Origin of the sequence: uncultured Bradyrhizobium sp., assembly GCF_936943645.1 — a bacterium.
GTDB lineage: Bacteria > Pseudomonadota > Alphaproteobacteria > Rhizobiales > Xanthobacteraceae > Bradyrhizobium.
Map to the genome: position 1 here is coordinate 1 of NZ_CAKZJO010000013.1, position 46,792 is coordinate 46,792.

A 46,792-nucleotide genomic window follows, 5' to 3' on the forward strand; every position below is an offset into this window, starting at 1 on the left:
GTCACCCCACCCCGCTCCGCATTCCGCTTCGCTCCATGCGAAGCGACCCTCCCCGTCCAGGGGAGGGTAAGGAGGTCCCGACCCGGTCGCCGGGCCCCGCATCGACCGGAATTATGTATACACCGTATCTGATTATGGTATTATAGTAAGCTAAAATCGGCCTTGAACGATTCCATTCCTTCGTTATTGTATACATAACGCATACATAAGCCGTGGGAGTGAGACCGATGACAAAACCGTTCCCGATGAACGCCTGGTACGCCGCCGCCTGGGACGCCGACGTGAAGCCGGCGCTGCTGCCGCGGACGATCTGCGGCAAGCACGTCGTGATGTACCGGAAGGCTGACGGCTCGGTCGCCGCGCTCGAGGACGCCTGCTGGCATCGCCTGGTGCCGCTGTCCAAGGGGCGGCTGGAGGGCGACACCGTCGTCTGCGGCTATCACGGCCTGAAGTTCAACGCGCAGGGCCGCTGCACCTTCATGCCCTCGCAGGAGACCATCAATCCCTCGGCCTGCGTGCGCTCCTATCCCGTGGTCGAGCGCCACCGCTACATCTGGCTCTGGATGGGCGATCCCGCGCTGGCCGATCCCGCGCTCGTCCCCGACATGCACTGGAATCACGATCCGGCCTGGGCCGGCGACGGCAAGACCATTCATGTCAAATGCGACTACCGCCTCGTGCTCGACAATCTCATGGACCTCACCCACGAGACCTTCGTGCACGGCTCGTCCATCGGCAACGATGCGGTCACCGAAGCGCCGTTCGACGTCACCCATGGCGAGAAGACGGTGACGGTGACGCGCTGGATGCGGAACATCGAGCCGCCGCCGTTCTGGGCCAAGCAGCTCGGCAAGCCCGGCCTCGTCGACCGCTGGCAGATCATCCGTTTCGAAGCACCGTGCACCATCGCGATCGACGTCGGCGTGGCGCCGGCAGGCACCGGCGCGCCGGAGGGCGACCGCTCGCAGGGTGTCAACGGCTTCGTGCTCAACACCATCACGCCCGAGACCGAGAAGACCTGCCACTATTTCTGGGCCTTCGTGCGCAATTACCAGCTCGGCGAGCAGCGCATCACCAGCGAGATCCGCGAGGGCGTCTCCGGCATCTTCCACGAGGACGAACTGATCCTCGAGGCGCAGCAGCGCGCCATGGACGAGAACCCGGACCGCATCTTCTACAACCTCAACATCGACGCCGGCGCGATGTGGACGCGCAAGCTGATCGACAGGATGGTGGCGAAGGAAAACGGGCCGCAGCGCCTGCAGGCCGCGGAGTAGATCGTGGCCGAGCGTGAGGTCGACCGTTCCGTCTCGCAGACCGTGAAAGCGCAGCTCGCGCTGCGGGACCAGATCCTGTCGGGCAGCTTGCGTCCGGGCGAGCGCATCTCCGAGCTGCAGGCGGTGGAGACCACCGGCGCCTCGCGCACCCCGGTGCGCATGGCGCTGGTGCGGCTGGAGGAGGAGGGCCTGTTGGAGGCGATTCCCTCCGGCGGCTTCATGGTGAAGGCGTTTTCGGAGCGCGACATCTCCGATTCCATCGAGCTGCGCGGCACGCTCGAAGGCCTTGCCGCTCGCTTTGCCGCCGAGCGCGGCGTCTCCGCGCGCGAGCTCGAGCCCTTGAAGGAGTGCCTGGCTGCAATCGACGAATTGCTGCGCCAGGTGCCGATCTCGATCGAAGCCTTCTCGTCCTATGTCGCGCTCAACGCGCGCTTCCACGCTTTGCTCACCGAATTGTCGCGCAGCCCGCCGCTGATCCGGCAGATCGACCGCGCCTCGGCGCTGCCGTTCGCGTCCCCAAGCGGCTTCGTGATGGCGCAATCGGCATTGCCGGAAGCGCAGCAGATCCTGATCATCGGACAGGAGCACCACCGCGTCGTGATCGACGCCATCGAGAACCGCGAAGGCGCGCGCGCCGAAGCCGTCATGCGCGAGCATGCCCGGCTCGCCGTGCGCAATCTGCGGCTGGCGCTGCGCAACCGCACCCATCTCGACCTGTTGCCGGCGCTCGCGCTGATCAAGACCACAACCGATTGAGGGCAGCCGCCATGCGCTTCATCGAAACCTGGATCCCGGCGACGCTCGTCTCGATGCGCGACCTCGCGCCCGGCATTCGCGAATTCCTGATCCGGCCCGATCAGTTCGATGCCGCTGCGTATCCGGTCGGCAGCCACATCAATGTCAGCGTGACCATCGACGGCCTGCCCGAGACGCGGTCCTATTCGCTGGTCGGCGAAGCCTCATCGGACGGTTTGCGGATCGCGGTGCGCCGCGCCGAGGACTCCCGCGGCGGCTCGCGCTACATGTGGCAGCTCGCGCCGGGCGCGCGGCTCGACATCACCCAGCCGGCCTCGCTGCTCGCGGTGGACTGGTCCCGCGAAAGCTATTGCCTGATCGCAGGCGGCATCGGCATCACGCCGATCCTCGGCGCTGCGCAGGCGCTGGCGCGCCGCGGAGCAAGCGTCACGCTGCATTACGCAGTGCGCTCGCGGGCTGAAGCCGCCTATCTCGACGATCTCGCCGCGCTGCTCGGCGATCGCCTGGTCGTTCATGCCGGCGACGAAGGCCAACGGCTCGATCTCGGTGCGCTGTTCGCGTCGGTGCCGCAAGGCGCGCTCGCCCTGTTCTGCGGCCCGATGCGCATGCTCGATGCCGCGCGCCATGCCTGGGTCGGCGCCGGCCATCCACTGCCCGATCTCCGCTACGAGACCTTCGGCTCCAGCGGCACGCTGCCGACCGAAACGTTCCGCGTGCGCCTGAAGGGTTCGGATGTCGAGCTCGAAATCCCGCGCGAGCGCTCGATGCTCGACGTGCTCAATGCCAGCGGCTTTGAGGTGATATCCGACTGCAAGCGCGGCGAATGCGGCCTCTGCGCCATCGACGTCGTCGATGTCGACGGCGAGATCGACCATCGCGACGTGTTCTTCAGCGATCATCAGAAAGAGAGCAACCAGAAGATCTGCGCCTGCGTCTCCCGCGCACGCGGCACCATCACCGTGGACACCCTGCTGCGCGCGGATGCGGTTTGACGCCGCGGGGACCTTGGTACCCTACGCCGCGTAAATGGCCCGAAGCTTCTTCGTCTCCAGCAGCGCCAGAACGCGATCCGCCGACACCGGTCGGCTGATCAGGTAACCCTGCACCTCGCCGCAATTGATTTGCCTGAGATATTCGAGCTGATCGGCGGTCTCGACGCCTTCGGCGACCACGCTGATGTCGAGATCCCGCGCGAGGCCAACCACCGATTTCACGATGGCGGCGCAATCCGGCTGCACCAGCATGTCGCGGATGAAGGACTGGTCGACCTTGATCCGGCTGAACGGCAGCTTGCGCAGATAGGTGAGGGAGGAAAAGCCCGTCCCGAAATCGTCCAGCGCCACGGTGACGCCGAGCTGCAGCAGCGCGTTCAGGACCGACTCGGCCGAGCCGTATTTCGACAGCAGCATCGATTCCGTGATCTCGATCTCGAGCCGATGGGGTGCGATCTTCGCCTCGCTGAGCGCCTGCACGATGATCTGCAGGATGCCGGCGTTGTGAAACTGCGCCGCGGAGAAATTCACGGCGACCCTGATCTCGTCGGGCCATTCGGCCACCGTCGCGCAGGCGCGACGGATGACCCATTCGCCGATCTCGTGGATCAGCCCGGTCTCCTCCGCGATCGGGATGAATTCGCTCGGCGGCACCAGTCCGCGCTCGGGATGTTGCCAGCGTAGCAGCGCCTCGAATCCGGTGATGCGGCCTTCGTCGAGATCGAGGAACGGCTGAAACACGAGGAACAGCTCGTTGCGTGCGATGGCGCCCTGAAGGTCCGCCTGCAGCGCCTTGCGGTCGCGGGATGAACGGTCGTCGGCTTCCTCGAAGAAGCAGACCGTGCCCGGCCCCGCCTTCTTGGCGCGATAGAGCGCGGCGTCGGCATTCTTCATCACGTCGAGCTGCGTATTGCCGTCGCGCGGCGCCAGCACGATGCCGACGCTGGTCGCGCCGACGATCTGGCGGCCCTCGATCCGGAACGGCTCGTCGAAGGCGGCGACGAAGCGTTCAGCGATTTCGAGCGCATCCTCGGGCCGCGCCAGATTGGCCATCACCAGCGCGAATTCGTCGCCGCCGATGCGAGCGACATGCTCCGCCGCACGCGTGCAGCGCTGCAGGCGGCTTGCGGCCTGGACCAGGAATTCGTCGCCGGCGGGATGGCCGAATTTGTCGTTGACCTCCTTGAAGCGATCGAGGTCGAGCAGCAGCACCGCGAATTCTTCGCCGGACAAGGTCAGTCGCCTCAAGGCGGCATCGAGCGTCTCGTTGAAGGCGAAGCGGTTGGGCAAGTGGGTCAGCGGATCCTGCCGCACCGTGCGCTCGGCCTCGATCTGCCGCGTCACGCGCCGCGCGAACGACAATGCATTGACGAACACGCCGCGCAGCAGCACGCTTCCGTAGACCACGACGAGGAAGGCGATCAGCAGAAAGGCCAGATCGCCGTTCCTGCCGAGGCAGATGGCGATGCCGACGAAGATCGGGGCCGTGAATGCGATGGCCGCGATCGGAATGGTGCCGAAGGCCAGCGCACCGCCGGCCAGCATTCCGGAGCACAGGCAGGTGATGACGAGCTGGCCGCCGGTGGAGGCGTCGTTGAAGAAGGCAACCGGGACGATGCCCCAGGCGGAGCCGAGCACGAAGGCATTGCGCACCAGGCGGTGCATGGCGCGGCGCGAGACGAATTGCGGCTTGGTGATGCGGCGTGCCGCGCGGGATTGCAGGCCGAACGCGATCGCCGCGCCGGCCACGGCGGTGGCCCAGATCGCGGCGGAGATCCTGTCCGGCGATTGCCACAAGGCGATGGCGAGCACGATGGCGTTGCAGGCGTTGGCCAGCATGATGCCGACCGAATAGCCGAGCACCAGGGACATCTGTTCGGCGCGGATATGGCCGGCCACGGCCTCGTCGGTTGCAGGACCGCCAAAGGCCGACAGATCGCCGGCGAACAGCCGCGCGAAATAGCTGGTCGTTTGAGTCCGCATTCCAGAGCCTAGCAGCTTGGGCCGGTTGTCCGGCGCGGAGCCGAGAATTCGCTGCAAACCTTTGACGAACTATGAATTATCCTTCGCCGCAGGGGATGCGCCGACCACTTCTGCGTGTTCAATGGAAGGTATCGATAACAAATCGATACAAATGCGTATCGTGGGACTCGCTCACCGCCCCATCTGCTTCGGATCGTAATAGAACCGCTCCTCGACCAGCTTGTCGCCACGCCACGTCTGCCACGCGATTTCGTCCAGCGTCCGGGTGATCCCTTCCGCATTGGTGAAGCTGAAGGTCCAGCGTGTCGCGACATGGTCGCCCTCGATCAGGCTCGGACCGATGCGCACGGCCCTGACCTCCTTGGTCGCCGCCAGCACGCCGCGCTCCTTGGCGACCAGCTGCTCGCGTCCGACGGTCGGCGGCGCGTTGTTCTCATAGGTTGCTGCGTCGGGCAGATAGAATTGCTCGATCGCGCCGACGAAATCCCCATCTTCCAGGCGCTTGGCAAAAGCTTCGACAATCTCACGGCTCGGCATGGTACACCTCGTGACAAAACCGACTGGTGGTCGGTAAATACCGACCGGTAGTCGAAAAGTCAACTGGCGGCCTCCGCGCGGTTGGATTAGACGGGAGCCATGGCAAAACAGGCGGAGCGGCGGGCGGCGACATCGGAGGCAATCCTGCTGGCGGCACGCCGCCTGTTCGGGACGCAAGGCTTTGCCGCCACCACCATGGACGAGATCGCGGAGGCAGCCTCCGTCGCCAAAGGCGCGGTCTATCATCACTTCAGGACCAAGGAGGCGGTGTTCGAGGCCGTGTTCGACCAGGTCTCGCGCGACCTCGTCGTCGAGATCGACGGTGCCGCGCGCGCCGAGAAGGACGTGCTTGCCGCGATGGTCGCCGGCACCCAGCATTACTTTGCCGCGACCGCGAAGGGGTCGACCGGCCAGATCATCCTGCGCGACGGCCCGGCCGTCCTCGGCTGGGAGCACTGGCGCGAGATCGACGCCAAGCACTTTGGCGGCAAGCTGCCGCGGGCGCTTTCCGCGGCGATGGACGCCGGCCTCATCGCGCGGCAGCCGGTCGAGCCGCTGGCGCGATTGCTGCTGGGCGCGGTGACCGAGGCCGCGGTCGCCTGCGCCGGCCATGCCGATATCGCAAGGGCGGGCGCGGAATATGCCCGTGCGTTCAAGTCGCTGGTCGAGGCGCTGCGTGTCGCTGCATGATCTGCTAGGTGACGGAACGGGAAACGCCTACGGCAGCAAGAAGACAGTCAGGACATGACCGCAAACACCTCGCTCACATCCAACGATCCAGAGTTCGACTACATCATCGTCGGTGCCGGCTCCGCCGGCTGCGTGCTCGCCAACCGCCTGTCCGCGAACGGCAAGCACAGCGTGCTGCTGCTCGAGGCCGGCCCGAAGGATTCCAACATCTGGATCCACGTCCCGCTCGGCTACGGAAAGCTGTTCAAGGAGAAGAGCGTCAACTGGATGTACCAGACCGAGCCGGAGCCCGAGCTTAAGGGCCGCCAGGTGTTCCAGCCGCGCGGCAAGACGCTGGGCGGATCGAGCTCGATCAACGGCCTGCTCTACGTCCGCGGTCAGCACGAGGATTACGATCGCTGGCGCCAGCTCGGCAATACCGGCTGGGGCTACGACGACGTGCTGCCCTATTTCAAGAAGGCCGAGAACCAGTCGCGCGGTGCCGATCAATATCATGGCAGCGGCGGTCCGCTGCCGGTCTCCAACATGATCGTAACCGATCCGCTGTCGAAGGCCTTCATCGACGCCGCGGTCGAGACCGGTCTGCCCTACAATCCTGATTTCAACGGTGCTACCCAGGAAGGCGTCGGCCTGTTCCAGACCACGACGCGCAACGGCCGACGCGCCTCGACGTCCGTTTCCTATCTCGGCCCGGCAAGGACACGCGGCAATCTCAAGGTCGAGACTGAAGCGCTCGGTCAGCGTGTGCTGTTCGAGGGACGTCGCGCCGTCGGCGTCGAATACAGGCAAGGCGCAACCGTGCGCCGTGCGCGGGCGCGGCGGGAGATCGTGCTGTCGAGCGGCGCCTACAACTCGCCGCAGCTGCTTCAGCTCTCCGGCGTCGGGCCCGGCGACCTCCTGCGCAAGCACGGCATCGACGTCGTGCTTGACGCGCCGGGCGTCGGTCACGATCTCCAGGACCACATGCAGGTCCGCATCGTGATGCGCTGCTCGCAGAAGATCACGCTCAACGACACCGTCAATCATCCGCTCCGCCGCACCCTCGCCGGCGCGCGCTATGCGCTGTTCCGAAAGGGCTGGCTGACGATCGCGGCCGGCACCGCGGGCGCGTTCTTCAAGACCAGCCCGCGGCTCGCCTCGCCCGACATCCAGGTGCATTTCCTGCCGTTCTCGACCGACAAGATGGGCGAGAGGCTGCACGACTTCTCCGGCTTTACGGCGTCGGTGTGCCAGCTCCGTCCCGAGAGCCGCGGTTCCTTGCGCATCCGGAGTGCGGACCCGACCGTGCCGCCGGAAATCCGCATCAACTACATGTCGACCGAGACCGACCGCTCCACCAACGTCGAGGGCATCAAGATCCTGCGCAAGATCCTGAACGCGCCGGCCATGAAGCCGTTTGTGGTCAGCGAGTATGACCCCGGGACGAAGGTATCCACGGACGCCGAGATACTGGATTATTGCCGCGACCGCGGCAGCACCATCTACCATCCGACCTCGACCTGTCGTATGGGCAACGACGCGCTCGCGGTGGTCGATCAGCGGTTGAAAGTGCGGGGCCTCGAAGGGCTTCGCGTCGTCGACGGCTCGGTCATGCCGGATCTCGTGTCGGGGAACACCAACGCGCCGATCATCATGATCGCCGAAAAGGCCTCCGACATGATATTGGAGGATGCGGGATAACCCGCGCTTGTTGAGAGGACCAGGACTTGGCTACGCGATTGAGGATCGGCACACGCAAGAGCGCGATGGCGCTGGCACAGACGGAAGAGATCGCGCGCCGCCTGACCGCCGCCGTGCCCGGTCTCGACGTCGAGATCGTCAAGTTCGACACAACGGGCGATACCGACCAGACCAGCAAGCTGCTGCCCCATGGCGGCAAGGGCGGCGCCTTCGTGGCGCAGATCCGGGCCGCCGTGCTGTCGGGCGATCTGCAGGCGGCGATGCATTCGCTGAAGGACATGCCCGGCAACGAGGACACGCCTGGCCTCGTCATCGGCGCCACGCTGTCGCGCGATCCGCCCAATGACGCGCTGGTGCTGCGCGATGGTATGACCCTGGAGGCGCTGCGCCAATCGCGCGGCAAGGGTTTTAAGATCGGCACCAACGCGGTCCGCCGGGCCGCCTATGCGCGGCGGCTGTTTCCGGATGTCGAGGTGATCCACTTCCGCGGCGCCGCCGACACCCGCGTGCGAAAGCTCGACAATGGCGAGAAGCAGAAGCTGCCGGATGGCGGCGCGGTAGGCCCGGCGGACGCGCTGATCATGGCACGTTCCGGTCTCGACCGCGTCGGCCTCGCCAGCCGCATCGCCTATGAGTTCACGGCAGTCGAGATGCTGCCGGCGGCGGGACAGGGCATCGTCGCGGTCGAATGCGCCGCGCAAGACTGGCAGACGCGGCAGATCCTGTCATCGATCGACGATGCTGCCGCGCACGCCTCTGCCGATGCCGAGCGCGAGGTGCTGTGGGTGCTGAACGGTCACTGCAATTCGCCGGTCGCGGGCTTCTCGACCATCGCGGGCGACCGGATGTCACTCACCGCGTCCGTGCTTGATCTCTCCGGCAACACCATCATCGAATCCTCGCGCGAAGGTCCCGCCGATCGCCCACGCGAGCTCGGCCGTGCGGTGGGGCTGGATCTGCTGATGAAGGGCGCCGCCGAGATCATCGAACGCAGCCGGCCGCGCTGAACCCGTTAATTCCGGCCTAATCTGCTGCAATTTTACACAAACTTGTCGTTATCTTGTCGAGAACCGTCTCGGTGACTTTCGCTTTTCCTGCGGCCTTGCCCAGCGCATAGCAGTCGCGGTTGAGCGAAAGAGGCGACGACGATGACTGCGAACGAGATATTCATTCTCGAAGACGATCTGACAACCCGCGCGATGATGAGGATCGTGCTGGAGAAGGCGGGCTATCAGCCGGTCTTCTTTGCCGATGGCGAAGCCCTGATCGCGAAGGCCCGCGATGCCTCTCCAGCCTGTATCCTTCTCGACCTGTGCCTGCCGGGAATATCGGGGCTGGACGTTCTTGGACAGCTGACCGATCAAGCCTATCCGGCACCTATCCTCATGGTGTCGGGACAGGGCGATATCCCGACCGCCGTCCACGCGCTTCGGGCCGGAGCGGCGGATTTCGTCGAGAAGCCATTCAGTCCTGCAGATCTGGTTGCGCGGATCGAGTCGGCCGGCGTGGGCGTGCCTGCGCATTCAGCGAATCCAGCGGACCATTTCAAGGAATCGCGCGGGCTCACACGGCGCGAATGCGAGGTTTTGGATCATCTGATCGCGGGATCGTCGAGCAAGGTGATTGCGCGGAAGCTCGGTATCAGTCCGCGAACGATCGAGGATCACCGCGCCAGCATCATGCGAAAGGCCGGCGTCAAGTCGATCGCGCAGCTTTCGATCATGGTCTTCGACGAGGCACATGACCTGAAGGGCGAGCCCGCCGCCGCCGGGCGCCGCACCGTTCACTGACGATACAGGCGGTCGACGCTCTTGTCCGCTCCGTTAGGGCGAGACGAACTACCCTCTCACGCGCTTGATCATCTGTTCGACATGGGCGATCGGCGTCTCCGGCTGGATGCCGTGGCCGAGGTTGAAGACGAAGCGCCCTTGCGCAAAATTGGCCAGCACGTTGTCGACCGCGCGGTCGAGCGCGGCGCCGCCCGTGATCAGCACCAGCGGATCGAGATTGCCCTGCACGGCGACCTTGCTCTGCACGCGCTCGCGGATGAAGGCGGGCTCTGCGGTCCAGTCGATGCTGACCGCGTTGACCCCGGTCGCCTCGACGTAGCCGGGCAGCAGGGCGCCTGCGCCGCGGGGGAAGCCGATGATCTTGGCATCCGGCACCTTGGCCCGCACGCCCTCCACGATGCGCCGCGTCGGCTCGACCGACCAGCGCGCGAATTCGGCCGGTGGCAGCACGCCGGCCCAGGTATCGAAGATCTGCAAGGCGTTGGCGCCGGCATCGAGCTGCGCCAGCAGATATTGAATGGAGTTCTCGACCAGCACATCGACGATCTCAGCGAACGCCTCCGGATGCCGGTAGGCCATCATCCGGGCCGGCGCCTGGTCGGGCGTGCCCTGGCCGGCGACCATGTAGGTCGCGACCGTCCACGGCGCGCCGCAGAAGCCGATCAGCGCGACCTTCGGGTCCAGCGCGCTACGTACGATACGCAGCGCCTCGAACACCGGCTCGAGCTTGCCGAAATCGGCGCGCCGCATCAGCGTCGCGACCTTGGCGGGATCATCCAGCGGATCAAGTCGCGGGCCCTCGCCGACCTCGAACCGCACCTCACGTCCGAGCGCATAGGGGATCACCAGGATGTCCGAGAAGATGATCGCCGCATCGAAGCCGAACCTGCGGATCGGCTGCAGTGTCACCTCGGCCGCAAGCTCCGGGTTGAAGCAGAGGTCGAGGAAGCCGCCGGCCTTGGCGCGCACCTCGCGATATTCCGGCAGATAGCGGCCGGCCTGCCGCATCATCCACATGGGCGGGGTGCTCTGGCGCTGGCCGGAGAGCACGTCGATGAAGGGCTTCTTTGCAGATTGGGGCACGAATGGTCCTGAACAGGGTTATGGCCCCTGATACACCGCCTCGGCCCGCAGCGGAACAGGGGAACCAGCGCAATCGGGCCGCGTTGACCAGCCGATGGAGGAGATCATGGCTGAGACATTCAATCCCGCGCCGCATGACAAGCACGCCGACGATCTGCGCGAAGCGCTCGCTGCCGACCGGCAATCCAAGCTCGATGCCGGGCTGAAGGACACGTTCCCGGCATCCGATCCCGTGAGTGCCGCCCAGCCGACGCCCTCGAAGGCCGATGCCGATGCCGACAGTCCCTCGCTCTGGGACAAGGTCAAGGCGATTTTCAGCTAGCCGGCGGGAGGAGGCCGGATTCCGATAGGCTCGCTAATATCCTGTTAGCAATGCGCTGATTGCGGCATCCGTAGGACTACTGGAACCAGGGCAGATCGCCGCGTATTCCAGTAGGGATTTCAGAGTTCACTAATAGAAGCGGCAGAGTTTCCGAACCATCGGAGAATTCTGCCGCATGAGCCTTGCGACCCAACGAGCCGGATGGAGCTATCTGCCGCTGCGAGCGGCAGCTTTCGTCGCGCTGACCTGCGCGACCATCCTCGGCGTCAGCGGCTGGCGCGAATGGGCCGCGCGCGATGCTGTGCTCAGGGGTGCCGAGATGGAGATGGCGAACGTCACCCGTTCGCTGACCCAGCATGCCGAAGACAGCCTCGATCTACTGGATTCCGGCGTCGTCGGCACCGTCAGCCGGATCGAGATGGACGGCACCGGTCCTGAAACGATCACCAAGCTCGGCAACGTCCTGGAGGCGCGCAAGAAGGCCGTGCCGCGGATCCACAACTTTGCCATCATCGACGAGCACGGCAACTGGCTGACCGCGCCCGGGACGACCGCGTCGACCCTGAGCGACGATGCCTTCTTCCGTTATCATCAGCTCTCGCCGAAACGGGAGCCCTTTGTCGGCCGCCCCGTGAAGAGCCTGCTCGAAGGCGAATGGGTGGTCACCTTGTCGCGCCGCTTCAACAAGCCTGACGGCAGCTTCGGCGGCGTGGTCCTCGCGACCATCAGCTCCCGATATCTTGCGCGCTTCTACGAGCAGTTCGAGATCGGCCGCAACAGCTCGGCGGCGCTGGTGCACGGCGACGGATTGATCATCGCGCGCAATCCCAGCAACGAAAAGTTCGTCGGCCACAGCGTCGCCGATACTCCGCTGTTCCGCGACGCCAGCCTGCAGCGGCCGAGCGGCGTCTATCATTTCAAGTCGCCGCTGGACGGTGCCGAGCGGCTCAGCTTCTACAAGCGCAGCAGCCGCTATCCGCTGGTCATGCTGGCCACGCTCGACAAGGAGGAGCTGCTCGCACCCTGGCGCGCCGCGGCCATCTCCCGCATGCTCTACGTCGTCGCGCTGGTGATGCTGATTGCCATCATCGGCGCCGTGCTGGTGCGGCAGTTGCAGCGCGGTCAGCGCATGGCCGCCGCCCTGGTCGAGAAGGAGGCGCATTTCCGCCTGCTCGCCGAAGGCTCCAGCGACATGGTGACGCGCATCGGGCTCGACGAGCGGCTGCGCTATGTCTCCCCCTCGTCCATACGCGTCGTCGGCTGGCGCGCCAATCAGTTGATCGGCACACCGGCGCTGGCGGGCATCAATCCGGAGGATCTGCCGGAGGTCCAGGGCATCGTCGACGCCATGAAGCGTGGCGAGCGGGAGGAGGCGCGCCTCATCTACCGCAACTCGCACCGGAAGAACGGCGAGGTCTGGCTGGAATCGACGATGCGCGTGACGCGCAAGGACAATGGCCGGGTCGACGGCGTGGTCGCGATCTCCCGCGACATCACCGAGCACAAGAAGCTGGAAACTAGGCTCGAGACGCTGGCGATCGAGGACAGCCTCACCGGCCTTGCCAATCGCCGCCGCTTCGACGAGCGCTTGAAGGAAGAATGGGCGCGCGCCTATCGCGACCGCTCCAGCCTCGCTTTGCTGATGATCGATGTCGATCACTTCAAGGCCTACAACGACGAATATGGTCATCCCGCGGGCGATGCCTGTCTGCGCCTGGTGGCCAAGATCATCGCGGCGGAGACGCAGCGCGCCGGCGATCTGGCGGCGCGTTATGGCGGCGAGGAATTCGCCATGCTGCTGCCGAACACCGATGCCGCCGGCTGCGCTCTGGTCGGTGAACGGATCCGCACGGCCATTCACGAGGCCGGCCTCGCTCATAGCAGCAATCTGGCGTCTGGATGCGTCACCGTCTCGGTTGGCGGTGCGACCTGCCGGCCGGCGCTGGAGCGCACGGCGGGCGTGGCCTCGCTGGTTGAAGCTGCCGACCGGGCGCTCTACGCCGCCAAGGACGCCGGCCGCAACCGACTGATGATGTCCGGCGAGCTCATGAGTTTGATGCCCAAGGCATCCGGCCAGTAGGGCGGCTCAATAATGCGGCGGAGGCTCGTTGGCGGGCCCCGGCGCATTCGCCTCGGCCTCCTGGAGCCGCTCGCCGAGCTCCGAGATCTTCCGCGTCAGCACGTCGATCTGCTTCCACTGCGCGGTGATGGTCTGGTTCAGCGTCTCGATCGTGTCGTCCTGATAGGCGAGGCGCGTCTCCAGCGTATCGATGCGCTCGCTCAGCGTCTTGATCTCATTCGTCACGCGCAGCGTCCTTGTTCTGTTCGCGCAAACCGTGGCCCAGCGCGACGCGTTCGTCGAACACGAAGCATTCGCCGCGCCAGCGGCTCTGTGCCTCCGGCACCTCTTCCAGATATCTGAGGATGCCGCCCTTGAGGTGATAGACCTCGGTAAAGCCGCGCGCGAGCAGATGCGCGCTCGCCTTCTCGCAGCGGATGCCGCCGGTGCAGAACATCGCGATCCTGCGGTGCCTGGCCGGATCGAGCCGCTCGGCGGCAAAATCCTTGAACTGGCCGAAGCTCCTGATTTCAGGGTCGACGGCGCCTTCGAACGTTCCCATCGCCACCTCGAAGGCATTGCGGGTGTCGAGCAGCAGCGTATCGGGTGCCGAGATCAGCGCGTTCCATTCGCTCGCATCGACATAGGTGCCGACCTGGCGGGTCGGATCGGCAGCCGCATCGCCGAGCGTGACGATCTCCTTCTTCAGCCGCACCTTGAGCCGCCCGAACGGCATCGCCTCGGCGGTCGAGAATTTCAATTCCAGATTGTCCAGCCTGCCGCCGAACAGGTCGCCGTGCGCCAGCTCGCGGGCGAGGGCGTCGATCGCCTCCGGCGGGCCGGCGAGCGTGCCGTTGATGCCTTCCTGCGCCAGCAGCACGCTGCCCTTCAGCCCGAGGCTGGCGCAGAACGCGCGCAGCGGCTCCCGCAGCTCGCGGTAATCGGGCAGGGCGGCGAATTGGTAGAAGGCGGCAACCTTGTAGATCATGCGGCTCGTTTAGCAGGCAGGCGCCGTCCAGAAAACCCGCATGGCCGGGACTGGCAAAAGGTCTATACGCCCGGCGGATGGCAGCCATTTCCTTGGCATGCCAGCATTGCCCGGACGGGCCGGAATGTGTCATGTAGGCCCGGTTTTTCCGAGACGGTGCGCGCACCGGCGCCAGCGGCCCGAGTGGCCTAACGAGAGCAAGAATTCGATGAGAAACTTCCACTTCCCCGGCAGGTCCACGGTCCACGCCACCAACGCGATGGTTGCGACCTCGCATCCGCAGGCCTCGCTGGCCGCGATCGAGGTGCTGCGCGAGGGCGGGACGGCGGTGGATGCGGCGGTGGCCGGCTCGGCCATTCTCGGCGTGATCGAGCCGCAATCGACCGGCATCGGCGGCGACTGTTTCGCGCTGATCCAGCCGCGCGGTGAGGGCAAGATCATCGCCTATAACGGCTCCGGCCGCGCGCCGAAGGCGGCCAACGCCGACTGGTATCTCGAGCGCAAGATCAATTCGGTGCCGTTGACCTCGGCGCATGCGGTCTCGATCCCCGGCGTGATCGACTGCTTCGCGACCGTGCTGCGCGACCACGGCAAGTTCGGCTTCGACCGGCTGCTGCAGCCCGCGATCAAGGCGGCCGAGGAAGGCTATGTCGTCGCGCCCCGCATCGCCTTCGACTGGAAGAACCAGTTCGAGAAGCTGAAGGCCGGCACCAACACCGTGCGCTACCTGTTGCCGGGCGGCAAGCCGCCGGTGGCCGGCGACGTCATCCGCCAGGCCGAGCTCGGCAAGACCCTGCGCGCGATCGCCAAGGACGGCCGCGACGCCTTCTACAAGGGCGCGGTCGCCGAAGACATGGTCGAAACCCTGCGCGGGATCGGCGGCCTGCATACGCTCGACGATTTCGCCGCGCACACCACCGAGACCACGACGCCGATCGGCACCATGTACAAGGGCTACGACGTCTGGCAGTGCCCGCCGAACGGCCCGGGTGTCACCGCGCTTCTGATGCTCAATATCCTGTCGCGCTTCGACCTGACCAAGTACGCGCCCCTCAGCGTCGAACGCTTCCATCTCGAGGCGGAAGCCGCGCGCATTGCCTACATGAACCGCGAGATGCATGTCGCCTCGCCTGCGCACATGAAGATCAACGTCGCCGAGATGCTGGAGAAGGGTTTTGCCGACGATTACATCAGCAAGATCCGCATGGACGGCATGCTCGATCTGCCGAACGTCGCGCCGCCGATGAATCCGTCGACCATCTACATCACGGTGGTGGACAAGGACCGCAACGTCTGCTCGTTCATCAATTCGGTCGCGCATTCCTTCGGCTCGGCGATCGTCTCGAACAAGACCGGCGTCTTGTTCCAGAACCGCGCCGGCGGCTTCCGCATCCAGCCGGGTCATCCCAACTGCATCGAGGGCGGCAAGCGGCCGCTGCACACCATCATGCCGGGCCTGCTCACCAAGGGCGGCCGCTCCAGGATGTCGTTCGCGGTGATGGGCGGCCAGTACCAGCCGACCGGCCAGACTCATCTCCTGACCAACATTCTCGATTATGGCTGCGACGTGCAGGAGGCGATCGACATGCCGCGCGGCCTGCACTACGAGGGCCAGTATCAGCTCGAGGACAGCGTGCCGGCCGCGATCGTCGAGGGTCTGAAGAAGCTCGGCCACAAGACCACCAGCGTGGTCGGCCCGCTCGGCGGCGCCCAGGCGATCTGGATCGATTGGGACAAGGGCACGCTCACCGGCGGCTCCGATCCGCGCAAGGACGGCTGCGCCCTGGGTTATTGATCGCCGCGCCGGTTCCTGGCGCCAGATCAGAATAAGTTGACGAAGGGCGGTGCGGCATTTGCTGCGCCGCCCTTTCTCGTTCGGAACGTAGCTCATTGCTTCCGGTTAAGGGGCGATGAGCGGCGCAGGCGTGCGCTGCTTTGCAAGAAGCGGCGGAGGCGTCGATGTCGAACACGTCAGGTTCCAAACAGTCAGCATTCGATCGGCGCGCCTTCATGGCAGGTGCCGCCGGCAGCGCGCTCGTCCCGCTCACGGCGCGCGCGGCCGCAGCGGAGGCGAGGGCCGCGGCCCCACAGGATCCCGCGCTTCCCGTCGACGTCACGCTCCACGTCAATGGCAAGGAGAAGCGGCTGAGCATCGATGCGCGCACCACGGTGCTCGATGCCCTGCGCGACCATCTCAAGCTCACGGGCAGCAAGAAAGGCTGCGACCACGGTCAGTGCGGCGCCTGCACGGTGCTGATCGGCGATCGTCGGGTGGTCTCGTGCCTGACGCTTGCGCTCGCCGCCGAGGGGCAGGAGATCACGACCATCGAGGGGCTCGCCACCGACGACCACCTGCATCCGATGCAGCAGGCTTTCATCGACAACGACGCCTTCCAGTGCGGCTATTGCACGCCCGGCCAGATCATGTCGGCGATCGCCTGCGTGAAAGAGGGCCATGCCGGCAGCGAGGCCGACATCCGCGAATATATGAGCGGCAATATCTGCCGCTGCGCCGCCTATCCCAACATCGTCGCCGCCGTGAAGCAGGCCGCGCCCGAGATCATGAAAGGCTAGGCGCATGCGACCATTCTCGTATCAGAGAGCGACAGATCCGACCGCGGCCGTGCAGGCACTCGGTGCCGCAGCCGCTGCCAACACGCCACTGACGAAGGCGACGGCGCAGCCGCTGGCCGGCGGCACCACGCTGATCGATCTGATGAAGCTCGACGTGATGCGACCCGCAGGGATCGTCGACATCAATCCGCTGGCCCAGGGCTGGTCGGCGATCGAGCTCAAGGGTGACGGCCTGCGGCTCGGCGCGCTCGCAAAGATGGCGGACGTGGCTGCTCATGCCGAGATCGAGCGTCATTATCCGGTGATCGCCAATTCCCTGAAGCTCGCGGCCAGCGCGCAGCTGCGCAATATGGCGACGCTCGGCGGCAATGTGATGCAGCGGACCCGTTGCAGCTATTTCCGCGACGTCACTTACGAGAATTGCAACAAGCGCAATCCCGGCTCCGGCTGCGCCGCCATGGACGGCGTCAACCGCATGCATGCGGTGCTTGGCGTGTCCGATCAATGCATCGCGACTTATCCCGGCGATTTCGCCCAGGCGCTGATCGCGCTGGATGCCATGGTCGAGATCACCGGCCGGTCCGGGACCCGCAATATGCCGTTCGCCGAGTTGCACAAGGCACCCGGCAGCACACCCGACATCGAGACCACGCTGCAGCCGGGCGAGCTGATCTCGGCCTTCTCGGTCTCCGGCCGCTGGCCGCGTTCGGTGTACCTCAAGGCGCGCGACCGGCAATCCTATGAGTTCGCGCTGTCGTCGGCTGCGGTCGCCCTCGACGCGCAGGACGGCACGGTCAGGGAGGCGCGGATCGCCCTCGGCGGCGTCGCCACCGTGCCGTGGCGGGCGAGAGAAGCGGAGGCGCTGTTGAAAGGGCAGAAATTCGATGACGGCCTTGCGCAGCGTGTTGCCGATGCCGCCTTTGCAGAGGCGCGCGGGCGCCGGCACAACAGCTTCAAGATCGCGCTCGGCAAGCGCGTGGTGGCACGCGCGCTTCAGCAGGCCGTAACCATGGAGATCTGATCATGACCGCTGCAGCTCCCGAGCCGAAGGAGAATATGGGCCAGCCCGTGTCGCGCTACGACGCGGTGGTGAAAGTCACGGGGCGGGCGACCTACGCCTCCGACATGCCGCTGGACAATCCCGCTTATGCATTCCTGGTCACCAGTGCGATCGCCAAGGGCCGCATCGACCGTTTCGGTCTCGACGACGCCAGGGGCGTCCGCGGCGTGATCGAGATCGTCACCTACGAGAACGCTCCGAAGCTGAAGGACTCGAAGCTCTTCAGCGACGGCGGCTATGCCGGGACCACGATCCAGCCGCTGAAATCCGCCGAGATCTCCCACGACGGCGAGATCATCGCTGTCGTCGTCGCGGAGAGCTACGAGGCCGCGCGCGAGGCGGCCAACCGCGTCAAGGTCAGCTACACGGCGACAGCGCCCAGCGCGACGTTCGACTCGCCTGGAACGACCGCAGCTGCGGCCAAGGGACAGAATGCACAGTTCAAGGAAGACGCCAAGGTGGGTGATTTCGCCAAGGCGTTCGACGCCGCCGAGGTCAAGCTCACCGCCGCCTATGACACGCCGACGCAGCACCACAATCCGATGGAGCTGTTCACGACGAGCTGCGCGTGGATGGGCGACAATCTCGTCATCTATGAAGGCAGCCAATACGTCTATGGCCTGAAGAATGGTGTCGCTGAGCAGCTCGGCATCGACGCCGACAAGGTGCGCGTGGTCAATCCCTATGTCGGCGGCGGCTTTGGCTCGCGCGGCTCGATGACGCCGCGGACCGCCATCATCGCAGCTATTGCCAGGCGCCTGAACCGCCCGATCAAGCTGGTCCCGACCCGCGACCAGGGTTTTACCATCACGACTTATCGTGCCGAGACGCGGCACGAGATCAAGCTCGGCGCCAGCCGCGACGGCAAGCTGGTTGCTCTGCGGCACGAGGGGGCCGAGATCTCCTCGCGCGCGGACGCTTACTGCGTCGGCGGCACCAAGACGACGACACGGCTCTATGCCTGCGCCAACGTCGACAGCCTGGTGTCGATCGTGCGCGCCGATCGCAACACGCCCGGCTTCATGCGCTCGCCGCCGGAGGTGCCGTATCTGTTCGCACTGGAGAGCGCGATGGACGAGCTCGCGGTGAAGCTGAATATCGACCCCGTCGAGCTCCGCCGGATCAACGACACCACCAATGAGCCCATTGGCGGCAAGCCATATACGTCGCGCGCGTTGATGGCCTGCTTCGACGAGGCGGCGAAGGCGTTCGGCTGGGCGCAGCGCTCGCCGCAGCCCAGATCGATGTCGGACGGCGACTGGCTGATCGGCCATGGCTGCGCCGCCACCTGCTATCCGACCCAGATGGCGCCGTCTGCCGCGCGCGTGCGTCTGCAGCGTGACGGCCGCACCCGGGTCGAGATCGCCGGCCACGAGATCGGCACGGGCGCCTACACGGTGATCGCCCAGACCGCGGCCGAGCGGCTTGGCGTGCCGCTCGAAAAGGTCGCAGTCTTCATGGGCGACAGCGATCTGCCGCCGGCGCCGGTGGCCGGCGGATCGAACTCGACCGCGAGCACCTGCTCGGCGGTGATGATGGTGTGCGACCAGATCCGCCAGCGCCTGTTCAAGGCGGTGATGCCGGGTCAAAGCCTGACCGACCGGGCCAAGGAGACCGTGGGTCTCGGTCAGACGCCGGCAACGCAGGCAGCGAAGAGCGATCGCCCGCTCGATCTCGAAAAGGCCTTCGACGCGCTCGGGGTCGGCGTTGTCGAGGAGTATGGCGAGTGGAAGCCGGAGGGTGCGCCGCTGGATTCCTTCCGCGCCATGCATAGCGGGCATCCGCGGCTCGTCGGTGGTCACCAGATGAAGGACCAGATCGCCTATGCGTTCGGTGCGGAGTTCGTCGAGGTCCGCGTCAACCGTTTCACGCACGAGATCCGGTGTCCTCGGCTGGTCGGCGCCTTTGCGGCGGGCCGCATCGTGAACCCGCGCACGGCGCGGAGCCAGCTCATGGGCGGCCTGATCTGGGGCATGTCGTCGGCGCTGCTGGAGGCCACGGAAATCGACGAGCGCAATGCGCGCTACGTCAACGACAATCTGGCCGATTATCTCTTACCCGTGAACGCGGACGTATCCGGCGTCGAGGTGATCATGCTCTCCGAGCAGGACGATCGTATCAATCCGGCCGGCGTCAAGGGCCTCGGCGAGCTCGCCAATGTCGGCACCAATGCCGCGATCTGCAACGCGATCCATCACGCCACCGGCCAGCGCATCCGCAAGCTCCCGGTCCGTCTGGAAAATATCGAGGTTTAGAGGGTGGAAACCGCCGCCACCTTGCGCTAGACACCTTCCGCCTCAAACGGAAGGTGTCTTATGCAGCGTTTCCAACGCGCGCTCCTCACGCTGATGTCGGCACTCGCGATCACGGTGATCGCCGGGGTGTCGCATTTCGTTTCCACCACGGCCTCGGCCCAGACCGCAGGAAAGACCATGACCACAGCTTCAGGCTTGCAGATTATCGACACCGCTGTCGGCACCGGCGCCTCGCCGCAGCCCGGCCAGATCTGCGTGATGCATTATACCGGCTGGCTCTACGAGAACGGCCAGAAGGGCAAGAAATTCGACTCATCCGTCGATCGCAAGGAGCCGTTCGAATTCCCGATCGGCAAGGGCCGCGTCATCGCCGGCTGGGACGAGGGTGTCGCCTCGATGAAGGTCGGCGGCAAGCGCACCCTGATCATCCCGCCGCAGCTCGGCTACGGCGCCCGCGGCGCCGGCGGTGTCATTCCGCCGAACGCGACGCTGATGTTCGACGTGGAATTGCTCGGGGTGAAGTAACGGATCGAGCTCAGCACAAACAAAAAGACCGGCCTTTCGGCCGGTCTTTTCGCTTTCAGCTTTGACGCGTCATTCCGCCGCGCGCTTGGCCGCGGCTGCGGCGCGATCGATCGCGTCCTTCGCGGCGTCCTTGGCATCGCCCATGGCCTGCTGGCCCTTGCCCTTGACTTCCTGGACCACGCCTTCGCCCTTCATGCGCTCGGAACCGGTGGCCTCACCGATGCCCTGCTTGGCCTTGCCGATCGCCTCGTTGGCGGTACCCTTGATCTTGTCGGTCGTGCTACCCATGAAACGCTCCTTCCGGTTTGCTTGGAATGACAACGTTTGACGGCTACGAGAGTTCCGATTTTGGTATGGCTCGCGAGCGCGGCTTTGGGTTAGTTTGCCGCGCACGGAACCAACAGAAAGCAAGTCCCATGACCGGCCATGACCATTCGCATTCCCACCATGACCACGATCACGACGATCGTTGGAAACATGACGGCGTGCGCGTCATTCCCGGCAACCAGCTCGATACCAACGTGCCGTCGACGGCCGGCATGAACCGCGCGGCCGCCATCAATTTCGCGCGCGTCGGCGCGCAGAAATTGTGGGCTGGCACCGTCAGCATCAAGCCCGACGCCAAGACCGGCGCGCATCACCACGGCCATCTCGAAAGCGTGATCTATGTCGTGAAGGGCAAGGCGCGGATGCGCTGGGGCGAGAGCCTGCAATTCACCGCGGAGGCCGGTCCCGGCGATTTCATCTTCGTCCCGCCTTACGTGCCGCACCAGGAGATCAATGCCAGCCCGGACGAGGTGCTGGAATGCGTGCTGGTGCGCAGCGACGGCGAGGCGGTGGCGATCAACCTCGACATCGAGCCGGTCGAGAAGCCCGAGACCGTGCTGTGGATCGATCCGGTGCACCGAGACCCGAACGAGAAGAAGTAGGGCCTGACGGTCCTTGCTGGTTCTGCGCGCCAGGGCCGGCAGACGTGATTCAAAAAATATCCGGAGGCGATGTCGGATGGGTGTCGGCCCGTCCGTCCTTGGGCAGAAGCCGCCCAAGGAGCCTCCGATGCCCAGGATGATTTTCCTCAATCTGCCGGTAACCGATCTCAAGCGTGCGACCACCTTCTATGAGGCGGTCGGCGCCACCCGGAACCCGCAATTTTCCGACGACACGGCGAGCTGCATGGTCTTTTCCGAGGCCATCTACGTGATGCTGACGACCCACGACAAATTCCGTCACTTCACGCCGAAGCCGATCGCGGATGCAAAGACATCGAACCAGGCGCTGTTCTGCATTTCCGCCGACAGCCGCAACGAGGTCGACATGATCGTTGACCGGGCCGAGGCGGCGGGCGGCGTGGCGGATCCCAGCCCGAAGGACGAATACAGCTTCATGTACGGTCGCAGCTTCGAGGATCCGGACGGCCACATGTGGGGTGTGAACTGGATGGACATGGCGGCCGCTCCGCCGCAGCCCGCCATGGCAGAGTCCTGATCGCCGTCCTCCGAACGCTCAACCGAAGGGAGCCGTCACAATGTCCAAGCTCGTCCCCTGCATGTGGTTCAACGGCGACGCCGAGGAAGCCGCGAAGTTCTACACCTCGCTCGTGCCGAATTCGGCAATCACGCACGTCCAGCGCAATGTGTCGGACAATCCGTCCGGCAAGGAAGGCTCCGTGCTCGTCGTCGAGTTCACGGTGGCAGGGCAGCCGCTGGTCGCGCTGAACGGCGGCATGAAGATGGAATACACCCACGCCATCTCGCTGATGATCCATTGCGACGACCAGGCCCAGGTCGACAGCGTCTGGAATGCGTTTCTCGCCCATGGCGGCAAGGAAGAGCAGTGCGGCTGGCTCAGGGATCGCTGGGGCGTGGCCTGGCAGGTGGTGCCGAAAGTGATGTTCGAATTCCTGTCGAGCCCCGACAGGGCCGCTGCCGCACGCGCGATGCAGGCCATGATGAAGATGGTGAAGCTGGATGTCGACGTGTTGCGTCGCGCGTTCGAGGGCAAGTCGGCGGCGTGAGGGAGCGCTCTTGCCACATACTCACTGTCATCGCCCGGCTTGAACCGGGCGATCCAGTACTCCGAGAAGGCAGTGACCAAACCGATGGGCTGCGGCGTACTGGATGCCCCGGACGAGCCGGGGCATGACAGCGGAATTTGAGGCGAGATCTCGCCGCTAGTAATTGATCCGCAGCCCGACGCCGCCGTGGATGGTGTTGCCGACCGGCTGTGGGCCGAGCGTACCGTTGGCGAACAGATCCACGATCCAGCCCTTCTGCACGCGGAAGCCGAGGCGGCCGCCATATTCGAACCAGCCCTGGTTGCCCATGGTTGGTACCACCATGCCCTGGCCGGTCACGGTGGCGACGATGCCGCTATGGCTCGCGAACGACTGCACCCAGCCGCCATTGATGTTGGTCTCGATATTGCCGCCGAACAGATGCGTCCACTGGCCGCCGATCTTGACGAGGCTGGTGCGGTCGGTGCCGGTGGCGATGCTGGCGTCGAACGGGTTGAAGGCCACCGCGCTGTCGCTGTAGCCGGACACGCGCTGCCAGAGCTGCCAGATCTCGATCGAGGCTGCGACCTCGTCGCGCGGCGAGATACGGCTCATCCAGCCGGCGCGGCCATAGACTGCGTAGTTCGAGGCATTGGTCGAGCTCGTGACGCTCACCGGCCCGAGGCTGGTGTCGTAGCTGCGGGTGTAGCGCGCCTTTTCCCACGGCGTCAGGATGGTGCCGACGTCGAAGAACGGGCGTGACGAGCCCCAGTCGGTGAAGTCGTAGCGCAAGGCGAAAGCGCCGATCGGGGCGCTGGTGATCTTGTATCCGCCCTCGTTGTATTGCGTGTAGGCGATGCCGGCGAGCAGCGACAGATTGTTGGTCAATTCCTTGCGGCCGTGGATGCCGGCCGAGAACGAGCCGGCCGAGCCGAACGCGCTGATGCAATCGCTGCAATTTACCTGCTCGTTGACGCCGAGCAGGACCGTGCCGAGCACGCGGTTGGTGATCATCTGGTTGAAGCGCTGGTCGGCGAGGCCGCCGACCGAATTGCCGCTGGAATCGGCGCCGGTCGGTGTCGGACTCGGCGACGGATAGGGATTGGGCGAGGGTGAAGGCGAAGGATATGGGCTCGGCGAGGGCGACGGCGAGCAGCCTTCCTCACAATTGGTGAGGTTCAGGGTCGCGGCGGAGACCGGCTGCTGAAAGCCCCATGCCAAAGTCATGGTGGCCATGGCCGCCAGCGCGGCGGCAAGAAGCATCTCGCGGACAGGGAGCCTTGCCATCGTCAGCGCCCGCACAGCATGCCGTCGTCATGGACGGCGGGCGTGATGGTCGGCGAGGCGTCGGCATACTGGTTGACCGAGCACAGCCCGGCGCTCGCAGCGCAATTGGCGGCGAAAGTCCAGGGCGGGGTGTTGGTCTTGGTGATGCTGACCTTGCCGCCGGTCGACGTGATGATCGCGGTGTCGCCCGGCTGGGTCAGCTGCACGCATTGGAAGTTCGTCGTGCAGACGCTGGCGGCGCCGTCCTGCAGCACCACGACGGAGCGGCCGCGCTGCGAGAGGATGTCGAGCGTGGTGCCGCGCACGCCTATGGTCGCAAGCGGCGTCGTGATCTTGTAGGCGGTCTTCTCGGAATGTCCGGTGACGAAACGGAACGCGCCGGTGGTCATGCGGATCGCGACGTCGCGATAGCTGTGCTCGTCGTTGAAGACGGTGCGGTCGAGCTTCAGCGTGGCGCTGGGCCCAAGCGACAGATTGGTGCTGTCCGCCATCACGAAGCGCGCGGCGCTGTCGGCGCCGGTACGCACAGTCTCGTCGCGCAGCATGCTGTCGCCGACATTGATCGGCGTGGTGGTCGCGGCGACGCGCACCACTTCGTTCTGGATCACGACGGCCTCGCCGACCCGCGTCTGCGCCTGCGCGCAAGGCGCGGCACACAATGCGGCCGACAGCAGAGTGGGGAAAAGCCAGAAACGCAAATTCATTTCGCAACCGATCGATGTGTCCCTGATCGTACCGGATCGCGCACGCTTGCGATGTGGCGGAATTATCACAAGCGGCGCGGGACGTGCGCTATGCTTAGTGACAGTTGCGGCAGAATGCGTTCAATGAAAACCGCGCTTTCCATTTTTGTCCGGTGACGCAAATTTGCCACGCAAAACAGCCCCACAGCAGCCGCTTCAACCATCCGCAGTTCCAGTGGTGTCGCGGAGCGCAGTTATTGCTGTCGCGATTTTCCTGGTCGCCCATCTCGCGCTGCTGATCGGCCTGACGACGCCGAATAAGTTCGTCTTCGACGAGGTGCACTACGTGCCGGCGGCGCGGCAGATGCTGGCGCCGGTAATGTCCCAGCCGATGCTCAATCCGATGCATCCGCCACTGGCGAAGGAGCTGATTGCGATCTCGATCGCGGCCTTCGGCGACAACGCGCTCGGCTGGCGTTACCCCGCGACATTGTTCGGCGCATTGGCGGTCGTCGCGATCTATCTGTGCGGTCTCGCGCTGTTCGCCGCGCAAGCACCCGCCATCGCCGCGGCGCTGATCGCGGCGTTCAACCAGATGCTCTACGTGCAGGCGCGCATCGCCATGCTCGATATCTTTGCGCTCGGCTTCGGCCTGCTCGCGATCGCCGCCTTCATGCACGGATTTCGACGCGCGCGGCCGCAGGCGCTGTTCGCGCTCGCGGGGGCGTTGTTCGGCTGTGCCGCCGCCTGCAAATGGAGCGGCCTGTTTCCGCTCGGCGTCTGCATCGTCGTCGTCACGGTGATCCGTCTCATGCAAGGCTGGCGCACGCTGTTCGCCGACGCAAAGCCGGACGACTGGTATCGACCGGACCTCTGGCCCGGCTTGAAGCTGCATCATCTCGGGCTGTGCTTCGCGGTCTTGCCCGGTATGGCCTATCTTGCCGCTTTCGTTCCGCTCTACGGGCTGTCGCTGCCGGACCTGATCGAGGCGCAGCGCCGGATCTTCGCCGACAACACCACGACTGCGATTGCCGGCCACACCTATATGAGCGCGTGGCCGTCCTGGCCGCTGCTCGCGCGCCCGGTGTGGTTTCTGTTCGACAAGAGCGCGGAGGACAACGTCTCCGCGGTCGTCTTTCTCGGCAATCCCCTGGTGCTGTGGCCGGCCCTGCTTGCGCTCGTGGTCGTGCTGCGCGATTTCGTCGTTGAGCGCCGCTGGGATGCGTTCCTGATCGCGGCGTTCTATTTCGGTCCCTGGCTTGCCTGGGCCTTGCTGCCGCGCACGCTGGGTTTCATTTACTACTATCTGCCGGCAGCCACGGCGACCTCGCTCGCACTGGTCTATGTGCTGCGCCGGGACGGCCTGCCGCGCTGGCTGCTTTGGGCCTATGTCGGTGTTGCGGCGATCGGCTTTGCGGTCATGCTGCCGATCTCCGCGGCCTTCATCGGCACCTCGATGCGGAGCTTCAGCCGGCTGATGCTGTTCCAGAGCTGGATCTAGTGCCCGCTTGCGTGCATATGGCAGGTAGAATTAACTTGCCTGAATCAATCGGTGCGTGTGGACTGGCCGTCATCCTCGGAACTGGGGGGGCGGGTGAGCATAGAGGATCGCATCGCTAGTCCGGACTATTCGAACGCTGACTGGTTGCGGGCCGTCGTCGATACCGCGGTGGACGGCGTGATCCTGATCGACGCGCGCGGCGGCGTCCTGATGTTCAATCCGGCCTGCGAGAAGCTGTTCGGCTATTCCGCCGGGGAAGTCATCGGGCGGAACGTCAAGGTGCTGATGCCGTCATCCTACCGCGACGCGCATGACGGCTATCTTCACAATTACCATGTCAGCGGCGAGCGCAAGATCATCGGCATCGGCCGCGAAGTCGTGGGGCAGCGCAAGGACGGCTCGACCTTTCTGATGCATCTGTCGGTCGGCGAGAGCCAGCAGGCCGATAGCGATTCGATCTTCGTCGGCATCATTCACGATCTCACCGAGCGGGAGCGGGTCGAGCGCGAGCTGCGCGAGAGCGCGGCGCGATTGCGCGCGGTCGTCGACACCGCCGTCGACGGCGTGATCCTGATCGATTCCGACGGCATCATCCTGAAGTTCAATCCTGCCTGCGAAAGGCTGTTCAAATACGAAGCCGACGAGGTGCTCGGACAGAACGTCCGGGTGCTGATGCCGGAGCCCTACCGATCCGAGCATGACGGCTATATCCGCAATTTCATCGCGACCGGCGACAAGAAGATCATCGGCATCGGTCGCGAGGTGCTGGGCCGGCGCAAGGACGGCACGACCTTCCCGATGGACCTGTCGGTCGGCGAAGCCAAGCAGGACGGCTCGTCCATCTTCGTCGGCATGATCCACGATCTGACCGACCGCAAGCGCACCGAGGCGCAACTGATCCAGGCGCAGAAGATGGAGGCGGTCGGACAGCTGTCCGGCGGCATCGCTCACGACTTCAACAATCTCCTCACCGTCATCGTCGGCAATGCCGAATATCTGGCCGAGCAATTGGTGCCGCGCTCCGACCTGAAGCGTCTCGCCGACGACATCTGCAGTGCCGGTGAACGCGGTGCGGAGCTGACGCAGCGCCTGCTCGCCTTCAGCCGCAAGCAATTGCTGCGGCCGGTCGAGACCGAATGCCATAAGCTCGTCGAGTCCATGTACAAGCTGTTGCGGCGAACTCTGCGCGAGGACATCGAGATCGCCTCGCAGGCCGACGCCACGCTTCGGCACGCCTTTGCCGATCCCGTCCAGCTCGAATCGGCGATCCTCAATCTCGCGCTGAACGCCCAGGATGCGATGGCATCAGGTGGGCGCCTGACCATTTCGGCGGCCAATGCATCGCTCGATGCCGGCGACCACAACGTTCATCCCGACGTGGCGGCGGGCGAATATGTCGTGATCGCCGTGACCGACACCGGCTCCGGCATGCCGAAGCGGGTACTGGAACGCGCGTTCGAACCTTTCTTCACCACCAAGGAGGTCGGCAAGGGCAGCGGGCTCGGGCTCAGCATGGTGTACGGCTTCGTCAAGCAATCCAACGGCCATGTTACGATCTATAGCGAGCCGGGGTTGGGAACGACCGTGCGGATCTATCTTCCGGCCGTGTTGAGCAGGTCGCAGGGCGTGCCGCTCGCGGTCGAGAGGGAGGTGGTCCAGAGTGGTTCGGAAATCGTGTTGGTCGTCGAGGATGATCCGTTCGTCCGCTCCTATGCGGTCATGAGCCTCGAGAGCCTGGGCTACAAGGTCTTGTCCGCCATCGACGGCAAGGAAGCATTGCAGACGCTTGCCGCAACGCCGCAGGTCGACCTGCTGTTCACCGACGTCGTCATGCCCGGGGGCGTCAACGGGTGGGAACTCGCAGGCCTCGCCCGCAAGCAGAGGCCGGAGCTGCACGTGCTGCTGACCTCGGGTTACGCCCTCGAAACGCTGGCGGCGAACGGCCATGTCCGGCAGGGTGCTCTGATCCTGGAAAAGCCTTACCGCAAGGCCGAACTCGCGCGGCTGGTCCGGGAGGCGCTCGCAGCACCAGTGCTGGTCTGAGCTGCGACCCGCCTGCCGCGTGGCGGCAGGCGGTCGTCGTCAGATTACTTGACGCGAGATCACTTGACGCTGGATCACTTGGACGCGGTCTTGGTGTCCATGTTCACGACCTGGACGCGGCGGTTGATCGGATCGGCACCGTTGGCGGTGTCCTTCAGCTTGGTCTTGCCGTAACCGACGGTGACCAGATCAGTGCCGTTGAGGCCGTAGTTCTGCATCAGATATTTCTTGATGGTGTCGGCGCGCCGCTCGGAGAGCCCTTGATTGTACTCTTCGCCGCCGATCGCGTCGGTGTGGCCGGCGACCACGAAGGTCGAGCCCTTGAGCGCCGGGTCGGACAGGGCCTTGCCGAGCGCCTGCACCGAGGACATCGAGGTCTTGGCGATGTTGGCCGAGTTGTAGTCGAACTGGATCTCGAGATCGATCTTCGGCTTGGTCGCGGCGAGCTCGGCGATCTGCTCGCGCTCGCCCGTCGAGAGTGACCGGGTCGAGCGGTTGCGCACGGTGTTCAGGAAGGTCGCTTCCTTGGCTTGCTCCTTGGCCTGCGCCGTCGTGTCGGCCTGCGGGCCGACGGACAGGCCGCGGGTCGCCGGCTTCGGCTTCAGTGCATCCAGGATCTGGCCAGTGGTGACGTTGTTGTCGCCGGCCAGAGCCAGGCCCGCCGTCATCGACAGCGCGGCGGAAAGGGTCATCGCCTTCAGTCCAAAAAACTTATCAAAACGGGTCATTGTCGTATCCTCGGTGTTACGCCTGATAGCGATTTGATGCTGCGAGCATAGGCTGGGTTCAAACGCCCCGATGTGATCTTGGTCACGGTGGCTACAGCGCTTGCAGGCTCAGTCTTGTGTCTTTCCCGGCGTTCCGGGCGGTGAACCGGCATGTTTCGCGGCCGCTCCGGGGGCAGGGTCGATCGTCCCAATAGCAGTGGTCGTCATCTCCGCGGGAAAGGTTCATGCGGCGGCCGGCCTTGTGTGATCGAAATCACTGAGGTCACGGGCTCTTGGACCGTCCCGGCAGAGAGAGCCCGGTCATGTGTCTCGCCTTCGGCACCGCGTCCGGAAACCTCTGCATGCCTATCGCCAATGGATGCCCGCTCAGGTGTCTGTTCATTGCATCGCAGCAAGAAAATTGTCTTCTCCGCGAAACGTCGGCGCGAGAGAATACGTAATTGCGAAGGCCGGCATGACGCCGGTTTCGTTTTACGGAGGAGACTTTTCGATGAAGATCTTGCTCACCGCCGCAGCCTTTGTCGCGTTCACCCTGTCGCTGTCCCCGGCGTCCGCTGCGATGATGGCGTGCACCAAGGACAACATGATGAAGTCCGCGGCGATGATGGGCGGCACGCCCGACACACCGGCCAAGATGGCGTCGAACAAGGAAATGGCCATGGCCAACACGGACATGAGCAATGGCAAGATGAAGAGCGCCTGCATGCACTACATGAAGTCGCAGAAGGCCATGATGGCGAAGTAGGCCTGGGCAGCCTCATCGAGCCGCGCTGTCAGCAGATGGCAGCGCGGCTTTTTCGTTTCCGGCGTTGATCGGGTTCTTTCTCCCGGAGCGAATCCCGCTACATTGCGTTCTGCAATGTCACGCGCGCCCAAACCGTTTCCGCTCACCACGACACAGGCCCGGCAGATCTGGCTGCATGCGCAGCGGCTGGATGAGCGCACCCCGTTCGGCGAGGGCGCACAGGCCGTCGCGGATGCGGTGGCCCATCTCGGCTACGTGCAGATCGACACTATCAACGTCATCGAGCGCTGCCACCACCACATCCTGTTCAGCCGCATCCCGTCCTATCGCCGCGCTGATCTGCGTCACGCCCAGAGCGTCGACAGAAGCGTGTTCGAATACTGGACGCACGCGCTTTCGTACGTGCCGGCCGGCGACTTCCGCTTCTTCCTGCCGGCGATGCGCGAGCACGGCCGCGAGGGTCATAAATGGTTCGCCTCGGTGAAGCCTGCGGACACGCGCAAGGTCATGCGGCTGGTACGCGCCGGTCCGCTGACGATCCGCGATATCGAGGACGACGTCCTCACCGAGAAGGAGCATCTGTGGCAGAGCCGCAAGCCCTCGAAGCGGGCGTTGCAGCTCGCCTTCTATACCGGCGCCGTGACCATCAGCGAGCGCCAGGGCATGCTCAAGACCTACGAGCTGATGACGCGCCATTTCGGCTGGGGCAAGCTGCCACGGCCGGCTTCGGCCAAGGAGATCACCGCCTATCTGCTCGACCGCGCCTTGCGGTCGCAAGGCGTGGTGAGCCTGGATTCGATCTGTCATCTCGATGCGCCGCGCAAGAAGGCGGTGGCCGGCCTGATCGCCTCGCGCGTCCGCCGCGGCGAGCTCATGCCCGTCGCGATCGATGGCGCCGGCAAGCAGGAGCATTGGGCAGCGCCCGCCTCGCTCGAGGCGAACGGTGAGACGGTCTCGCCTGATCTCGTCCACATCCTCTCGCCGTTCGATCCCCTCATCATCCAGCGCAAGCGCACCAACCTCATCTTCGGTTACAACCATCTGTTCGAGGCCTATGTGCCGAAGGCCAAACGCAAGCTCGGCTATTTTGCGCTGCCGGTGCTGGTCGGCGACGAGATCGTCGCCGCGCTCGATCTGAAGACAGACCGGCAGGCGAAGAAGCTGTTGATGCAGAAATGGACGTGGGTCGGGCAGGGCAGGAGGACGGCAGGGCGCAAGGAGCTCAAGCGCGTGATCGAGGATGAGCTCGATCGCTTCGAGCGGTTTCAGCTGGCGGAGTGAGAGGTCGTAGGGCGGATTAGTTAGCCGAAGGCGTAATCCGCCATTGCAGCCGCGGCGAAGAGAAGAGGCGGATTACGCTGCGCTAATCCGCCCTACGCAGCGCCGTTAGCCGATCGATCCACACGCCGAACGCAATTCCCGCCGCATAGGCCACCAGATTCCACAGCGAGAAGATGCGCCCGAGCAGAAGCGCGCCGGCGGTCGTTAGCCTGAACGCATCGAGCCAGGGCATATGCACCAGCCGCGAAAACTCCACCGCCGCCGCGATCACCATCGCGATGGCTGCAAGCTGGCTTTGCGTCAGCCGCGGCAGCAAGACCCCGACCAGCAGAAACACCATCGTGGCCCAAAGCAGCGAGCCGCCATACTTCACGACGAAAGCCGGCAGCCCGAGCGGAAAGCCGTACCAGCGCAGGGACAGTCCGCAGGCAATGACGATCAGCGCGAGGGCGGCACGGATCAGCGATGTCCGGAGCGATGCAATGGCGTGATCCGGCTGCGTCCCGTGCATTGCTCGCTCCATTGACTCTTTGTCCGCGATGCTCAAAACCGCGATCAGCCCACAAAAGCAACAACCCGGGGGAAGCCATGAGCCAGACCACCACCTATGCCGGTTCCGCCGGCGCCACCAAGTCGGAGATCGAGACTTCGACCATCCGCGCCATCTCCTGGCGCCTGATTCCTTTCCTGGTGCTGGCCTACTTCTTCTCCTATCTCGACCGCGTCAATCTCGGCTTCGCCGCGCTGACCATGAATGCGGAGCTGAAGTTCACGCCGCTGATTTTCTCCTGGGGCGCCGGCATCTTCTTCATCGGCTATTTCATTTTCGAGGTGCCGAGCAATCTGGCGCTGGAAAAGTTCGGCGCCAGCCGCTGGATCGCCCGCATCATGGTGACCTGGGGCATCATCTCGGCGCTGATGGCGATGGTTAGCGGCGTCACCAGCTTCTACGTGCTGCGCTTCCTGCTCGGCGTTGCCGAGGCCGGCTTCTTCCCCGGCATCATCCTCTATCTCACCTACTGGTATCCCGCCGAATATCGCGCCCGTTTCCTTGCGGCCTTCGCCATCGCGGTGCCGGTCTCGACCGTGATCGGCGCGCCGATCTCGGGCCTGTTGCTCGGGCTCGACGGCATGATGGGCCTGAAGGGCTGGCAGTGGCTGTTCATCATCGAGGGCATCCCTTCCGTGCTGCTCGGCATCGTCACCTGGTTCTACCTCACCGACAAGCCGGAGAAGGCGGACTGGCTCTCGGCCGAGCAGAAGGCCTGGCTCAAGGCGAAGCTCGATTCGGAGATCGCGGCCAAGCAGGCGGTGAAGCATGTCTCGCTCGGCGAGGCGCTGTCCTCGCCCAAGGTGATCGCGCTCAGCCTGATCTATTTCGGCTTCGTCGGCGCGCTCTACGGCATGCAGTTCTGGCTGCCGCAGATCGTCAAGGCGTTCGGCCTCACCAACGCGCAGACCGGCTTCGTCACCGCGATCCCGTATCTGTTCGGCACCATCGCGATGATCCTGTGGGCGCGGCACTCCGATGCGACGCGCGAGCGGGTGAAGCATGTCGGCGCGCCCCTGCTGCTCACCGCCGTCGCGCTTGCCGTCTCCAGCTACCTGACCGATCCGACCATGACGATGGTCGTTCTGACCGTGGCTGCCATTGGCGTGTTCTGCTGCTTCGGCGTGTTCTGGACCCTGCCGACCGCCTGGCTCTCCGGCACTGCGGCGGCCGGTGGCATCGCCCTGATCAACTCGATCGGCAATCTCGCCGGCTTCGGCGGTCCCTATCTGATCGGCTGGGTCAAGGAAGCCACGGGGCAGACATCGACCGGTCTCCTGGTGCTCGCCGTGCTGCCGCTGCTCGCCGGCATCCTGGTGTTCATCGGCGGCCACGACAGCAAGCACGAGTTCGCCGGGCAGGAGCAGTAGGGCCAAGTAAACGGTCCTGTAGGGTGGGCAAAGCGCAGCGTGCCCACCACCTCTCCCCGGCTGAGATCGTGGGCATGGCGCTAGCGCGCCTTTGTCCACCCTACGGCATCTCGCCTGACGCCCGCGACTGCTTCGGCTCACCCACCAGAGCACCTTTTCGACAACAGTACCCGTCTTGCTACCACCCCTTAACGATCACGCATTCCTGATGACTGACGATTATTGACTTTTATCAGTGATTAGTCGACATTCCTCTCATTCGAGCTGCAGGAGTGTCCTTCGATGTTCGTCCGGTCCGTTTTGTCGAGCTATTCCAGGCTGTTGGCAGGTGTGTCGCTGGCCCTGATGGCCGCCAGCCTGGCTGGGTGCAATGACACCGTCGCCGAGAAGGCCGAGCCGCCGCGGCCGGTTCTGGTTGCGACCGCGCATTATGATGCCGAGACCCCCGAGCGCAGCTTCGTCGGGACCGTCCGGCCCCGGATCGAGAGTGACCTCGGCTTCCGCGTCGCCGGCAAGGTTGCAAAGCGCCTTGTGGAAGTCGGCCAGACCGTCGAGATCGGCCAGCCGCTCGCAACCCTCGATGAGGTCGATTTGAAGCTGCAGGCCGAGCAGGCCGCTGCCGAGCAGACCGCCGCGACCGGCGTGCTGGCGCAGGCCGCCGCCGCCGAGCAGCGCGCCAAGGATCTGAAGGCCAAGGGCTGGACCACGGACGCGCAGATGGACTCCAGCCGCGCCGCCGCTGACGAGGCCCGTGCCCGCCTCAACCGCGCCGAGCGCGCGCTCGAGCTGAGCAAGAATTCCCTTTCCTACGCGACGCTTGTTGCCGACGCCCGTGGCGTCGTCACCGCAACGCTGATCGAGCCCGGCCAGGTGGTCGCCGCGGGCCAGGCTTCGATCCGTGTCGCCCGCTTTGCCGAGAAGGAAGCGGTCGTCGCGATCCCTGAGACGCTGGTTGGACGTGCCAAGTCGGGCGTCGCCAGCGTCACCCTTTGGTCCGAGCCGAACAAGAAATATGCAGCCAAGCTGCGCGAGATCGCACCGGCGGCCGATCCGGCCACGCGCACATACCTTGCAAAGTTCTCGCTGCCCGAGGCCGACGACAAGGTGGCGCTCGGCATGACCGCGACGCTGACGCTGTCGGACGCCGCGACCGAACGCGTCGCGCGGCTGCCGCTGTCGGCGCTGTTCAACGAAGGCGGCAAGCCGTCCTTCTACGTCGTCGACGACAACGGCGCGCTCACCTTGAGGCCGGTCGTGGTGAAGTCTTACGAGAGCAAAGACGTCGTGATCACCGGCGGCGTGGAAGAGGGCGCCAAGATCGTGGCCCTCGGCGTGCAGAAGCTCGATCCGGGCCAGCGGGTGCGGGTCGTCTCGTCACTGTCCTTCTGAGTTTTTCTAGAGGTTACGTCGTGTGAGGTGAGTTTCGGCCTTTGTCCCTAAGCAAAGGCTGAAGCGGCGAAGCGATCCAGAACCTGCCCAGCCCCCTGGATTGCTTCGCTGCCTCCCGACGACGGTTTGAACTGAGCGGCTGTGGTTATTGCAACTGGATCGTGTTTCGGAGAGAGCGATGAAGCGCTTCAACCTTTCGGCCTGGGCCGTCAGCCATCCGACGCTGGTTCTCTTCCTGATGCTCGTGCTCGGCGTCGCCGGCTTCTTCTCCTACGAGAAGCTCGGCCGCGCCGAGGATCCGTTCTTCACGGTGAAGGTGGTCAACGTCTCCGTGATCTGGCCCGGCGCGACCGCGCAGGAAATGCAGACGCAGGTCGCCGATCCCATCGAGAAGAAGCTCCAGGAACTGCCCTATTTCGAGAAGGTGCAGACCTATTCCAAGCCCGCCTTCACCGCGCTCCAGGTCACCTTCCGCGACAACACGCCGCCGAAGGACGTGCCCTATCTCTTCTATCTCTTGCGCAAGAAGCTGGTCGACGTGCAGGGCCAGTTGCCGTCGGGCATTCTCGGGCCCGTCGTCAACGACGAGTTCTCCGACGTCGATTCCATCCTCTACATGATGACCGGCGACGGCGCCGATTATGCCCAGCTCAAGAAGGTCTCCGAAGGTTTTCGCCAGCGCCTGTTGAAGGTGCCTGGCGTGACCAAGGTCGACGTCTACGGCAACCAGGATGAGCGCATCTTCGTCGAGTTCAGCCACGCCAAGCTCGCCACCCTCGGCATCACGCCGCAGGCGGTGTTCGATTCGCTCGCCAAGCAGAACAACGTGACGCCCGCCGGCACGGTCGAGACGTCCTCGCAGCGCGTGCCGCTGCGCGTCACCGGCGCGCTCGACGGCGCCAAGGCGGTCGCCGAAACGCCGGTCGAGAGCAACGGCCGCGTGTTCCGCCTAGGTGACATCGCCACGGTTACCCACGGCTATGTCGATCCGCCGAGCTTCGTCGTCCGCCAGGAGGGCAAGGCGGCCATCGGCATCGGCGTCGTCACCGCCAAGGGCGCCAACATCCTCGAGCTCGGCAAGGAGGTCGAGAAGGCGACGGCCGAGTTCATGAAGGCCGTGCCGCAAGGCATCGACGTCAAGCTCATCGCCGACCAGCCCAAGGTGGTCGAGCACGCCGTCGGCGAGTTCGTGCACTCCTTCATGGAAGCGCTCGTCATTGTGCTGTTCGTTTCGTTCCTGGCGCTGGGCTGGCGCACCGGCGTCGTGGTCGCGCTGTCGGTGCCGCTGGTGCTCGGCATCGTCTTCGTCGTCATGAACACGATGTCGCTCGACCTGCACCGCATCACGCTCGGCGCACTGATCATCGCGCTCGGGCTCTTGGTCGATGATGCCATCATTGCGGTCGAGATGATGGTGGTGAAGATGGAGCAGGGATGGGACCGCATGCGGGCGGCGTCCTTTGCCTGGGAATCTACTGCGTTTCCGATGCTCACGGGAACGCTGGTCACGGCCGCTGGCTTCCTCCCCATCGGCTTTGCCAATTCGGCGGTCGGCGAATATGCCGGCAGCATCTTCTGGATCGTTGCGATCGCGCTGGTCGCCTCCTGGTTCGTGGCGGTGATCTTCACGCCTTATATCGGCGTCAAGCTGCTGCCGGAGATGAAGGCCCACCACAACCACGATCCGCATGCGGTCTACGAGACCCGCATGTACCGGGGCTTGCGCGCCATCGTGCAATGGTGCGTCAACCACCGCATCACCGTGGTGGCCGCGACCGTCGGCGTCTTCATCGCCTCGATCGTCGGCTTCGGCCATGTCCAGCAGCAGTTCTTCCCGCTCTCGGAGCGGCCCGAGCTGTTCTTCCAGTTGCGCCTGCCGGAGGGCACCGCCTTCAACGTCACCGAAAAGGCGGTGAAGCAGGCCGAGACGCTTCTCAAGGACGACAAGGACATCGAGACCTACACGTCCTATGTCGGCCAGGGCTCGCCGCGCTTCTGGCTTGGCCTCAATCCGCAGCTGCCGAACGAGGCCTTTGCCGAGATCGTCATCGTCGCCAAGGGCGTCGAGGCGCGTGAACGCATCAAGGCCAAGATCGAGAACGCGGTTGCCGAGGGCATGTTGTCCGAGGCGCGCGTCCGCGTCGACCGCTTCAACTTCGGCCCGCCCGTCGGCTTCCCCGTCCAGTTCCGCGTGATCGGTCCCGACGCCAATACGGTGCGCGAGATCGCCTATCAGGTCCGCGACGTCATGCGGCAGAACAAGAGCGTCAAGGACGTCCAGCTCGACTGGAACGAGCAGTCGCCTTACCTCAAGCTCGTCGTCGATCAGGACCGCGCCCGCGCCATGGGCCTGACCCCGCAGGACGTCTCACAAGCGCTGGCGATGCTGATCTCGGGTTCGCAGGTCACGACCGTGCGCGACGGCATCGAGAAGATCGGCGTGGTCGCCCGTGCGATCCCGTCCGAGCGCCTCGATCTCGGCGGCGTCGGCGACCTCACCATCACCTCGCGCAATGGCGTTGCCGTGCCGCTGCAACAGATCGCCAAGATCGAGTATGCGCATGAGGAGCCGATCATGTGGCGGCGGAATCGCGACATGGCCATCACCGTGCGCTCCGACGTCGTCGACGGCGTGCAGGCGCCCGACGTGACCAATCAGATCACGCCGAAGCTGAAGGCGATCAAGGATCACCTCGAGCCGGCCTACCGGATCGAGGCGGGCGGCGCCTTCGAGGAATCGGCCAAGGGCAATGCCTCGATCTTCATCCTCTTTCCGGTGATGGTCATGGTGATGCTGACGCTGCTGATGATCCAGCTGCAGAGCTTCTCGCGCCTGATCCTGGTGTTCCTGACCGCGCCGCTCGGCATCGTCGGTGCCTCGCTCGGGCTCAACGTCGCCAATGCCCCGTTCGGCTTCGTGGCGCTGCTCGGCCTGATCGCGCTTGCCGGCATGATCATGCGCAACACGGTCATCCTGGTCGACCAGATCGAGACCGACGTCTCCCACGGCCTGACCCGGCGCGAGGCGATCGTGGAGGCCACCGTCCGCCGTGCCCGTCCCGTGGTGCTGACGGCGCTCGCCGCCATCCTCGCCATGATCCCGCTGTCGCGCTCGGCGTTCTGGGGTCCCATGGCGATCACCATCATGGGTGGCCTGTTTGTGGCGACATTCCTGACGCTCCTGTACCTGCCGGGCCTCTATGCACTCTGGTTCAGGAAGAGCCTGGACGAGGCCGGTACCCCTGAGCAGCCTGCCGCGCCGCAGCATGGGAGCGATGACCAGCACGCAATTCCGCTTGCCGAAGCGGCTGAATAGATGAGAAGACTGCTGACCAACGAGTCCTGACTGATGGCCCTTATTTCGGAACATATCGAAGTCGACACCCGGGATCGGATCCTCGAGGTGGCCGAGCGGTTGTTCCGCCAGATCGGCTACCAGAAGACCACGGTCGGCGACATCGCCAAGGAGCTCAGGATGAGCCCCGCCAATGTCTATCGCTTCTTCGAATCGAAGAAGGCGATCCACCAGGCGGTGGCGCGGGGCCTGATGGGCGAGGTCGAGCTCGAGGCGCAGCGGATCGTGGCGCGGCCCGGTCCGGTGCCGGAGCGCTTCCGGGAATTGCTCACCACCATCCATCGCATGAATACCGAGCGCTATGTCGGCGACAACAAGCTGCACGAGATGGTCGAGATCGCGATGCAGGAGGATTGGCAGGTCTGCGTCAACCATATGGAGTGCATCGCCGGCGTTGTCGGCCAGATGATCGCCCAGGGCGTGGCCTCCGGCGAGTTCGAGGCGAGGGACCTCCAGCTGGCCTCGCTGTGCGCCTGCACCGCGATGATGCGTTTCTTCCACCCCCAGATGATCGCCCAGTGCGCCACCAAGCCGGGCCCGACCATCGACCAGATGATCGATTTCGTCATCGCGGGTCTGTCCCCGCGCCACTGACGTGGCGGCGGGTTTCCCCTTATAAGCGGGCCGACTGCCCCAGGCTGACCGACTGGTGGCGGGCCAGGACGGATCAACACACTCCGTCATTGCGAGCGTAGCGAAGCAATCCAGACTGTCTCCGCGGAGGGATTCTGGATTGCTTCGCTGCGCTCGCAATGACGAGCAAGGGAAAGCCAGCGTGACCGAGAAAGACCTGTACTACTACGAGCCCTCCAAGGGCCACGGCCTCAAGCACGATCCCTTCAACGCCATCATCGCGCCGCGGCCGATCGGCTGGATCTCCTCCCGCGACACCAAGGGCCACGTCAATCTGGCGCCCTACAGCTTCTTCAACGCGTTCTGCTACGTGCCGCCGATCATCGGCTTTTCCTCCACCAACTGGAAGGACACGGTCGAGAACATCCAGCAGACCGGCGAGTTCGTCTGGAATCTCGCCACGATGGACCTCGCCAAGCACATGAACGCGACTGCCGCGCATGTCGCCCCTGAAGTCGACGAGTTCAAGCTCGCGGGGCTGACCGCCGTCCCCGGCAAGCTCGTCAACGTACCGCGCGTCGGCGAAAGCCCGGTCGCCTTCGAGTGCAAGGTGTCCGACATCGTCCGCCTCAAGGGCGCCGACGGCAAGGAGGCCGATGCCTGGCTGACGCTGGGCGAGGTCGTCGCCGTGCACATCGACCAGGCCATGATCAAGGACGGCGTCTACCAGACCGCCGCCGCCCGCCCGATCGTCCGCGCCGGCCGCCGCGGCGACTATTTCGAGATCAAGCCGGAAAACATGTTCGAGATGGTGCGGCCGGATTAGGCCGGGCGCGCTGTCATTCCGGGGCGCGCCGTCAGGCGCGAGCTATGGTGCGCAATTGCGCACCATGGCTCACGCTTCGCGTGCCCCGGAATGACGTGAGAAGACATCTCGGCCCATCCTCCCGGAACTGCCCGCGCACCCTGGCCGTTATGGTCCGGGGCCGCCCGGCCGCGTCAATTTTGCAGCCGAAACCTTCACGCACCCCCGGCCACTTTCCGCTAAAATGCCCGACAACCGCGCCGATGCATGAGGTCTGCCATGAGCTTCCGCCGCGACAAAATCACCAAGCCGATCTTCGCCTGGGCGCGCGGCGTGCTGCCGGCGATGTCCGCGACCGAGCGCGAGGCGCTGGAGGCGGGCGACGTCTGGTGGGACGCCGATCTCTTTACCGGCAACCCCGATTGGTCGAAGCTGCTGAAAATTGCGCCGGCCAGATTGACGGAGGAGGAGCAGGCCTTCCTCAACGGTCCCGTCGACGAGCTTTGCGCCATGCTCGACGAGTGGAAGATTTTTTGGGAATGGCGCGATCTGCCGCAGGACGTCTGGCATTTCGTCAAGCGCGAGAAGTTCTTCGGCATGATCATTCCGAAGGAGTTCGGCGGCCTCGGCTTCTCGCCCTATGCGCATTCGGAAGTGGTGCGCAAGATTTCGACCCGCTCGATCGCCGCCGCCGTCACGGTGATGGTGCCGAATTCGCTCGGGCCCGGCGAGCTCCTGATGCGCTTTGGGACGAAGGAGCAGCAGGAGCGCTGGCTGCCTCGCCTGGCCGATGGCCGCGACATTCCCTGCTTCGGTCTCACCAGCCCCGAGGCCGGCTCCGATGCTGCCTCGATGGTCGACACCGGCGTCATCTGCAAGGGCAGCTTCGAGGGCCGCGAGGTCATCGGCCTCCGCCTCAACTGGCACAAGCGCTACATCACGCTCGGCCCGGTCGCGACGCTGCTGGGCCTTGCCTTCAAGGCCTATGATCCCGATCACCTCGTCGGCACCGACGAAGTGCTCGGCATCACCGTCGCGCTGATCCCGACCGATCTGCCCGGCGTCGAGATCGGCCAGCGCCATCTGCCCTCGATGCAGGTGTTCCAGAACGGCCCCAATTGGGGCCGCGACGTCTTCATCCCGCTCGACTACGTCATCGGCGGCAAGGAGCGTATCGGGCAGGGTTGGAAGATGCTGATGACCGCGCTCGCCGCCGGCCGCGGCATCTCGCTGCCGTCGCTCTCTGCTGCGGGTGCCGCCTATGCCGCGCGCACCACCGGCGCCTATGCGCGCATCCGCGAACAGTTCGGCATCTCCATCTCCAAGTTTGAAGGCGTCGAGGAGCCGCTCGCGCGCATCGTCGCCACCGCCTATCAGCTCGATGCCGCGCGCCGGCTGACCTGCGCGGCGCTCAATGCCGGCGTTCATCCCGCCGTCATCTCCGGCATCATGAAGCTGCACGCGACCGAGCGGATGCGCGTCGCGGTGGACGATGCCATGGACATCCATGGCGGCAAGGCCGTGATCGACGGCCCGCAGAACTATCTCGGTAATCTGCATCGCGCCGTGCCCGTCGGCATCACGGTGGAAGGCGCCAACATCCTGACCCGCAATCTCATCGTGTTCGGGCAGGGCGCGATTCGCGCCCATCCTTATCTGCTCGACGAGATGAACGCGCTCGCCGATCCCGATCGCGAGCGTGGGCTCACGGCCTTTGACAAGGCGTTCTGGAAACATGTCGGCCATAGCTTCCTGACCCTGTTCCGTGCCTTCGGCCGGAGCTGGACCTTCGGCGCCTTTGCAATGGCGCCGGACGCCGGCGATGCCACGCCATTCTACCGCCAGCTCTCGCGCTACTCGGCGGCCTTCGCGCTCTGTGCCGACATGGCACTGCTCACGCTCGGTGGCGCGCTCAAGCGTAAGGAGATGCTGTCGGCGCGGTTCGGCGACATTCTCTCCGAGCTGTATCTGCTCTCGGCTGCGCTCAAACGCTGGCAGGACGAGGGCCGGCAGAAGGAAGACTTCGCCGCGCTTGAATGGTGCATGGCGACCGGCTCCAGGACGATCGAGAACCGGCTGGCCGAGATCCTCGCCAATCTGCCGAACCGCTTTATCGCCGGCTTCCTCAAGCTCGTGGTCCAGCCGTTCGGCGCCCGCGTGCTCGGCCCCTCCGACCGCGTCGTGCACGAATGCGCTGGCATCGTGCTGGAGCCGTCGGCGGCGCGCGAGCGCCTGACGCCGGATCTGGCCCATGTCGATGACGACGGCGGTTTAGCGCGGCTGGAGCGCGCCTTCAAGCTGGTCACCGGCACCGAGGCGATCGCCAAGCGCCTGCGCGCCGCACAGCTGCGCGACTGGAAGGATGCCGTCGCCAAGGGCGTGATCACGCAGGCCGAGGGCGAGCAACTGGCGGCTGCGCATGAAGCTGTCACCGCAGTGATCGCGGTCGACGATTTCGCGCCGGAGGCGCTGTCGCCGATTTACAAGAAAACCGTGAATGTGCATCAGTTCTTCCAGGAACTCGGTGAGCAGAGGGCGGCGAGCTGATGGCACGACCGGTATTCATCATCGACGGCAGCCGGACGCCGTTCCTTAAGGCGCGTTCGGGGCCGGGGCCGTTCACGCCGGTCGATCTCGCCGTGCAGTGCGGGCGGCCGCTGCTGGCGCGTCAGCCGTTCTCGCCTAACAGCTTCGATCAGGTCATCCTCGGCTGCGTCAACGTGATCGCGGACGAGATGAACCCGGCCCGCGTCGCCGCGCTCCGGCTCGGCATGGGCGAGGACATGGTCGCCTTCACCGTGCAGATCAATTGCGGCTCGGGTATGCAGTCGATCGACACCGCCTATCGCTACATCCGCGAAGGCCATGCCGACATGATCCTGGCTGGCGGCACCGAGGCGCTGAGCCACGCGCCGCTGGTCTGGCCGAATTCGGGTGTGCGCTGGTTCGCAGGCCTTGCCACCGCCAAAGGCGTGGCCGCCAAGCTCGCCGCCGCGTTCAAGCTGCGGCCGCGCGATCTCAAGCCGATCATCGGGCTCGAGCGCGGGCTGACCGATCCCGTCACCGATCTGAACATGGGCCAGACCGCCGAGGTCGTCGGCCATCTCTTCGGTATTACCCGCGCGCAGGCGGACGCCTATGCCGCCGAAAGCCATCGCCGGCTCGCGCATGCGCAAGGCGCGGGCTTTCTCAGGGGTGAGGTCGAGACCGCCTTCGCACGTGACGGCAAATTCTTCGACCATGACGACGGCGTGCGGCCGGACTCGACGGCCGAGACCCTCGCAAAGCTGAAGCCGGTGTTCGAGCGCCCCTGGGGCCAGGTCACCGCCGGAAATTCCTCGCAGATCACCGACGGCGCGTCCTGGGTGATCCTGGCCTCCGATGCCGCGGTCGCAAAGCACAAGCTCACGCCGAAAGCCGCGATCGTGGACAGCCACTGGGCCGCGCTTGATCCCAGCATCATGGGCCTCGGCCCGGTGATGTCGGCAACGCCGCTGCTCCAGCGCAACGGCCTCACCGTCAGGGATGTCGAGACCTGGGAGCTGAACGAGGCTTTTGCGACGCAGGTGCTCGGCTGCCTCGCTGCCTGGAACGACGAGAAGTTCTGCCGCGAGATCCTCGGTCTCGACGGCGCGGCCGGCGGGATCGACCGCGACAAGCTCAATGTCGACGGTGGGGCGATCTCGCTCGGTCATCCCGTCGGCACCTCCGGCAACCGTATCGTGCTGCATCTCGTCAATGCGATGAAGCGGCTCGGCACGCGGCGGGGTGTGGCCACCGAGTGCATCGGTGGCGGGCTCGGCGGCGCCATGCTGATCGAGGCGGTGTGACCATGGAGTCCAGGATCATGACCGCGCTCGGCGACCGCGTCCTCGAGCTGGGACCCAAGCCGGGGACTGACAGTCCGTACAAGCACTTCAAGCTGACGCGCGATGAAGGCGGCGTCGCCTGGCTGCTGTTCGACCGCGCCGATGCAAGCGCCAACACGCTGTCCTCCGACGTGATGGAGGAGTTCGACGCGGTGCTCGCGGCGATCGAGACCGAGCGTCCGGCCGGCCTCGTGATCCGCTCCGCAAAGCCGTCGGGCTTCATCGCGGGCGCCGACGTCAACGAATTCCGCGGCGTGTCCGATCCCGACATGGTGGTGACACGTATCCGCGCCGCGCACGCCGTGGTCGATCATCTGGAAGCATTGAAGCTGCCGACGGTCGCGGTGATCCACGGCTTCTGCCTCGGCGGGGGGCTCGAGGTTGCGCTCGCCTGCCAATCGCGCATTGCGATCGACGGTGCGCGCTTCGGCTTCCCGGAGGTGATGCTCGGCCTGCATCCCGGCCTCGGCGGCACCGCGCGATTCACCGCGCTGGTCAATCCCACCCAGTCGATGGCCTTGATGCTGACCGGCCGCACCATCGATGCGCGCCGCGCCAAGTCGCTTGGCCTCGTCGATGCCGTGACCCAGGAGCGCCACGTCCAGGGCGCGGTGAAGGATGCGCTGTTCGGCCGGCTGAAGCGGGCCCGTCCCGGCCTCCTGACCCGCGCAGCCAATTTTGGCCCCGTGCGCGGGTTACTGGCAAAACGCATGCGCGCGGAAGCGGCGAAGGCGGCATCCCGCGAGCACTATCCCGCGCCTTACGCGCTGATCGACCTCTGGGAGACCCATGGCGGCAGCAAGGCCGCGATGCTCAAGGCGGAGCAGGCCTCGTTCGCCAAGCTGATGGTGACGCCGACCGCGCAGAACCTGATCCGCGTCTTCTTCCTGCGCGAGCAGATGAAGAAGGCCGCAGGCTCGGGCAATACGATCAAGCACGTCCACGTCATCGGCGCCGGCGCCATGGGCGGCGACATCGCGGCGTGGGTCGCGGGGCAGGGGCTGCGCGTCTCGCTCGCCGACATGAAGGCGGAGCCGATCGCGGGCGGAATAAAGCGCGCCGCCGAGCTCTACGGCAAGATCATCCGCAAGCCGACCGACGTCCGCGACGCGCTCGATCGCCTGATCCCGGACATGGACGGGGAGGGCGTCCGCAATGCCGATCTCATCATCGAGGCCGTGCCGGAGAGGCTCGAGCTCAAGCAGAAGGTCTATGCCGGCATCGAGCCGCGGATGAAGCCGGGCGCAATCCTTGCGACCAACACGTCGAGCATTCCGCTGCAGGATCTGCGAACGACGCTGGCGCGGCCTGGGCGGCTGGTCGGCCTGCACTTCTTCAATCCGGTGTCGCGGCTGCAATTGGTCGAGGTCGTCAACCACGACGGCAACGACCAAGAGGTGCTGAAGGAGGCCCTCGCTTTCGTCGGCGCGATCGACCGCCTGCCGCTGTCCGTGAAGAGCTCGCCGGGCTTCCTCGTCAACCGCGCGCTGACGCCGTACATGCTGGAAGCCATGGTGATGCTGGACGAGAAGATCGACCAGCGCCTGATCGATGCTGCGGCCGAGCAGTTCGGCATGCCGATGGGGCCGATCGAGCTCGCCGACCAGGTCGGGCTCGATATCTGCCTCGACGTCGGCGACATGCTGCGCACCAAGTTTGGTGATCTCCTGCCGCCCACACCCGCATGGTTGCGCGACAAAGTCGCCAAGGGCGAGCTTGGCCGCAAGACCGGCAAGGGCTTCTATACCTGGAAGGACGGCAAGGCGGAGAAGGCGCCGCTGCCCGAGACCGGGCCGCGCGTCACGGACCAGATGATCGACCGCCTCTCGTTGCCGATGTCCAATGTCTGCGTTGCGTGCTTGCGCGAGGGCATCGTCGACGATGCCGATGCGGTCGATGGCGCCATGATCTTCGGCACAGGCTATGCACCCTTCCGCGGCGGCCCGTTGAATTATGCGCGCACGCGCGGCGTGGAGAATGTCGTGTCCACCTTGCGCGGGCTGGCCGAGCGCTTCGGCGGACGTTTCGCGCCCGATCCGGGCTGGGACAGTTTGCAATAGGGGGCCGTCGGCAAAAAGATGCTATCATGGGTGGTGGAGCCCGTGGGGAGCATCACCGATGCCGACGATCCCGTTCTTCAAGCACGCGACCCTGCGCGAGATCGTCATCACGCGGCTGTGCTGCGGGGCCGATGTCGTCGTGATCCTGTGCTGCGCAAGCTATCTCGTCGGGAATTATCCAGCGGTGGGATTGCGCTGGCCGTGGTTGATCGCGGCGCTGCTGGCCGGATATTTCCTCGCCGACCTTTTTTCGGGGCTGGTGCATTGGGTGGTCGACACCTGGCTCGACGAGGGGATGCTCGGCCGCGGCATCGCCATCACGCGCGAGCATCACACCCACCCCAGTCACGTTCTGCTCTACGGATTCCTCGACCAGGCGTCGCTCGGTGCGGCGCCGAGCGCGGCGGTGGTCGGAGCTGCGGCCGCCGTCACGGCGTTGCTTCCGGCATCCGCGCTCACCTATGCGCTGATGATGGTCTGGTTCGTGATTGCGGCCTGCATGCTGTTCGGCATGAGCTTTCACAATCTCGCGCACTGGCCGGTCCGCCCGCCGCTCCTGCGCATGGCGCAGCGGCTGCATCTGGTCTGCTCGCCCGAGCATCATTGGTGTCATCACCGTGACCACACCATCCGTTATTGTGTCATCAACGGATGGGCCAATTATCCGTGCGACCGTCTCCGGCTATGGAGCAGGCTGGAATGGCTGGTCACGGCAATGACCGGGCGCGCGCCGCGGGCCGACGATGCGGAGTGGCAACGCAAGCTGGGCGACGCCGGAAGCGTCGTCGCCTCGCCTCGGCCGGTTGGATAGCGCAAGCGTGCCCGCGTCCATGTTGCGCAAGGGCCTGCGGCTTTGTATCCAGAGCCGACAACCGCGGGAGATCGACGATATGACCGACACGCACGTCCACACCCATGTCAGCGGCCCCGGGCCGAGCGGCGATCTCTGCATCCGCACGCTGGCGATGCCCGCCGACACCAACGCCAATGGGGACATCTTCGGTGGCTGGCTGCTGAGCCAGATGGATGTCGGCGGCGGCGTGTTTGCCTCCAAGGTCGCGAAGTCGCGCACCGTGACCGTCGCGATCGAGGCGATGAATTTTCGCAAAGCGGTCTATGTCGGCGATCTCGTCTCGGTCTACGCCAATCTCGTGCGGGTGGGGCGCACGTCGCTCACCGTACATCTGGAAGCGTGGGCGCTGCGTCGCGGCGAGGAGCATCCGTTTCTCGTCACCGACGGCAACTTCACCTATGTCTCGATCGACGAGCATGGCCGCCCGCAGGAAGTTCGTTCGACCGTCGCGCCCATTGCGACGTAATCGCGCGCGGCGCTCCGTCCCATCTCACGAAATCTTGCGATCACTGAAACGCGGCGCTGATGGGTCAACGCGTCGCGGGTTTGCCAAGAACCAGTCAAGAACGGGTCATAAAACGGATGAGGTCCCGGCGTACTGAATTGCACGTCGATTCGGGGTGGAAACCGGTTGATTTGCCCTTGGGAACCTTTGGGCAGAGATGCCGTTATTTGCCCGCACTGAGGAATCTACGGGCCATGCCGGACAGCTACATCATCGAAGTGAATTCTCAGACCGCGGGCATCGTGGTCCGCGGCCACGGGGGCTACTGCTTCTTCGCCTCATCCCACCAGTTCAATCGCCTTGAAGGCCAGCTCTTTCGCAACGCCCGCGAAGCCGAGCGTGCCGCGCGCAAGTTGGTCAACGGTGATGTGAAGGAGGCGGCGTAAAGGCGGGCCGCTCGTCAATTCGACGCGCAAAGCGTGGTCGGAAATTTTTGCAGCCCTTGATGCCAGCTGCCTTCCTTCTCCCCTTGTGGGAGAAGGTGGCATAGGCGGTCTTCAACCGCCGTTCTCGGGAACGCCGAAGCGAAGCTTCGGCTATGGCGCCGGATGAGGGTTGCTTCAGCAAGCTCAAATCGTAAGAGGTCGACTCGTTGATGGAGACCCCTCACCCGTCTCGCCGCTCTGCGGCG

Annotated in this window: 42 protein-coding genes; 32 read left to right on the top strand and 10 right to left on the bottom strand. The window is 65.1% G+C overall.

The features are described from left to right. Positions 1-227: 227 nt before the first annotated feature. From Q0743_RS01315 to Q0743_RS01325, 3 genes are read left to right on the top strand one after another with little or no spacing between them, the layout of a single operon-like run. The gene (locus tag Q0743_RS01315; protein WP_298239794.1) at positions 228-1,277 is read left to right on the top strand and encodes an aromatic ring-hydroxylating dioxygenase subunit alpha; all 1,050 of its coding nucleotides are present in this window, start codon (positions 228-230) and stop codon (positions 1,275-1,277) included. A 3-nt stretch (positions 1,278-1,280) separates the two neighbouring features. After that, entirely contained in the window at positions 1,281-2,033 is a 753-nt protein-coding gene (locus Q0743_RS01320) for a GntR family transcriptional regulator (RefSeq protein ID WP_298239795.1), read from the top strand. A gap of 11 nt (positions 2,034-2,044) precedes the next feature. Continuing rightward, the gene (locus Q0743_RS01325) at positions 2,045-3,025 is read left to right on the top strand and encodes a PDR/VanB family oxidoreductase (RefSeq protein WP_298239796.1); all 981 of its coding nucleotides are present in this window, start codon (positions 2,045-2,047) and stop codon (positions 3,023-3,025) included. A gap of 21 nt (positions 3,026-3,046) precedes the next feature. On the opposite strand, the gene Q0743_RS01330 is transcribed toward Q0743_RS01325, so the two are convergent. Together Q0743_RS01330 and Q0743_RS01335 are read right to left on the bottom strand one after the other, a co-directional pair. Beyond that, a complete protein-coding gene (locus Q0743_RS01330) occupies positions 3,047-5,008 on the bottom strand; it encodes an EAL domain-containing protein (protein ID WP_298239797.1) in 1,962 nt (653 codons plus the stop codon). A gap of 171 nt (positions 5,009-5,179) precedes the next feature. Beyond that, on the bottom strand, positions 5,180-5,545 hold the full coding sequence (locus Q0743_RS01335) for a nuclear transport factor 2 family protein (RefSeq protein ID WP_298239798.1): 366 nt from the start codon (positions 5,543-5,545) through the stop codon (positions 5,180-5,182). A gap of 99 nt (positions 5,546-5,644) precedes the next feature. On the opposite strand from Q0743_RS01335, the gene Q0743_RS01340 reads away from it, so the two are divergent. The 4 genes from Q0743_RS01340 (at position 5,645) to Q0743_RS01355 (ending at position 9,705) form a co-directional block, all read left to right on the top strand. Next, positions 5,645-6,235 (top strand): TetR/AcrR family transcriptional regulator, encoded by a 591-nt coding sequence (locus tag Q0743_RS01340; protein ID WP_298239799.1) that lies wholly within the window; start codon positions 5,645-5,647, stop codon positions 6,233-6,235. Positions 6,236-6,289: 54 nt separating this feature from the next. After that, on the top strand, positions 6,290-7,915 hold the full coding sequence (locus Q0743_RS01345) for a choline dehydrogenase (RefSeq protein WP_298239800.1): 1,626 nt from the start codon (positions 6,290-6,292) through the stop codon (positions 7,913-7,915). 26 nt (positions 7,916-7,941) lie between these two features. Next, complete coding sequence (gene hemC / locus Q0743_RS01350; RefSeq protein ID WP_298239801.1) at positions 7,942-8,922, top strand: hydroxymethylbilane synthase; 981 nt, start codon at positions 7,942-7,944, stop codon at positions 8,920-8,922. A gap of 141 nt (positions 8,923-9,063) precedes the next feature. Further along, positions 9,064-9,705, top strand: a complete 642-nt coding sequence (locus Q0743_RS01355; RefSeq protein WP_298239802.1) for a response regulator — start codon at positions 9,064-9,066, stop codon at positions 9,703-9,705. A gap of 48 nt (positions 9,706-9,753) precedes the next feature. Here Q0743_RS01355 and hemE read toward each other — a convergent pair whose 3' ends face one another. Next, positions 9,754-10,788 (bottom strand): uroporphyrinogen decarboxylase, encoded by a 1,035-nt coding sequence (gene hemE, locus Q0743_RS01360; RefSeq protein ID WP_298239803.1) that lies wholly within the window; start codon positions 10,786-10,788, stop codon positions 9,754-9,756. 106 nt (positions 10,789-10,894) lie between these two features. Between hemE and Q0743_RS01365 the strand changes: the two genes are divergently transcribed. After that, a complete protein-coding gene (locus Q0743_RS01365) occupies positions 10,895-11,110 on the top strand; it encodes a hypothetical protein (RefSeq protein WP_298239804.1) in 216 nt (71 codons plus the stop codon). Positions 11,111-11,285: 175 nt separating this feature from the next. After that, on the top strand, positions 11,286-13,190 hold the full coding sequence (locus tag Q0743_RS01370; protein WP_298239805.1) for a diguanylate cyclase: 1,905 nt from the start codon (positions 11,286-11,288) through the stop codon (positions 13,188-13,190). A gap of 6 nt (positions 13,191-13,196) precedes the next feature. Here the strand turns inward: Q0743_RS01370 and Q0743_RS01375 are convergent, their stop codons facing one another. After that, a complete protein-coding gene (locus tag Q0743_RS01375; RefSeq protein WP_298239806.1) occupies positions 13,197-13,415 on the bottom strand; it encodes a SlyX family protein in 219 nt (72 codons plus the stop codon). Then, positions 13,405-14,157: a rhodanese-related sulfurtransferase gene (locus tag Q0743_RS01380; protein WP_298239807.1), complete on the bottom strand. Its 753-nt coding sequence runs from the start codon at positions 14,155-14,157 to the stop codon at positions 13,405-13,407. The genes Q0743_RS01375 and Q0743_RS01380 overlap by 11 nt, the downstream gene beginning before the upstream one ends. Before the next feature lie 208 nt (positions 14,158-14,365). On the opposite strand from Q0743_RS01380, the gene ggt reads away from it, so the two are divergent. From ggt to Q0743_RS01405, 5 genes are all read left to right on the top strand, one after another. Then, entirely contained in the window at positions 14,366-15,952 is a 1,587-nt protein-coding gene (gene ggt / locus Q0743_RS01385) for a gamma-glutamyltransferase (RefSeq protein WP_298239808.1), read from the top strand. A gap of 164 nt (positions 15,953-16,116) precedes the next feature. Continuing rightward, complete coding sequence (locus Q0743_RS01390; protein ID WP_298239809.1) at positions 16,117-16,731, top strand: (2Fe-2S)-binding protein; 615 nt, start codon at positions 16,117-16,119, stop codon at positions 16,729-16,731. Positions 16,732-16,735: 4 nt separating this feature from the next. Next, entirely contained in the window at positions 16,736-17,752 is a 1,017-nt protein-coding gene (locus Q0743_RS01395) for a xanthine dehydrogenase family protein subunit M (RefSeq protein ID WP_298239810.1), read from the top strand. A gap of 2 nt (positions 17,753-17,754) precedes the next feature. After that, complete coding sequence (locus tag Q0743_RS01400; RefSeq protein ID WP_298239811.1) at positions 17,755-20,046, top strand: xanthine dehydrogenase family protein molybdopterin-binding subunit; 2,292 nt, start codon at positions 17,755-17,757, stop codon at positions 20,044-20,046. Between the two features lie 60 nt (positions 20,047-20,106). Continuing rightward, entirely contained in the window at positions 20,107-20,571 is a 465-nt protein-coding gene (locus Q0743_RS01405; protein ID WP_298239812.1) for an FKBP-type peptidyl-prolyl cis-trans isomerase, read from the top strand. A 69-nt stretch (positions 20,572-20,640) separates the two neighbouring features. Here the strand turns inward: Q0743_RS01405 and Q0743_RS01410 are convergent, their stop codons facing one another. Continuing rightward, entirely contained in the window at positions 20,641-20,859 is a 219-nt protein-coding gene (locus Q0743_RS01410; RefSeq protein ID WP_298239813.1) for a CsbD family protein, read from the bottom strand. A gap of 128 nt (positions 20,860-20,987) precedes the next feature. Between Q0743_RS01410 and Q0743_RS01415 the strand changes: the two genes are divergently transcribed. The 3 genes from Q0743_RS01415 to Q0743_RS01425 all read left to right on the top strand — a co-directional run bounded on the left by Q0743_RS01415 (position 20,988) and on the right by Q0743_RS01425 (position 22,585). After that, a complete protein-coding gene (locus Q0743_RS01415; RefSeq protein ID WP_209969167.1) occupies positions 20,988-21,500 on the top strand; it encodes a cupin domain-containing protein in 513 nt (170 codons plus the stop codon). A 127-nt stretch (positions 21,501-21,627) separates the two neighbouring features. Then, positions 21,628-22,056, top strand: coding sequence for a VOC family protein (locus Q0743_RS01420; RefSeq protein ID WP_298239814.1), 429 nt, complete (start codon positions 21,628-21,630; stop codon positions 22,054-22,056). Between the two features lie 40 nt (positions 22,057-22,096). Next, positions 22,097-22,585 carry a VOC family protein gene (locus Q0743_RS01425; RefSeq protein ID WP_298239815.1) on the top strand — a complete coding sequence of 163 codons (489 nt, stop codon included), beginning with the start codon at positions 22,097-22,099 and terminating at the stop codon, positions 22,583-22,585. A gap of 156 nt (positions 22,586-22,741) precedes the next feature. Here Q0743_RS01425 and Q0743_RS01430 read toward each other — a convergent pair whose 3' ends face one another. Together Q0743_RS01430 and Q0743_RS01435 are read right to left on the bottom strand one after the other, a co-directional pair. Beyond that, positions 22,742-23,851 (bottom strand): hypothetical protein, encoded by a 1,110-nt coding sequence (locus tag Q0743_RS01430; protein WP_298239816.1) that lies wholly within the window; start codon positions 23,849-23,851, stop codon positions 22,742-22,744. Between the two features lie 2 nt (positions 23,852-23,853). Further along, the gene (locus tag Q0743_RS01435) at positions 23,854-24,555 is read right to left on the bottom strand and encodes a FecR family protein (protein WP_298239817.1); all 702 of its coding nucleotides are present in this window, start codon (positions 24,553-24,555) and stop codon (positions 23,854-23,856) included. Positions 24,556-24,772: 217 nt separating this feature from the next. Here Q0743_RS01435 and Q0743_RS01440 point away from each other — a divergent pair, with 217 nt between their 5' ends. Beyond that, on the top strand, positions 24,773-26,035 hold the full coding sequence (locus Q0743_RS01440; RefSeq protein WP_298239818.1) for a phospholipid carrier-dependent glycosyltransferase: 1,263 nt from the start codon (positions 24,773-24,775) through the stop codon (positions 26,033-26,035). Positions 26,036-26,128: 93 nt separating this feature from the next. Beyond that, a complete protein-coding gene (locus Q0743_RS01445; protein WP_298239819.1) occupies positions 26,129-28,078 on the top strand; it encodes a PAS domain-containing sensor histidine kinase in 1,950 nt (649 codons plus the stop codon). A gap of 74 nt (positions 28,079-28,152) precedes the next feature. Here Q0743_RS01445 and Q0743_RS01450 read toward each other — a convergent pair whose 3' ends face one another. Next, positions 28,153-28,806, bottom strand: coding sequence for an OmpA family protein (locus Q0743_RS01450; protein WP_298239820.1), 654 nt, complete (start codon positions 28,804-28,806; stop codon positions 28,153-28,155). 490 nt (positions 28,807-29,296) lie between these two features. Between Q0743_RS01450 and Q0743_RS01455 the strand changes: the two genes are divergently transcribed. Both Q0743_RS01455 and Q0743_RS01460 read left to right on the top strand, forming a co-directional pair. Continuing rightward, complete coding sequence (locus Q0743_RS01455) at positions 29,297-29,551, top strand: hypothetical protein (protein ID WP_063196637.1); 255 nt, start codon at positions 29,297-29,299, stop codon at positions 29,549-29,551. Positions 29,552-29,665: 114 nt separating this feature from the next. Beyond that, positions 29,666-30,832, top strand: coding sequence for a crosslink repair DNA glycosylase YcaQ family protein (locus Q0743_RS01460; protein ID WP_298239821.1), 1,167 nt, complete (start codon positions 29,666-29,668; stop codon positions 30,830-30,832). Between the two features lie 82 nt (positions 30,833-30,914). On the opposite strand, the gene Q0743_RS01465 is transcribed toward Q0743_RS01460, so the two are convergent. After that, complete coding sequence (locus Q0743_RS01465; RefSeq protein ID WP_298239822.1) at positions 30,915-31,343, bottom strand: DUF2809 domain-containing protein; 429 nt, start codon at positions 31,341-31,343, stop codon at positions 30,915-30,917. Positions 31,344-31,420: 77 nt separating this feature from the next. Between Q0743_RS01465 and Q0743_RS01470 the strand changes: the two genes are divergently transcribed. The 11 genes from Q0743_RS01470 to Q0743_RS01520 all read left to right on the top strand — a co-directional run bounded on the left by Q0743_RS01470 (position 31,421) and on the right by Q0743_RS01520 (position 46,547). Beyond that, complete coding sequence (locus Q0743_RS01470; RefSeq protein ID WP_298239823.1) at positions 31,421-32,752, top strand: MFS transporter; 1,332 nt, start codon at positions 31,421-31,423, stop codon at positions 32,750-32,752. A gap of 282 nt (positions 32,753-33,034) precedes the next feature. Continuing rightward, the gene (locus Q0743_RS01475) at positions 33,035-34,141 is read left to right on the top strand and encodes an efflux RND transporter periplasmic adaptor subunit (RefSeq protein WP_298239824.1); all 1,107 of its coding nucleotides are present in this window, start codon (positions 33,035-33,037) and stop codon (positions 34,139-34,141) included. Between the two features lie 178 nt (positions 34,142-34,319). Continuing rightward, the gene (locus Q0743_RS01480) at positions 34,320-37,457 is read left to right on the top strand and encodes an efflux RND transporter permease subunit (protein WP_298239825.1); all 3,138 of its coding nucleotides are present in this window, start codon (positions 34,320-34,322) and stop codon (positions 37,455-37,457) included. Positions 37,458-37,490: 33 nt separating this feature from the next. Then, positions 37,491-38,090, top strand: a complete 600-nt coding sequence (locus Q0743_RS01485; protein ID WP_097666959.1) for a TetR/AcrR family transcriptional regulator — start codon at positions 37,491-37,493, stop codon at positions 38,088-38,090. Between the two features lie 181 nt (positions 38,091-38,271). Then, on the top strand, positions 38,272-38,895 hold the full coding sequence (locus tag Q0743_RS01490; RefSeq protein ID WP_298239826.1) for a flavin reductase family protein: 624 nt from the start codon (positions 38,272-38,274) through the stop codon (positions 38,893-38,895). 258 nt (positions 38,896-39,153) lie between these two features. Further along, the gene (locus Q0743_RS01495) at positions 39,154-41,421 is read left to right on the top strand and encodes an acyl-CoA dehydrogenase (protein WP_298239827.1); all 2,268 of its coding nucleotides are present in this window, start codon (positions 39,154-39,156) and stop codon (positions 41,419-41,421) included. Beyond that, complete coding sequence (locus Q0743_RS01500; RefSeq protein WP_298239828.1) at positions 41,421-42,704, top strand: acetyl-CoA C-acetyltransferase; 1,284 nt, start codon at positions 41,421-41,423, stop codon at positions 42,702-42,704. The genes Q0743_RS01495 and Q0743_RS01500 overlap by 1 nt, the downstream gene beginning before the upstream one ends. A gap of 2 nt (positions 42,705-42,706) precedes the next feature. Then, positions 42,707-44,803, top strand: coding sequence for a 3-hydroxyacyl-CoA dehydrogenase NAD-binding domain-containing protein (locus tag Q0743_RS01505; RefSeq protein ID WP_298239829.1), 2,097 nt, complete (start codon positions 42,707-42,709; stop codon positions 44,801-44,803). Between the two features lie 58 nt (positions 44,804-44,861). After that, positions 44,862-45,614 carry a fatty acid desaturase CarF family protein gene (locus tag Q0743_RS01510; protein WP_298239830.1) on the top strand — a complete coding sequence of 251 codons (753 nt, stop codon included), beginning with the start codon at positions 44,862-44,864 and terminating at the stop codon, positions 45,612-45,614. 79 nt (positions 45,615-45,693) lie between these two features. Beyond that, the gene (locus tag Q0743_RS01515; RefSeq protein WP_298239831.1) at positions 45,694-46,122 is read left to right on the top strand and encodes an acyl-CoA thioesterase; all 429 of its coding nucleotides are present in this window, start codon (positions 45,694-45,696) and stop codon (positions 46,120-46,122) included. A 233-nt stretch (positions 46,123-46,355) separates the two neighbouring features. Continuing rightward, on the top strand, positions 46,356-46,547 hold the full coding sequence (locus Q0743_RS01520) for a hypothetical protein (protein WP_097666947.1): 192 nt from the start codon (positions 46,356-46,358) through the stop codon (positions 46,545-46,547). Positions 46,548-46,792: the final 245 nt, after the last annotated feature.

Bases quoted from the DNA above. Each gene is read 5' to 3' on its own strand.
- Q0743_RS01420 (WP_298239814.1), top strand. From the start codon at position 21,628: ATGCCCAGGATGATTTTCCTCAATCTGCCGGTAACCGATCTCAAGCGT.
- Q0743_RS01370 (WP_298239805.1), top strand. From the start codon at position 11,286: ATGAGCCTTGCGACCCAACGAGCCGGATGGAGCTATCTGCCGCTGCGA.
- Q0743_RS01500 (WP_298239828.1), top strand. From the start codon at position 41,421: ATGGCACGACCGGTATTCATCATCGACGGCAGCCGGACGCCGTTCCTT.
- Q0743_RS01505 (WP_298239829.1), top strand. From the start codon at position 42,707: ATGGAGTCCAGGATCATGACCGCGCTCGGCGACCGCGTCCTCGAGCTG.
- Q0743_RS01450 (WP_298239820.1), bottom strand. From the start codon at position 28,806: ATGACCCGTTTTGATAAGTTTTTTGGACTGAAGGCGATGACCCTTTCC.
- Q0743_RS01410 (WP_298239813.1), bottom strand. From the start codon at position 20,859: ATGGGTAGCACGACCGACAAGATCAAGGGTACCGCCAACGAGGCGATC.
- Q0743_RS01405 (WP_298239812.1), top strand. From the start codon at position 20,107: ATGCAGCGTTTCCAACGCGCGCTCCTCACGCTGATGTCGGCACTCGCG.
- Q0743_RS01325 (WP_298239796.1), top strand. From the start codon at position 2,045: ATGCGCTTCATCGAAACCTGGATCCCGGCGACGCTCGTCTCGATGCGC.
- Q0743_RS01495 (WP_298239827.1), top strand. From the start codon at position 39,154: ATGAGCTTCCGCCGCGACAAAATCACCAAGCCGATCTTCGCCTGGGCG.
- Q0743_RS01475 (WP_298239824.1), top strand. From the start codon at position 33,035: ATGTTCGTCCGGTCCGTTTTGTCGAGCTATTCCAGGCTGTTGGCAGGT.
- Q0743_RS01455 (WP_063196637.1), top strand. From the start codon at position 29,297: ATGAAGATCTTGCTCACCGCCGCAGCCTTTGTCGCGTTCACCCTGTCG.
- Q0743_RS01335 (WP_298239798.1), bottom strand. From the start codon at position 5,545: ATGCCGAGCCGTGAGATTGTCGAAGCTTTTGCCAAGCGCCTGGAAGAT.
- Q0743_RS01470 (WP_298239823.1), top strand. From the start codon at position 31,421: ATGAGCCAGACCACCACCTATGCCGGTTCCGCCGGCGCCACCAAGTCG.
- Q0743_RS01515 (WP_298239831.1), top strand. From the start codon at position 45,694: ATGACCGACACGCACGTCCACACCCATGTCAGCGGCCCCGGGCCGAGC.
- Q0743_RS01485 (WP_097666959.1), top strand. From the start codon at position 37,491: ATGGCCCTTATTTCGGAACATATCGAAGTCGACACCCGGGATCGGATC.
- Q0743_RS01340 (WP_298239799.1), top strand. From the start codon at position 5,645: ATGGCAAAACAGGCGGAGCGGCGGGCGGCGACATCGGAGGCAATCCTG.
- Q0743_RS01425 (WP_298239815.1), top strand. From the start codon at position 22,097: ATGTCCAAGCTCGTCCCCTGCATGTGGTTCAACGGCGACGCCGAGGAA.
- Q0743_RS01315 (WP_298239794.1), top strand. From the start codon at position 228: ATGACAAAACCGTTCCCGATGAACGCCTGGTACGCCGCCGCCTGGGAC.
- Q0743_RS01430 (WP_298239816.1), bottom strand. From the start codon at position 23,851: ATGGCAAGGCTCCCTGTCCGCGAGATGCTTCTTGCCGCCGCGCTGGCG.
- Q0743_RS01395 (WP_298239810.1), top strand. From the start codon at position 16,736: ATGCGACCATTCTCGTATCAGAGAGCGACAGATCCGACCGCGGCCGTG.
- Q0743_RS01355 (WP_298239802.1), top strand. From the start codon at position 9,064: ATGACTGCGAACGAGATATTCATTCTCGAAGACGATCTGACAACCCGC.
- Q0743_RS01415 (WP_209969167.1), top strand. From the start codon at position 20,988: ATGACCGGCCATGACCATTCGCATTCCCACCATGACCACGATCACGAC.
- Q0743_RS01435 (WP_298239817.1), bottom strand. From the start codon at position 24,555: ATGAATTTGCGTTTCTGGCTTTTCCCCACTCTGCTGTCGGCCGCATTG.
- Q0743_RS01520 (WP_097666947.1), top strand. From the start codon at position 46,356: ATGCCGGACAGCTACATCATCGAAGTGAATTCTCAGACCGCGGGCATC.
- Q0743_RS01390 (WP_298239809.1), top strand. From the start codon at position 16,117: ATGTCGAACACGTCAGGTTCCAAACAGTCAGCATTCGATCGGCGCGCC.
- Q0743_RS01510 (WP_298239830.1), top strand. From the start codon at position 44,862: ATGCCGACGATCCCGTTCTTCAAGCACGCGACCCTGCGCGAGATCGTC.
- Q0743_RS01465 (WP_298239822.1), bottom strand. From the start codon at position 31,343: ATGCACGGGACGCAGCCGGATCACGCCATTGCATCGCTCCGGACATCG.
- Q0743_RS01330 (WP_298239797.1), bottom strand. From the start codon at position 5,008: ATGCGGACTCAAACGACCAGCTATTTCGCGCGGCTGTTCGCCGGCGAT.
- Q0743_RS01460 (WP_298239821.1), top strand. From the start codon at position 29,666: ATGTCACGCGCGCCCAAACCGTTTCCGCTCACCACGACACAGGCCCGG.
- Q0743_RS01345 (WP_298239800.1), top strand. From the start codon at position 6,290: ATGACCGCAAACACCTCGCTCACATCCAACGATCCAGAGTTCGACTAC.
- Q0743_RS01380 (WP_298239807.1), bottom strand. From the start codon at position 14,157: ATGATCTACAAGGTTGCCGCCTTCTACCAATTCGCCGCCCTGCCCGAT.
- Q0743_RS01480 (WP_298239825.1), top strand. From the start codon at position 34,320: ATGAAGCGCTTCAACCTTTCGGCCTGGGCCGTCAGCCATCCGACGCTG.
- Q0743_RS01365 (WP_298239804.1), top strand. From the start codon at position 10,895: ATGGCTGAGACATTCAATCCCGCGCCGCATGACAAGCACGCCGACGAT.
- ggt (WP_298239808.1), top strand. From the start codon at position 14,366: ATGAGAAACTTCCACTTCCCCGGCAGGTCCACGGTCCACGCCACCAAC.
- Q0743_RS01400 (WP_298239811.1), top strand. From the start codon at position 17,755: ATGACCGCTGCAGCTCCCGAGCCGAAGGAGAATATGGGCCAGCCCGTG.